The sequence below is a fragment of the Natrinema limicola JCM 13563 genome (genome assembly GCF_000337475.1).
Classification (GTDB): domain Archaea; phylum Halobacteriota; class Halobacteria; order Halobacteriales; family Natrialbaceae; genus Natrinema; species Natrinema limicola.
The window spans coordinates 1-42,546 of the sequence record NZ_AOIT01000069.1; the positions used below are offsets into that span (position 1 = coordinate 1).

Below are 42,546 nucleotides of genomic sequence, written 5' to 3' on the forward strand. Positions count from 1 at the left end.
GATTCCTTGATCGGCCCTGTATTCGGGATCGATTCCTACCGACAGACGCGAATCTCGTGCACGGATTTTGGGGTATTCGCAGCACCACACGAGTAAACCGTATAGTCTTTTAGTGGAATCTGCGAAGTCAAGTCCGCTATTCCGAACAATCCAACCGATTATTCTTGACGTGCCTGACTTCTGATGACTGAAATTCATATGGCGCTATACGATTTACAACATACCGATTCAACCACTTTTGCACTCGAGCAATCCTTCTCGCTGAGCGAGCGCTTCTGTGGGTAGGAGGTCTCGACCAGAGGCAACATCACCACCAGCGATGTGAAGGTTGCTCGTCGTCTACTGTTTAGCGCAGGTAGATGTCAAACAGGGATGTTATTGATTGCTAAGCTCGTCCCGAGATCGGAGAATGTTCCTCCGAAGTCGAGGTAAATAGTGAGCTAAATTAGTCGTTGTCAAAATCCCCACGAGTTCATCGTCATCAACGACTGGGAGGTGTTGAACCGAATGCTCTCTCATCAGTGCGGCCGCTTCACGGATCGATTTGTCACTCGTGACCGTGACGACCGGTGTCGACATAAACGAACCTACGGAGATGGACGAGATATCTGCATCAACGGCGACCTGGTGCATAATATCGGACTTGGTAACGATACCTAGAATATCCTTCGTTTCTGGAGAGGTCACGACCACGGATCCGATATCGTCTTCCGCAAACACTCTCGCAATGGTGCTGGCCGTCGTCTCTTTGGTGATTGTCCGCACGTCTTGTGTCATTACGCTTGATACGGTTTGTTCTATCATGACTATGGTACAGCACAGAGACGGTTAACTCCTCGCTCGAGCGGGCCGTCAAACAGTGAAATCCAACGCCATATCGCGATTTAGCACAGCCGACAGTTCTGTCGGTGTATTCGTCTTTCTAGCGCACTGATCGGGTTCAAATCGATGGTGTTGTGGCGGTGACGGGGGTTCGAGTTGATTCCGAAGTTGCGAATAACCCCGTTGAGGGAAATATATTAGTATCTGCTTGTATAAGCTAGTGCTGATATGGCAGAGGATGCGATCGCTGACGGAGCCACGGAAGAAGCTGAGACCTGCTGTGCACCGCCCGGCGATGTCGACTCAGACGCGATAGCGATAGACCTCCAAGTGCTAACCGCGATGGGGAACGATACGCGATACGAACTGCTTCGCCGAATCGCAAACGCCGATGACGGCGTTTGTGTCTGCGATCTCGAAGCCGCAGTCGGCGTCAGTCAGAGTGCCGTCAGCCAAGCGCTCTCCCGTTTGTACACTGCAGGACTGGTCACGCGCCGCAAGGAGGGGTCGTGGCGGTACTACGAACCGACTGAAACGACCGCAGCCCTCCTCGAAACACTCGACGATCTGCGAGGTACCCATGAGTAACGATACGGTAGCTGGTGACCGCGACCCCGAGGAGGCCCGTGAGATGGTGCGCGAACGCTACGGGACGATCGCTTCGGACGGTCAGGACTGCTGTGGCGATGTCGGCATCGATGTCACCGACGACGGTGGGTGCTGTGACGGCAACGCGGACGTGACCGGGAGCGAACGCCTCGGCTACGACGTGGACGATGTCGCGTCGGTCGCCGACGGTGCAGACCTTGGCCTCGGGTGTGGAAATCCGAAGGCGTTCGCCGAGATGACGCCCGGCGAGACAGTGCTCGACCTTGGCTCCGGTGCCGGCTTCGACTGCTTCCTCGCTGCGCAGGAAGTCGGCCCGAACGGCGACGTTATCGGTGTCGACATGACACCAGAGATGGTCTCGAAAGCGAGGGAAAACGTCACGAAGAACGACGCCGACAACGTTGAGTTCCGCCTCGGCGAGATCAGTCACCTTCCCGTTGCCGACGCAACCGTCGACGTCGTCATCTCGAACTGCGTCGTCAACCTCGCCCCCGAAAAACAACACGTGTTCGACGACGCCTACCGTGTTCTCAAGCCCGGCGGCCGCGTCGCCATCTCAGACGTCGTCCAAACCGCGCCGTTCCCTGACGACGTCAGGATGGACCCGGACTCGCTAACTGGCTGCGTCGCCGGTGCGTCGACCATTGACGCTCTTGAAGCAATGCTCGACAGTGCTGGCTTCGAAGCAATAGAGATAGCGCCCACGGACGAGAGCACTGAGTTCATCAGCGACTGGGACGCTGACCGCGACCTCGGTGACTACCTCGTTTCCGCCACTATCGAAGCCCGGAAACCAGCACACGACACCTGACTGACCAGCAGGTACGGACAGTCCTGACCACTTCACCGCTCCTACAGGGTAGTGTTCAGATAAGCTGGTTCCACGCAAAGGCGAATGAATTGAGCCACTGATCCGCAGTTTCTGCGCCTGCGTTGCTGAAACAGTTTGCGAATGAAGAGGTTCGTTGTTTTACTTTTCAAAAGGCACGTTTACACAAAAGAAAATCGGTAGCTCACTCGTTCTCGAAGACTTCAGACGCCTCTTTCGCTAATTCCTCGGTCTCGATATGGGCGTACATCTGTGAGGTGGTCTGCGGATTGGCGTGACGCAACACGCGTTGTGCTGCGGCTGCGCCATGCTCGCGATAGATGGCTTCGCCGACGCCACGCCGTGCGCCGTGTGGTTTCAGGTATTCGCCGTCGATCTCGAGGTCAGCATCATCACAGAGTCGCTTGAGGACCGATCGTCCGCCGTTGGTCGACAACGACGGTGGAACGACCCCGTGTTTCCGATGTAATTCGAGGGGCTCGCCTGCGGACGGGTCGACGTCGTCGGGGAGTGTGCTGTACAACGATGGGGCATGGCTCGTGACGAACACGGGCCACTCGGGTATGGGTGGCTCGAGCGCTTGTTTCAGCCGCTCGAGCGGGCGATGCACCTGTCGTGGAAGCTGGACCTCTTCGTCTTCGTGCTGGCTTTTGCCGAGCACCTGGAATTGGTTGTTCTCGAGGTCAACGTCGCCCCACTGTAAGCCGTTACGCCGCTCGTCACGTGGATCTGAAAGGATTTCCCCACCACGAGCCCCCGAATAGGCCAGCAGGTAGACAAGCGCACGATCACGCAGTTCCTCGAGTGCGGCTGATCCTTTTTCGTCGACGGCCTCGTGGGCACGACGATCGGCATACCGGAGCAACGCTTTGCGGTCCTCTACTGACCAGAACTGTTGATCGCCGCTCTTTTTCGTCGGTCGCGGTGGCAGCTCATCGAGTGCGATCCCTTTTCGGGCGGGATTATCCTCGAGCCAGTCCCATTTGACACAGTAGGCGAGAAACGCCGAGACGTAGTCGTAGTACGTCCACGCGGTCGCTGCAGTCTTTGCTTCGTCGTTCGAGAGCGCTTGCGCATACGTCGCCATGTCGCGCTTCGAGACACGTTCGACTGTCTTGGTGCCACGGGCTTCGAGACGCTGTCGCCAGTCGGTCAAGACGCGGTCGAGGGCATCGCGATAGTTGCCAGACTTGTTGCCCGACTCGAGGAAGTTGTCGATGGCGGCCTCGAGGGCGTGTTCTTCGGGTGTCGCCGCTGAATCGCTGGGATCCATCTATTCGGTTTCCCGTACAGTGTCGGGGTAGATAAATTCACTGTGCATTACTGTCCTAATGCACAGTAGATCCCGAATACGCTCATTCGGCTGATTTCAGGCTGCTCAAGTGCTCTCCGGCACAAACTAATACTTAGTAAATCATATAACGCTATAGAAATTCTGTCTGTCGGGTGATGTGACTATGACCCTACCGAACTGGTCGGGAGCAATCGCCAACTGATCAAATACCGCGAAAAGAACAAATATGCTGAGCTAGTGCTCGAACTCGAGCGGACCGGCCACGCGTTCTCAGCCGACGGGATTGCTGCACTTGAGGAGATTCGTTCGAACTATGCTGACCGAGTTGCTGACGACACCACCCACCAGACTGATGTCACGCTAGAGATCGGTCTGACGCCGCGTACGGTAACGATCAAATGGATATTCCTGAGGATAGTTCGTCGGTGATCAGAACGTGTTGGGATATCGTGAGCGACCCGACCAAGTGGTACCCGATCGGATGGCCGGGGCAAGGATGGATTCACTGTCGGCCAGCTGATCCCTCTATCCCAGGAGATGAGCCCGTTGGAGACGCATTTCCTCGTCTCCAAACACAGACACCATCTCAATCAGTCGATCTCGGGACGCTTCGGCAGGTAACCGAGCCAGGCCGTTATGAGCGAGGAAGCCGCTACTACGAATGTGGATCTGTGACTGAGCTCGAGTACGTAGACGATACTCTCCAAGCAACTGTTCCAGGGAGCCGTCCATACGATGTTCAGGTGATACTCTCGCAGGGAAGCTATGTCAGTGGCCAGTGTCGCTGTCCTGATGAGACAGTGCCGTGTAAGCATATCGTCGCAGCCGTGTTGGCTAGCGGTGATGTCGAAGCCGTCGGCAGTAATCAGTCGCTGGATGCTCTCCTTGCAGCGGCGTCTGCCGAAGAGCTTCGGAGTATACTTGCTGAGATCGCGGATGAAGACATAGGGATCCGCAAGCGCCTCTATGAGGAATTGAGCGAAGACTGAGCAGATATCATGCTGGCGCAACATCAGAAGCGTGCTTCCAACAGATCGTCGAGCGGGCAGACGTCCAGGTGCGCGGGGAGACACTGACCTCAAAGATGAGGCAACAGCTCTGGTATACGGCGTATGCAAACGCACAGAAACAGCTCCTCGCGAATCTCGACGCGATCGCGGTGGACCAAGGAAGCTCGGATGTCGGATGCGAGTGTCGTGTTGAAAAACTATCTCTTGGTGGCAGAACGGCGACAGTATCGGCGTGAATACATGCGAGATCCGCCTGCGGAAGCATTCGATTCAAAGTAGCTACCTGTTTCGATAGATTCAATATGTTTGTAACAGAACACTAACTAGTGGCGGATCTCAAACTCGATTTCGACGACGAACTAATCGCTGTCGACGACCACGACCGTCAACAGCGGCTTATGGCCGTCCACGACGGCGACAAGTGGACCGTCTTTGAAGGGCCGATCGACGGCCCGCACGCACTCTCAAAACGGGGCAGCGCCGAGACGGCAAATCAGGTCCTCGTTACTGCGTTGCAGTGGGTCGCTGAGAACGACGAGTAGCTATTTCTCTCGCACGCGCTCGAGCATGGTCACTCCGCAGTCCGATATCGATCGATTCGGGCTTTGTTCTGCGTATAGGACCGACTCGAGTCATAGTTCAGATCATCGGGCACGCAGCCTCGCCGTCAGGCACCGTCGCTACCGGCAGGTCAGTCGCGGCGAGTACGTCTCGAACCAATGATTCTCACTCGCCAATCGACGGGTCGTCGTCCTTGTTGATAAGAGACTTTATAGTGTTGAAAATATATATGAGGGCAGTGTAGACGGTGCTCAGGACATAATTGGTCAAGGAGCAGACTTAATTGGGTTTTAAGAGCTTAGAATGGTTTGATTCAATCCATATATGGTAAAACCAAAAAGGCGGCTAGAATCTTAGATATTGTCTTATTATTCAGTATAGCCGTATATTTACTCGGGAAAACTGAAATAGGACAAACCAATATAGATGATCCGCTCGTCTTGCAGGATCTTTGGCTTACAACGCTTTTTATCGTATCGGCTCACATTCTCGTTTGGTATAAGCGATGGTCGAAATCCAACAATAAATAGTGTTTTGTTTGATTTAAATATTCTAATTATAAGTCTTGTTTTAAGTTAGTGTAGTTGGAGTGTAGTGATAATATCGACTCTTTCTGATGTACCGTACGCGACCACGGCATGTGACATTTGCTGGTTGTTGTATCCGATCGCACGATACAGCGTTTGCAGTCCCAGATAGTCGGTCTCGTAGACCTCCGAGTCGAGATGCAGTTCGTGAATTCCGTGGTGGTTATCGAATCGGATGATTGGATCATCAGCGCCGGCGACGCCGTAGTGGAAGGCGTACTTGATGCTATCTGGAAATCGTCACGAACAACTGTGACGTCATCACTCAACCCTGTTTGTTATACTGCTGGACAGAACGACGTGAAGCCGGCCGCACGTATGTGGCCGTCACCTATGGGGACGGCCGCGAATTCGTGACCGGGTTCGTATTGACTTCTGTCCAGTAGTATAGTATGAGTCCTAACATGATGGGCATTTGGATTCTCTCTAACATAGCATGAGGCATATGCAACAATCATTTGGCCACGTCGCAAAGCCGTCTCGAGTTTGCCGCTGAGAGTCGTGGCGGCACCTTACTACAGACAGCGATACTGCGTTAGAATGGCGTGTACCGAGTACACGTCGTTTAGACAAACTAACCGTTTAGTATCCCTCATCATGACTCCTCATTGATCAGGAACGTTATTGGCCGGTAGATCGAGTCCGACAGCATCTCTCACGTCGCAAATATATTCGAGCGTCGACTTTAGGAATCGATAGATCAAATCAAATGGGACCTGCCTCGAGGGAGGACACGCGTGCGAGGTAAACGACCACGGGTCAGGTGATCCGTGAAACTCTCGCTGTAGTGCTTAAATGTATTATCTCGATAGTTCGCTGTGCAGTAGAGATAGATATCGATAGCCAGTTGAACATTATTACTAACAAGGTAATATAAATAAAAACCATTAAGACTTATTGATGGTGGGTAACATGATGTGATATGGCACCACAATCAACTGCGGCTAGGCAAAACAACTCACTGATCAATCTCCCATCAAACCCAATCGGGTATCTCGTGATACTTGCAGCAGTCATAACGGGTGTGATCCATCTCTTACTCGGACCACAAGTCATGGGATTCAGCCAACTACTAGGTGTACTGTTCATTTTAAATGGGGTTGGCTTTCTCGGAGGCACTGTGTTATACCTAACCAATTACTGGCGTAGTGAATTATATCTCGTCGCAGCGGGCTATGCAATTGCAACGATCTTCGGTTTGTTTATTTTTCAAGGCTTCAGCATTGAGGCGTTCTATATGAATGGCGATCTCAATCCAATGGCTGTTGTCTCAAAAGCAGCAGAGGCAGTCATTGCTCTTGGCGCATTATATCTATATTCTAATACAAACGCGTAAAATAACTACCGTCGATAAAGATAGTTTGGTCAACCAGCAGTATAACCATGGCTATTGGTTTATCCGTTCAAAGAAGGTAGTGTACGGCGAGCTCTATGTAATATAACTCAGCTTTGTACGTTAGCGTCAGCTGTTGAGTGAACGAAAAGGTGGTCGATCTCGTCTTTGACATCCTGTCCAGATGGCTGGTCAGCGCCCGCGATCACGTACAGCAGGTCTCGTTGGAATCCTGTGAGGTCGTCCATGGCCCAAACATTCAGGCGAGATAATATTTGTTATTCCACACGTACGTAGATGTAAGTGGATCCAACTAGCGATTCTCTATACTACTAGCCGACTCTCTTTCCGTTCACGACATCCTGAGACTGTGATCGTAATGAAACGACACTCGAGAAATTCAATTCAACGCGCACGCTTAGCGGTCGTGACTGTCTCACTCCGAACTCGAAAGTAATTCACCGACGTACTGATCTTCCCACTCCCGACGGGCCTCGAGTTCGCGTTGCCCACGCGCTGTGATCGTGTAGTAGTTCGTTCGCTTGTCGGCTTCGCCTTTGTAGACAAGTTCTTTGTCGACGACCGTATCGAGATTCGGATACAGCTGCCCATGGTGGATCTCGTTCTCGTAGTACCCTCGAGTTTGCCTGTGATCGAGAGGCCCTGAGGATTGTCCTGGCCGGCGATGACGTACAGCAGGTCACGTTGGAAACGAGTGAGGACATCTACTTTGGCGCAGAAAAACTGCCATCACTGATGGCTCACTCGTCCCACAAGCTGGTAATTCGTTCTTCGACGGTATCGAGGACGAGCCGCAGTACATCCCGATGATCGCTTGGCCACGAACTGTCCTCGCCGGGTGTCGGGGCAGCGGGCGGAGGATGAAAGTGATCTCGCGTATTGTGAGGGTTCGGATGCCGGTCCCACCGGCACTCCCAGACGTGATCAGGATGCACCTCTCGGTAATGGATTTTGAAGTCGTCGTTCGTGTACCAGCGAACAGTGAGACTCGCCTCCTCTACGGTTTCGGGATAATACGATAGTGCGAGTGTCACATAGAGTTCGAGATGTCCACTTGAATCCGTGATCGTCGCTCGAGCGGCCTGTGCTGTGGCTTGGAGGCGTGTCTGAAGAAACTCGAGCACTGGGCGGTCGATAGGCGCGGGGCTACGTCCATCTCCTGCAGGCGGCGTCATCGATGGGATTACCCGGATGCTTGGTCGGTCTCGGCGCCAGCACGTTGCTGACGGGCACGTTCGTAGCGCTTGCGCTCATCTCGAGCAGTCGCCCAGTCGGCAAGGTCGCTATACCCATCGTCGATCGTCCGTTCATCGCTCGTCTCTGCAGCATCGACGGCGTCGACGGCTGCCGGCGTTGTGGCATCGTACGTGTCTTCGTAATCGGTAATCCGTGTCGTGAGGTTGCGGACGTGCTCTTGGAGTTCGTCGATGGTGTGCTCGGCAGCGAGTTGGTTGATGCGCCGCCACTGGAAGTATGCATCATTGCGCTCGTAGGTCGTCGGATGGCCGTCGTGGCGCGTGACGATCCCGAGGTCGCTGAACCAGCCGAGATATTTTCGGGCTGTCTTCGGGTCGCATTCGGCCTGCTCTGCAATAGCGCTCGCCGTTGCAGGCTCGCGGGTCTGAAGGATTGTCCCGTAGATGCGCTGTTCAACATCATCGTCACGAAACGCATCCTCAAAGGATGGCGGACCGTCTGGAGACTCTGTGTTGGACATACTTGATCTTGCGTGGCTACCGATATAATTCTTACTTCGAGGAATAGTTTCCTGATTCGATCCAACACGCACGCTCAGCGGCCGCGACCGTCTCACTCCGAACTCGAGAGTAGCTCACCGACGTACTGATCTTCCCACTCACGCCGGGCCTCGAGTTCGCGTCGGCCACGCGCTGTGATCGTGTAGGAGTTCGTCCGACGATCGACTTTACCCTTCTCGACGAGTCCCTTGTCGACGACCTCGTCGAGATTCAGGTACAGCAGCCCGTGGTGGATCTCGTTTTCGTAGTATTCCTCGAGTTCGTCTTTGATCGCGAGGCCATGTGGCTCGTCTTGGCCGGCAATCACGTACAAGATATCACGTTGAAATTCGGTGAGGTCGTACAGGTCTGAATGTAATCATATTGACTGATGAAGGTTCCGGGACCAGGAGACACCACAGAATTTTCTTCTTGCCATTCTCAGCAATTTATAAGAAAACACAACGTATTACTCCTACAGGATGTTCCGAAGTGGTGGTGGCCGGTTCGTGTGTGAAGGGCTCAGAGTCGTCACCGAAGTTTGTTGCGACAGTGGGATCAGATCCTGACCTGCTTCTCATCTATTGCGGCGACGATTATCACTCCTGAAAGATAAGCAAAAGTGTTTGACAGCCGTTCCAACCAGTAGTTAGTCGACGAGCCAGCCACCGTCGACATCGACAGCAGTCCCATGCATGAACGAGGCGTTGTCGCTCGCGATGAAGGCGACGACCTGCGCGACTTCTTCTGGCTCAGCGTAGCGTTCAGCAGGCGTCTCCTGGACAATCTCATGGACTTCGTCGGGCGTCTGCTCGATCATGTCCTCGGTCATTCCCGTCTCGATGAAGCCTGGACAGACAGCGTTTGCCCGAATCTCAGGGCCGTAATCGTGTGATAGCTGCTTGGTGAATCCGATCACGCCATGCTTCGAGGATGTGTAGGCAGCACCGCCACCACCAGCGACCTTGCCGGCAATAGAGGCGGTATTGATCACGACGCCTTCCTCGTCACCGTCCATGAGTGCTGGCAATGCTGCTTTTGTGAGGAGAAACACGCCCTTGAGATTGATATCCATGACCCTGTCCCACAGTTCCTCAGACGTCTCCCCAACTGGGGCGTAATCGTCGAGGATGCCTGCGTTGTTACAGAGCACGTCGATCGTGCCGTATTCGTCGGTTGCTTGCTCGACGACTGCCTCGACACTATCGCGATCAGAGACATCGCCGACAACGCCGATTGCCTCACCACCGTTTGCCGCGATCTTGCTCGTGACCTCGTCGAGACCGTCTTCGTCAATGTCGACGGCGACGACAGACGCTCCTTCACTCGCGAACTCGAGTGCCATCGATCGACCCATGCCCGATGCGCCACCGGTAACAACGACAACACTGTCAGCTATTGAAACCATACAAGAAACTTCACCGCTGATACACAAAAATCACACCCCTATTTTTACGCGCTGACAGTCTCGTTGCTGGCCCGCTAACGTAACTGGCTCGGCCGAACCACCCGGAGCGTACGGATCGTCAGTTACCTTTGTATTCCTTCTTGAAGCCACGGAACTCCGTGCGGTGCGCTTCCTCGTCAGCAAGTAGCGTTACTGCGAGATCCTCACTGACAGGGTCGTTTGCGGCTTCAGCTGCATCGACTAATTCACGATACGTGTTGATCGCATCTTCTTCGGCATCGAGTACACCGTCGATAACCGAGACAATATCTGTGGTGTCCGCGGGCGGCTGAAGTGTATCCTGATGGGCAACGAATTCTTCAGATCCTGGTGGACTGGAATCCAGTTGCTTGAGCCGCTGGCCGAGTTGTTCGGCATGGCCGAGTTCCTCCTGTACGTCCTGTCGGAGGCTTTCTTTGATTTCCTCCGCATGGATTCCATCAAGAACAATCGAGAGTGCTTGATAGTTCATCACCGTCTCCATTTCATCGTTATACGCCTGCTTGAGAAGATCAATAACCTGATCACTTGACATAGCATCTGTATTTCAGGTCAGAGCAGCATAATCCCATCGGCTATTTCATTCATCTAACCATCATGGAAGCGCTACAGTATCTCTGACATCAGTTCTCACACCGAACCCAACAAACGATCGGCAGTTCTGAATCTCCATGCACTTTAGCCCGGAACGGACGCGGGCGGTGGAGAGAGCGCCCGCATGCCCGGAATGGTCGGTCGCGAGCGACGCAGAGGGCGGCAGCGGCGAGCAGTGCGGGCCAGTACGTACACACCTGTCCAGCCGGCCGCGTCGCTCAGCGAACTATCTACTACCCTGGCGGACTCAGAAAGGGCGAGGCCGCCTCGGTCGTCCCCCGACCCCACAAGCACCGCAGGCACAAGGAGCGCAGCGGCGGTCGCGGGATGCCGAGCGGCCGAGGGCTTTCAGGAGTCGTCGCCGGCACTGGGTGCTCGGCATAACCGCAAGTGGATGAAGGCCACTCGTAGAATGGTTACTCTTCGAGACGTTGGAGCAATTGCGTAACATAGGGACTATTCTCCCAGCTCCGGTGCGGGCTGATCGTCGTGATCAGTGTTCTCGCTTCCTCCTTGGTCATATGCCCGTTCCAGAAGTAGTCGCAGATGAGCCGCGGTGTCGGGACGATCCGCGGCCCCTGCAGCACGGCGTGAATCAGCGGGAAGTTCGTCTCGCCGAACTCGTCGGTGAGTAACCCATCGACATCGAGCGCGTTCGCGAGGACGATGCCGTCGGTTTCGCCGTCATCGAGACCGAACGTCGGTCGCGAGTCTGGTGTATCCTCGCGCTCGTACGGATCCTCGACCGTGTAGTGGCTGCGGGCCGCGAGGACGTTGTTCGCAGCCGCAGCGTGGATATCCTGATACTGCGCAATGTCACGGAGTTCCGCGGCCACTTCTGGCGGCACGAACACCTCACACGAGGTGAGGAGATACTGGAACGGGTCCGGGACATCGGTTTCGACGGCCGCATCCGCACGAGGCACGGCGAGACTGACGAGCACGCTGGTGTCGGCGACGACCGTTCGCAGTCGCCGGCCGCTCATCGCTCGTCGTCGGCTGCGGTCTCGACCGCCGTCGCGTCGCCATCGTAGACGTCGACGTCGTCGGGGGCAGCGAGATCGAGTGGTTCATCCTCGAGATCTGCTTTGAGAAGACGGAGGCGCTGGGCGGTTTCGGCGCCGACCAACTGCTTGACCGTCTCGAACTCGAGTTGGTCGTCGTAGTACTTCGTGGCGACGAGTTCCTGAAATGTCTCACTGTCGGCCGTCTCTTCGATATACTCGCGAATCGCTTCGACGAGCAGATCCGTCCGATCCTTATCGAAGAGCTCCGCGATCGCGTCCAGCCGGTCGACCAGATACTCCGGTGACTGGAAATGGACCCGCCGCGGATCGTCACTTGCGCTCATTCTATGTGCAAGTTCTGCACATAGACGCATAACGGTTTCGGCGACTGCACAGAGCTTGCACATCAGAGTGCTTGGAACCGGACTCGGTTCCGCCAGTCTCAGCCGTCATCCTGTGCGTTCAGCTCTTCAAGGAACCAGCCGGCGGCCGTCCCGATCCGAACGCCGTCGACGTTGCGCATTTCAAGGCCGTTCGTGGCGGTCCGGCACGGCTCGTTGTCGACGAGGACGCGGTAGATGACTGTGCGGACGGGCTCGATCCGGTAGGTATCGATGATGGTTGCCGTCGCCGTATCGAAATGTGCGTCCTCGTGATCGGCTTGCGGGTTCTACGCCCGTTCCACCACGAGGTCGACCACGTCGTCGACTGATACGTGCCGGGATTCCCGATTTGCTCACGAACGTCATAGAGGAACTCAGTATCAGGCATTGCGAGTCACTCAGTGGCGTCGACCTCCTGCAGGACGTGGTTCGCCTCCTGCTGTCTTCTGCTCCTCCTATCCAGTTTCAAGGACCTCGACAGTCTCGGCGGACTCAACATCACGCTCAAGGAGACGAGCAACGGCCAGCTGCTAAGCGTGTTCGGCGAGTTCGGAATCGGCCTGTTCGTAGTGAATTGAGAACCCGGTCACTGTAACTGCGACCAGAAAACTCTCTTGTCGATCTCGTTGCCGAAGGCCAGTTCCATTATCGCCGTTGGCCGTGGCTTCGGATATAAACTTCAGCATCTTGTGAAAACGCCGGCCAGAGGCCGACGTCGGCACACTCATGTCCCAGATGGAGTGTCACTGGTGCGTGGTCTGAGAGTGAGATGGCACCAGACAGTGGTGGAGTAATCCCAGTTGCGGCGAGGAGCCGTGTATCTCGAATCGACTGCATTCCCTGTCTGGAGATCGATTAGAGCCACACTGTCCCTCCCCACGTGTGCTCTTAGGATATGTCTCGTATGAATCTGTTGGATAAGTGATCAGAATGTAAATGGTTAATAATGATAACCAATAACAACCAATTGCCTCCAACTCCCCCCATGTTGATGGAGGCACTACCCCCCATCCCCATCGCCGGCACTATTTCCCAGTCTAAGTGGGAGAGGACCTGGATTCGCTTCAAGTCAAAAGCGAGCTCGATATTCGCCTTCCGGAATTCCATAGCGGCGAGTCTGAGAATGTCGTGTAGTGCCTCATCATGACCAGCACTACTCAAGTCTGGTGCACAACACCACTTTCGAATCACTATTTCTCCAGCTACAGCCAGTAATAAGTTCTCCACAAGATCATCGGAATTGGTATGTTTGGCGTTATATATTAGTGTTTGAAAGATCTATCCGCCACTATGGAAAGAAATCTTGGAGAGAAGAGTAATGTTTCTTTGCGAATAGTTGATCGTGTTGCTAAAAGAGATCACACGGATCCACTGGAACTTCCTCCATTGTATGATGCGGTCGATCCAGATGCGCTCGACGATCTCTTTGCGTCAGGACGCCAGAACGGGACGGCCCAATCTGGCCGAATCAAGTTCCAATACAATGGCTATACAGTTGTTGTCGAATTCGGCAACAGACCAGAAATCACGGTCAAAGAGGGGCCAGAGCGCGTTGAGTAACACAATCGAACGAGAAATCACTTCTCGAGGCAGGGTACCGACGGAGCCACCCAACGCCGCCGTTCTAGGTTGTACTGTTTATCCCAGATGACTCGTGTGGAGACGAGTATTCGACACGGTCCGTGTGTCTAAGATGTGCCTCTGACTGAGCGTGAGTGCTATCCCCCACCGCCTCTCCTCACGCCCAAGTCACTGTTTGGATCACAGCCATATCAGTCTTTCTAAGTCACCACAATACTGCACAATAATTCATCGGGTTCTGTTAAATAGGGTGTCATCTATCGACCTTTAGCTTGTAGCGTTTATTGCTAATGAAACCAGAGTAGTTCCAGTCCAGCAACTCTGACGAAATCCTGTAAGAACTCTGTTTGATCTTGCTTTGCAGCTATTAACCGTTCAACACGTGATTTCAGCGTCTCCAACTTATCGGTCGTGAAATTGTTTAACTCATCGTACTTTGTCTGATTCCAGATTCCTTCGATCGATTCAGATCCGGCGTATACGTCGCCAACCATTCGGCAGTTACTCGATCACTGTCGAGTCAGGTCCTGCCATCTTCTCTTAAATCCTGGGCTCAATTCTCAAAGTTTCTTTGGCACTGAACGCTACAAACTAAAGGAGACAACTCTAGAAAGATTGCTTTCACAGTGGAGTCACGGCCCAAATCACTCTCCCCCAGTCGTACCTAACGATCAAGTGCCGATCACAGACAAGCAATTTACTGATTGTTTTCGCTCTGATGACACTAATCGCGTATCTCATTCCTCAGACGGAATCTGCTCACCACGGCGACCAGATATCGTTTCGATATCGATTTCGTACCACTCCTTGTCGAACATGTCATTCCGCCAGCGGTCATCACCTGCGGCGTCATCAGCACGATGGAAAAACAGCGCTGCAGCCCGATTCGAGACTTTTTCCGGCGGAACGTTGTGAAGCGACCCAGTTACGACGACGCTCGCCCACGTCGTCTGATCTCGAAATTCATACGTCGTGAGCGTTACTTCGTCAGTCGACTCGACAAACCGTTTTCGCTTGCTCGTTTCACTCGAGACGAACTCCATTACGAGTCGGTCGTAGTCCTCGTCGTACCCATACGAAATCGGAATGCCATATGCACGATTATTTGTTGCGAGACTGAGCGTGCCATGTCCCTGCTGCTCGAGAAAGCGGACCGTTTCTGCAGTCGACATGGTATACCCGATCTGTCCAGACATACTAGATGAATATCAGCCGCGGAGAATAAGTTCATGGGATAGTACCCAGGAAGAGTGCGTAGTTCCGACTCAGCGGCCCTCAGAACAAAGTTTTAGGCCTTCGAGTTAGAAGCCAGCACTATTCAACTTGAAATTGTGTTTTGGCGTCTGTCTCGACTGTGCATACACATCTGAACCACTATGTCTGACAAGGGGTCCGAATTTAGCTATAATCGCGAGACAGCAGAGGGAAAGGCGGAGGACGATCTGTCGCCGGAGTCTACAGATCGTATGGTGGATGCGTCTGCCGACGTGGATAGCCAAGAGGTAGCTAGTCTCATCAACGACGTGCTGTCGGAGGCGTGCGCACACTCGAGTCCACTCTTTCCGGACGACCCCTTCGATCCCGTCCGCGAACCGGAGATCGACGAGACGTTTTTCGAGTTCGACTATCTCGAGACACACCACCAACGCGACTGGTCGTGGGTCAATCGACCGTATGCATATCTGGCGACTGTCTCGGATGACGTGACCGACGAGCCGCGTCTCTGGGTCGTCGAGCCAGCGCTCGATCAGTTCGAAGCATACGTTCGCGACGACCTCGAGCAGACGTTTCGAACCGAGTTAATGTATGCGGACGGGACCGGTGACCAACCGTCGCGTGCGGTTTTCGATAGCGAGGCAAAGCGGATCATAAAGGAGTATGCGGCGTCCGTCTCCAGTACGTCGTTACACAAGATCCTCTATTATTTGCGCCGGGATTTCATCGGGTATGGGCGGATCGATCCACTCATGCGTTCGCCGAGAGTCGAGGACATTTCCTGCAGCGGCGAGGAGGTCCCGATACACGTCTATCACAGTGAGTACGGAAACATCCCGACGAACTGTCGGCTCGGTGCGGGCCAACTCGATTCGTACGTAATGCGACTCGCCCAGCGAGCGGGCAAACATCTCTCCGTCTCGAATCCGCTCGTCGACGCTAGTCTTCCGGATGGGTCCCGGATGCAAGCGACGCTGGGTGGTGACGTGACGACGCGCGGATCAAATTTCACGATTCGAAACTTTACCGATACCCCGTTTACGCCCATCGATCTCATCGACTCTGGGACGTTCAGTATCGAACAGATGGCGTTTTTCTGGTTTTCAGTGCAGAACAATCGCTCGCTGTTGTTCGCTGGAGCGACAGGGTCTGGAAAGACGACGAGCATGAACTCGATGTCCTTTTTTATCCCGCCCCAGAGCAAGATCGTCTCCATCGAAGATACACCGGAGCTCTCGTTGCCACACGACAATTGGGTTCAAAGCGTCTCCCGTGAAGCGACAGGCGATCAAGGACGGGGCGAAGTCTCGATGTACAACTTGCTGGAAGCAAGTCTGCGACAGCGACCTGAATACTTGCTTGTCGGCGAAATCCGAGCTGATCCACGCGTCGCCTCGACGTTCTTTCAAGCGATTTCGACCGGTCACACGGCGTATACGACGTTTCACGCGAACTCCGTGCGAGGGCTGTTGAGCAGACTGCAAAACGAACCACTGGGCGTTCCGAGACAGATGATCGCCGAACTCGATCTGGTTTCGATACAGAAACAGGTGCGCGTCGATGGCAAGAACGTCCGTCGAAACAGCGAGGTCGTCGAGATCATTCCCCGAGACGAGGGCCAAGACATGCTTCAGGCGCGCACTATCTTCGATCGCGACCCTGCGACGGACAGTTTCAATCGGGCACAGACCTCACAGACGCTCGACGACGTCCGTGAGGAACGTGGCTGGACGACAGGCCAGGTCGAAACCGAACTCGAGCGGCGACGTGAGATCCTCACGTATCTTCACACGAACGGAATCAGCGGCTACGACGAGGTCGTCAAGACAACGACGATGTTCGCTCGTCAGCCCGACACGGTCGTCGATCTCGTCCACGACGATGAGCTTGCGTCTGTCCTTGCCGAGTCGGGTGACTAGTCGTGGATGAGACTCCTCTCAAGGAGGCGGACCAGCCAGCATCCCAAGCACAGCCAAGCGTAGGTGTTGACGCAGACGAGGTGACCCGACAGTCGGCTGATCAAAGCCCGGATGACCAGCTGCGAGACGGCCTCGCCGACGAGTATGGACGCATCCGGTCATATTTCAAGGGCCGGACGAAGCGCTACCGTGCGCTACAACATCGTCTTGAGCAAGCCCACGTACGGACGACCGTCGACAGGTATCTCGCCGAAAGTGCCGTTAGGAGTCTGAAAGCGGCCGGTGGTGGTGCCGTTTTCGCTGTCGTTGTCCTCACAGCAGTAGCTGTCATTGCTGGACGTTTCGACCGTGTCCCTGCTGGCACGGGATCGACGCCGATGGAGACGGTCATGTGGGCCGTGCTCGCGATCTCGAGCATTGCGATCGTCTGTGGCGGTGTGACGTGGGGATGGGTTGTCCACTACCGGCCACGCCGACTCGTCAGTACCCGTCGCAGCGAGATCGAATTAGGATTGCCATCCGCAATTACGTTTCTCTACGCCATGTCTGGTGGGGGCGTCGATATTATCACGTCAATCAATGCGCTGGCCGATGAGAAAGCTGTCTACGGTGAAATCGCTGACGAGTTCGATCTGATCGCTCGTGAGATGGAACTCTTCGGGAACGATCTGCATACGGCGATCGAAAACACGCGCGATCGAACACCGAGTGAGGCGCTTCAGCAGTTTCTGACGAATCTCCTCGGCGTCCTCGAGTCGGGTGGGGATGTGAGCAGATTTCTCGGCGAAGCGATCGACGAACAGACTGAAACCGCCATGCAGAAACAGGAGACGTTTGTCGAGCGACTCGGGCTGATCAGCGAGGTATTTATCGCCGGATTCGTCGCTGGCCCACTATTTTTGATCATTACGCTGCTCGTGCTTGGCCTGTTAGGCGGCGTCAGCGCTCTCGAGATCGCCGTCGTGATCTACATCGTGTTGCCGCTGAGTGCGGTCGGGTTTTTCCTGTTTGTCGATCTGTTTGCCCACGCACCTCGCCTCACTGCGTCGACGGCAGCTGACGAGCAGAGACAGGGGATAGGACAGATCGGTGGCGGCGCGTCGTCGGTCGACGAGACACTCGCAGACTCTGAGCGGTATCGAGCATACCAACAGAGTCAGCTCCGGACGAGACTCCGCGAACGCCTCACGAACGGTATCGAATACGTGAAACGGCGGCCGGCGTTCGGGTTTACGATCACCGCTCCGTTAGGCGTCGTGCTTGCGGCCGGTGCGATACTCAGTGGCCGCGTTCGACCAGCCGCCACCGCCATCGTCGCCGAGCCAGTCATGACAACGCTTTGGCTGGCCATCCTACCGGGGCTCGTCACCAGCGTTCCGGTCTCGGTGCTATACGAACGGAACCGACGGCAGGAACGAAAGATCGTCGATCAGTTTCCGGATATTCTGGAGACACTTGCAAACGCGAACCGAATGGGTGTGACGCTCACTGATGCGTTCAACTTGGTCTCGAAGGCAGGTACGGGCCCGTTGAGCGACGAGCTAACGACGGTGCGAAACGATATCGTCTGGAATCACGACCCATCGAAGGCGTTTCGTCGACTCGCAGGCCGCCTCCCGATTCCACAAGTCGCACCAACGTTGACGATCATCGCAAAAGGAAATCGAATCAGTAGCGATCTCCACGAAATCCTCGAGATCGCCGCCGAGGAGTTACAGATCCACGCTCGTATGGACGCTGCTCGACGAAACGAGGTCGGACCGTATTTGGCGATCGTCTTTATCGGCTCGCTCGTCTATCTGTTCATCATCGTCGTATTGAGTGTGAGCTTTCTCGATCCGATGGCAGCGGCCGCATCCTCGAGTCCGGATGCCATGGAGGCGGGCCCGGCGACGATTTCGATCGACGTCGACGTGTTCCGAACGATCTTTTTTCACTCCGCACTCATCCAAAGTATCGTGGCTGGGTTAATCGGTGGGAAGCTGGCTGAGAACAACCTTCTCAGTGGCCTCAAATATGCGATCGCGCTGTCGGTGCTTGTGACGGGGGTGTTTCTCGCCCTATGAACCGAGACAGTGTCGGTGACGAGCGTGCCGTTTCACCGCTTATCGGTGCGATCTTGCTTCTCGCGATTCTCATGACGATGCTGGCGCTGTTACAGTTGAACGCGGTTCCAGCGCTGGTCAGTGAGGCGGAGTTCAATCACAACCAGCGTGTCCAGGGGGAGATGCGAGATGTCGCCGCAGGGATCGACAGATCGGTGGCGACCGGAACGAGCCAGTCGATCGCACTGACACCTGGTGTTCGATATCAGTCGCGTCTGTTCCTGTTGAACCCACCGCCAGCAACCGGAACGGTTCGAACGGGTGGGCAGAAAACAGTGAAAATAAAAAATGCGGCCGCACAGGGTGAGACTGGCGACTACTGGAACACGAGTTCAAAGGAACCGATTGAGATCGAGACACGGCAACTCAGCTACATCCCCAACTACAACGAGTATCACGACGCACCACAGACAGTCTACGAGCTGGGAACCGTCTATAACCGTGTCGAAGAGACGACAGTCGTCACAGATGGCAACGAAATCGTCGACGGCCGCACAATAACGCTCACAACGGTCAGCGGAGAGGTTAGCCATACCAGCGTCGATCGGACACTCCTCGAGGTTCAGCCCTCGAGTACCGAAACGAGAACTGTCCTCGTCTCCGGTACCAAATCGAAGCCACTCACACTCGAGATTCCAACTGAACTCACCAAAACACAGTGGAACGATATCCTGAGGAATGACAGACACGTGACCAACTACGAATGCTCCGCGACCGAGCAAGCTGACGAACCATGTGGGAGACTCACGCTAACGTTAGAGCGGGATGTAACCTACGAGATGCAACTCGCTCAAGTAGGAATCGGGGGTGACTCCGTCACGCAGACGCCGGTATATCTCATCGATGTCGAAGGCTCCAATGCAAGTCTGCCGGCAGGCGGAAGACAGCGACTCGTCACGGAGGTCAGAAACAAGTTCGATAATCCAGTCAGTGGTATTTCCGTCGAGGCCAACGTCTCTTCGGGACCGGGCATTGTTAGCCCGGTTGAGCAGGCGTCGGGTACTGATGGTCGGATGACGTTCATCTACGAGGCACCAGATGATGTCTCCAAGGTTCGGAACGTAACTGTTGTAGCCGGGTTCGGTGGCGATGACAAAGAGAACGTAGAGTTTGAACTACAGGTCTGGGGAGAGTCGGGCAACGAGAAAGAACCGGACAATGATCAAGGCCCACCGGAACATGCGGGTCCGCCGACCGATAGCGATGGCGAGGAAGAATTGGACGACGAGGAAGAACCTGGCAACAGTGGAGAATCGAGTTGGGATCGAGGTCGACCATTTAGTTTCGAGCTAGACCTCTCGTAAGTCGGCACACACCGCCGTGTCGCGTTTCATTTTCTCGATAGAGACTGCGCGCGTATCGGCGAAGACGGAATTCAAGACCCTCGTCATTATTAGCGTTCGATTCATAGCGTTGATATGGCTGTTTCGACGGGGATCGATAAATTAGACGAGATCCTCGACGGAGGATTCCAAGAGAACAGAACAGTCCTCGTGACTGGGCCACCAGGGGCCGGAAAATCAACGCTGGCAATGAACTTCTTGCAGGCTGGTCTCGAGAACGACGAGCACTGTACGTACATCAGTACTGAACAGACGCCGGATGAATTGCGTGACACGTTCGAGCCGTTCTCGTTTGATCTAACAGACGAGTTATTCACTGTCCTCTCGTTACATGCACGTCCCGGCAGTGGAACCGACCAATACGATCAGGGAACAATCGTCGAAACGTATGGAGCGGACCGGACAGATGACGACGTCGATCGTCACCTCCTTCGGACCCTAGAGGGGGCCGACGAAATTGATGACCACTACATCGATTTTACACCCGCGAACCTTCGGGAGTTTTTCCGCTTTAATATCTCGGGCGACCGTGTCGTCGTCGACAGCATTTCCGGGCTCCGTTCTGTCAGCGAAAACGAGCAGACGTATCGACGGTTCCTGCTGGACCTAATCCAGTTAATAAACGATCATCATGACGCAACAGCGCTGTTTACTGCAGAATCATCACGGCCGAACACCAACGGGATGCAAACGGGCCAATTTTCGGTCGACGAGCTTACACAGTACAATCTGCATGGCGTGATACGGCTCCAGCGAAACCGACTCCGCGGAACGGACAGACGATTACTCGAGATTCTGAAAATGCGTGGTGTGGCGTACGATGATCGAACGTTCGAACTCATGTTCGACGATGAGGGGGTTCGTATTCTTCCGGAGAACCGGACATTTAGTTCGACGCTTCGTGTAACGAACCACGTACCGACGGGCATTGATGGACTTGATACGCTACTGGGTGGTGGAATCCTCTCTGGCGAGAGTACGGTCGTTCAACACGATGGAAAAGCAGAGGTCGGTGGTATCCTCTACGTCATTCTATCAAATATTATTACGGAAGATCGGTCCATCGCTCTCCTGCCACGTATCAACTCACAGCCGCTGTTTCTCCAATCGGTTTTCGAACGGCTTGGAACGCCGATGGGAGACCTTCTCGATGACGATCGCCTCTTCGTCTTCGACCACCATGGTGTGTGGGACGACCATCAGAACATTTTCAAATCCGCCGAAGACGAAAGTGGTATCAAGAGTGCGATGACGACGATACACGATCGGTCCCGTGGTCAGGGCGTCGTCCTATCACTCGATACGAACACGTTGCGCCACATGCTTGGTGAAGAGACGACACAACAGGTTCGGTCGTGGCTTCAATCATCCGTCGTAACCGCAACCGACGCCATCATCGACATTCACAATCCAGCACTGCTACAAGACGAACTCGCTGCGTTCCATGTCGATCTCGCCTCTCAACTCCTCGAGACGTGGATGAACGATACTGGCCTCCAGTACGTGCAACTTCACAAGAGCCCAACCGGCGACACTGGTGCAGTACGACTGATCGAGTATTTAGATAAATCCCCGTACGTTCGAGTTGTTACTTGATATCCTCTCCGCCCTTCACAGTGGTAGTGTTCAGATAAGCTGGTTCCACGCAAAGGCGAACGACTTGAGCCACTGATCCGCAGTTTCTGCGCCTGCGTTGCTGAAACAGTTTGAGAATGAAGAGGTTCGTCGTTTTACTTCTCGAAAAACACGTTCAACACTGTTCCGATTTCCGTGACGTTCGTATCTGAAATCGGACCATGTCGCTGACAGGCGTAGTTCAGTGACTTGTCGCCATCGACGAGAAACACCGCATCATCGACGTCATGTTTCTCGCGTAATTCCGCGACAAACGAACTCGCTATAACCTTGTTTCTGGTCGGTTCAAGCTTTGTATGGAGCGGCTCGTTCGATTCTGGATCGACTGCAGCGTACAGCCAATACTGTTCGTCGTCGAGTCGGATCACCGTCTCGTCGACGGCGACGTGATCCGGACTTCGACCAGAATCGGGCTGTAGATCTGCCTTGTGAACCCAGTTGTGCACCGTAGAGCGAGCACGTTTAACACCAAATATCTCGAGAATTCGAACAGTATTCGAAAGCGAGAGTCCAGCAAGATGGAGCTGAATACTGAGCTTCATCAACAGTCGCGGTGTTGCTTCTCGCTCCACAAAATCCAAGTCGAATTGACCAATACTAGAACTGAGGCGTGCGTTTTCGGGCATAGATCACTTTGAAAACGCCACGCCTCACTCCTTCAACCTTATCTGAACACCGCCTAAATATGACTGACAACATTTTCCGTCACACTAGCGCATTATCTGTCGATCTCGTTGCGCTCGTGGCGGTCCTGTTTCATTCGTTTTCGCTATACATCGTGCTGTTGCTCTACTGGGGAGACATGATCGGAGGGACAGTTCAGCGGTTCTGTCAAACAATGGTTGCAGCTCCACGCGAAGAGTTCTCGCCAACAGAACCACCAGCAATGCGCCGGAACGGAGACCCGAATCCGTTCAGATTTTTGACTCCAAAGCTCGGGACTATCCAGCCGGTCGACGGGTTGCCACCGATCGCAGTACACAATCTTAAGCCGGCCGTGGTTGGGCTATTTACGGCGGCACCACTAACCGCCTTTGCTATCGGGCTGACGACGACGTTCCTTGATCCGCCGTTCACTATCGGGCCAGAGCCGACGCTCGGGATACTAGCTGCCGGTGGTCTTGCTATCATCGTGAAACATGGCTGGACCTTTCGGCGGTTCGTCCACTCGGATCGTCCATCCGCTAAGAGGATTCTCCCGAGCGTACGATGGCTTGGGCCGATTCTGATGGCGCTTCCAATCGTCGCTGTCGACACCGTCCACGCGGGAGCCGACTTTGACCCCTCAAGCGGGTTCACCGCGATTGCGGTCGTTCTCGTCGCAGGGCGGATCGCGTACGAGATCCGCCAAGACTCGCCGCCAACGGGAGCAGATTCATTCGAACTTTCGGAGCCGACGGGACGTCCGAGCGAGCGGTTCCGAACCGATCGGCGCGCGGTTCAAATTGCAGGGGCTATCGACGTGCTCATTCCACACATTGAGTGGGAGCTGCTCAACATCTTTTCTCGAGTTGCAGCCCTTTTCTTGGTGGCTATTCTGGGGTTCGTCGGAGCGTTCATTGTTGGACCGACGGCGGCAGTCGTCGGGATTGGCGTTGCACTCGTCGTAGTCGTAATCAGCTTCGTACTTATGGGGATCATTCACTTTGAGTTGGCCTTCGGGGCGATGGAGTACTGGTTATACGACGACGAATTGGTCGCATACGACACGCGACTCAACGCCGTTCAGTGGCGTGTCCCACTGGACGCGATCCGGGACGTTTCCGTCAAACGCGGGTTCTGGGCAGAACCGCCTGGCACGAACGCGGCGACAGTCACGCTTGAACGGTCCGATCTGGCTGCCAAGCAGTCACCATACGAATTCTATCGGCAGACACTTCTGTACGTTAAGACACCCGAGCGCGTCGCCAATCGACTCCGCCACCAGATAACGACACGGCAATAGGTCTTGGAGCCAATCAACTTCCAATACAAAGTGTCATAGAACTTGTCACATCATCTCTCTTCGAATCAATGAATCGGTCAGTATAGAGAACGGATTTATCGGTCTGTTTCTTTCCAGTCGTCCGGGTCCCCCTCACGGAATTCACCCTTCGCATGGCGCTCGTGGGGCCAGAAGGTGACGCCCAGCAGTCCGACGTAGAACACACCCACAACAGCAACCACAGCAATCCCGGGGATACGAGCGATTGCAGCGGTTGTCAGCCAGTCTTGGCGCGGCGCGAACGCTGTAATCCTGAAGACCCATGCGACCAAGAGGACACTGAGCAGCGCAAGATATACACGCCGGAGCCGGTTTGCGAGTGCCTCATGGAACGAGACTTTCAGCGTCGGCCTGCGGTAGTCCCTGCTCAGTTCCGCTCGCCAGTCGTGACTTTCAGTGCCTTGGGACGGATCGAGAGCGTTTGCGAGCAGATTCTCTTGGATGACTCGAGTACGAGAGCGAAAGACGTCGTAGTCCCGGTACCGCCGTGCTTCGATACCCAGAAAGATGGTGACGACAACGATCCCGATCAGCAAAATATAGTGTGGGTTATCGGTACTCGAAAACGCCCACGTCAAGATCGCCGCCATCAGCGTCACCGCCCACTTCGTCGTCTCGTCGAGGCGCTGCCGCCACGTCCCCACTCGATCTATCTCTCCGCGGTAGGCGTGGGCCATCACCGAACCGAGTCCCGTACTGTCGTCAACCATTTCGCGGCCGATCTCCCGTTGGTCTGGTGCTGTTGGGTCGAACTCGTCGCTACTCGAATCGGTCATAGGGGAAAGACATCTCCTCGCTCCATAAGCAGGTATGGTGACGGCGTAATCTGAGTGTCACGTACTGGAGAACATCAAACAGTACGCATATCTACTGAGCAGTTGAGTCAGTCATAATCACACTGACTGTAACTCTGGATGCCCACATCGTCTGCAATGAGAGCGCCAGTCTCATCCACTTCTCGTCACTGAACGATGAGACATAGGTCAGTTAGCAGGACTGAACTGCACGCACCAAACCCATCCACAAGGAATGTAGAAATCATCATTAGAGCTAGCTGTATCTACAAGAATGTTTCTACATGTCCTCCACAAACGACACTGAACGTCCACAGGAGGCGGTCACGGTTGCAAACCGATACCTCGACCGTGAACGCCCTCTGAGTGCTCTTGTTGTCGTGATCGCAGTGTCGCTGTTCCTTGGACATACTCGATGACATCACTGCTGCCAGCGGTCATCGTCGCAGCTGGGTTACTCGTCGTTGCCCACGCTCCGATTCTGCAGTCTCGTGGGACAGTTCAACTCCGAACTGATGCTGATCTCGAGACCGGTGACAGCGCTGGTAACGTCGTCCTGCGCGGGAAGCAGAAGATATTCAAGATGAAAGAGGAATTCCCGTTCGTCACCGGTGACGGCGAGGACGCGTTCACGGTGAAGGCGGGCGGTATTATGGACGTGGCGGGGAACTACGCGATCACGGACGCGGGAACCGGCGAAGAGGTCGTCGTCCTCGACGAGGACTTCTCGCTGTTCGTCGAGAACTGGACAATCCGTGACCCCGACACCGGGGAGGCGTTGGCGACTATCCAATCGAAGAGCAAGCCTCTCTCGGCACTCCGACACCTCGTCTCCGTTGCGGACCTCATCCCGAACAAGTACGAGATATTCGACGCCAGCGGAAACCACGTCGGCGACATTGAGGGAAGGCTCTCACTGCGAGACGCCTACATGGTCAGCATCGATGACGCCAGCGACGTCCCAAAAGAGGCCGTCATCGCCTCCGCCTGTATCCTTGACGCCCTTGAAAACGAGTGACTGTCTACGACCAACAAAAATCCCTTCGTCCTTTAGATAATTGAGTAACAGCGTCCAGTTCAGAACACGAGCAGTTGCAGGATCACTACGGTGAAAAAGAGCGCTACTACGAAAGCGAATCCGGTTCTCTGGACGCGTTTCCCGTAGGTATCGAGGTCGTGGTTTCCCAAGAGAATCGTGACAAGCCGAGTCGGATGCTTGAACGGGCTTGGCGGCCGCGGCTCCGGGATCCGGTCACGGAGACGTCGATACTCGGTGAACGACCAGACACCGTAGAGAAGCACTGACACAAGCAACACGAGCACCGCGAAAAACGCCGTTCCTAACAGGAAGCCAACCGGATCCAAGAGTGTGACCTGCAGGTCTGAACCGGTCCCCGATCCCGACTCCGTGCCGAGGAGGACGAGCACTACCCCGCCCAGCGAGAGCGGTAAAACGGCCACCGCACCAGCCATCAACTGTTTGCTAACGCGGTTGACCGTCTCACGGTCGACACCGAACAGTGTGGAATACCGCTGTTGTTCGTGTCTGTCCACCGGCTGAAGATCTGTCCCCTGCCCTGGTTTCCGTGTGCCGACAGCGTCAAGCGTAGTGACGAGTAGCAGTAGGCCGCCGATAGCCATGAACTGTAATGGTCCCTGTGACGTTCGCTGCTCCAAGAACCCTTCCCCCGGGGCGTCAGGATCGACGTATGCCGTTACCGTATCCCCGTCTTCGTACGGCTCCAGCGCTGATTCCGCCTCCCTCCTCGTGTCATACGTCTCGTCGAAACTTCCGGGGACTATCTGGTCGCTTCTGTACTCGGTACCCTGATACCGGTATGTGAACTCGGTGTGGGTGTCGTACTTGATACCGCTCCGACCGCTTTCGACTTCCGTGACCGATGTCTCAACGATGGTGGCTTCAACTTCGACAGAATCATCCACCGTTTGTGTCTGCTGGACGTAGTCGTATCCGCCATACCCGACGAGTGCGAGCCCGATTACTGTGAAGATGACCGTTCCTGCCGTAACTGCGACTGGTGTTCCACGTACAGAGATGTTCATTGTCCTTCTGGGCCGAATATGTCTTCGATGCTACAGTTAAAGTGTGCTGCGAGTTTGAACGCGAGCTCTAGTGACGGATCGTACCGGTTGCGTTCGATTGCATTGATTGTCTGACGGGTCACGCCGACTGCTTCGGCGAGTTCACCCTGACTCAGTCCTTCATCTTCACGTCGCTTGGAGAGATCGTTCTGCATAGCTTAGATACGGCGTTTCGCGATTCCAAGACAGACACCATACAACAGGAAGAGTGCCGAAAGAGTGAATATCACGCCCGAGACTGTCCCCGTGATTTCGATGTAGCTACCGGCATCAAGGACGTATAGGGCCGGAAGCATACTCAGGCCGATCAGCATCGTGACACCGATCAGGATCCCGCTGGCACGGTTATGTAACTCCCAGTCTCGCTCGTCTTGAAGTGTCGCCTCACTCAACATCGGTGCGAGGACGGCGATCCCGCCGGCGGTCCATGCGCCAAGCAGGTAGATGATCGTACCGGCAAAGTGCTGGTCGAGTACAAATCCGGCAAGCAGGCCGAGTATCGCTAGTCCAGCGATCCCGTATACGAGGCCCCGATACTTCTGACGGGTAAGTCCGGCGGCGATGATTCTATGATCGGCCATATGGTGTAAAGTCTCCTTTACAGTCAAACGTACTTTACACCCAGTGTTAAAGCTGTTGACACTCCGATATACGGTTGCCGTTGCACCAGGGACCATTGCAGTCTGGGAATTCCTGTACGTAGGCGGTTTCAATCGTGATTTGTTGGATATAGCTGGTGATTCGAATCAAGTGCCGGTCACACTTGAGCGCGAAGCCGGTCGATACGCTTCTCGGTTGGCGGATGCGTACCGAAGACCCGACGCGAAATAAACCGTCGCGTCCGATCGAAGAATGGATGTTTCTCCCACGGTGGCGGGACAATAGCGAACGCAGTAGCCGTATCCCGCTCGCGAAGATCAGTCGATGGGCGACGCTCGAGGTCAGCATCAAGCGACTCAAGCGCGCTTGCGAGTGCGGCTGAGTCGCCAGTAATCGCGACCGCGCCGTCGTCGGCAGCGTACTCTCGGCCACGGGAGACGAGAGCAACGTACCACCGGCTGACGGTTCCAACCAACATCGCTAGTGGTTCGATGACAGGGTTGTAGCCGTATCGACTACGAGCAAGTCGTGCAACAGCACTGGGCGCCGATAGCGCAGTGAGCACCGCGGCGTCTCGGTTGGCAACGTGGGCGAGTTCGTGAGCGATAGCAGCCTCGAGTTCGTGGTGCTCAAGCGTCTCGATCAACCCTCTAGAGAGAACAAGCGTCGAGACAGCGGGACGATAGCCCACTGTCAGCGCGACGGGTGTTCCGTGCTCGAGTACTCGAATCTCGGGCGGCGGCAGATCGACCTGGCCAGCGAGTCGAGTGACAATCGACTCGAGGGATGCATTCACATCGACTTTCCGGGCAGAGTCAGAGGTAGATCCCGCTGTACCATCAATCTGATCGACCGACTCGATGTCCGTGACCGTGAGCGCCTCGAGATCGAATCGGTCCTCGAGATCTCGGAGAACAGCGTTGTTGCCTGTAAACTCCGTGCGTATTGTAGCGCCGACGTGGATGCCAACGAACGCGACAGCACTCACGGCGGCCACTGAGACGACAACAGTTTCGACTGATACGAGAGTTGCTGCCCAGTAACTGGCTCCGACTATGACGATTCCTGTGACGGTCACTAGAATGGTCGGTCGCAGATCTGTAGTTTGCTCAAGTCTGGTACGCACCCATATGACCTCGTCCGTGATGCCGTAGGCGGCTGCTGGGTCGACAGGTTCCTCCTCGGCGATTTCGGCGGCGCGGCGCTCGATGGCGTTTCGCACCCCATCGACATGATTGGGAACGATTATCGATCCGAAAACGAGCCAAACAAGTGCAGCGACAACGAGCAGTGCGAACCCAACCCAATAGGCCATACTGAGATAGCCGACGATAAAAATCCCGATGACGAGCCAATTACCGCCGGTCGTGCGCTCATCGTTCACCTCGTCTTTCGAACGGATCCATTCGTGGGCAGCCCAGAGGTATCCAGCCATCAGCAAATAAAAGAAGCCGAGCAGGACCAAGAGTCCGAACAGCGGAGTAGGCAGTACTGAACGAAGGAACGGCAGAGTACTTAGCACAATCAGTAACGACGAAAGCAACAGCACGTACGAGGCGAGTTCGACAACCCCCTGGGCAAGTGCACCAGCCGGTGCGGAGCGCTCGCGAGCGGTACGGACGGTCCGCAGCGACAATTCGACAGCCGCCAAACAAGGCATCCCGACCGCAACTACGAGTGCTACAGCGAGCGGCTCGGCGGCGAGACGGAAATCAGAACCAGAGAGGATCGCTAGTGAGGAAAGCACCTCAACACCGTAGTGAGCCCCAGCGTAGATCGGGACGCCAATCAACAAGAGGACAGCGACGACGACACCACTCGAGAGGAACAGACAGCTAACACCGGCAATGACTGTCCGGACAAAAAGGCCGGCACGAGTTGGGAGCAACGTCATGACGGATTTCACCTCGAATAATTGAGAACCGGACGGACTAGAGGGGAACCAAGATAATGCATGTCGTTTCAAGAATTAACTTCGAGTGACAAATAGATACCCGACCGATCACAAACTGAGACTCAGTCGAGATCTTCTTATTTATACGCTTATCATGGCGGAACTGCTGGTCACTACACGTGCGAACGTATCCTCATTCGATAATCAACGACTATCCGTTACGTCTCGTGGAAAAACAATATAGAACGTGAATGCGAGACCGATTGCATTCCCAATGGCGGGGGCAATTGCCTCTTGCCAAGACTCCCCCTGCCCGATGACTCCGATTAATAGTCCCACTCCTAAACCAATGGACAGTCCTAGAATGGTTCTCCGAAGTGGCGACTGAAAAACAGCACTCACATATAACATTAATTATCTCATCTCATAAACATTCAGGAATTTGAATATATNCCTAGAATGGTTCTCCGAAGTGGCGACTGAAAAACAGCACTCACATATAACATTAATTATCTCATCTCATAAACATTCAGGAATTTGAATATATGTTTGGTTTGCACACTGTCTTACCTGAACTGATCTCCAACCTCGATTAACAAGCAGTCGTAGTTATCGAATTAAGTGTTTCTGTTTCGTCACCAATTCTGAACAACGAAACTGTCTCACCATCGCCATCTACTGATATAATAAATACTTTGAATAAACACTCAAGTTTAACTACCATGCCCTCCAGACCAACCACTCTTCAATTACGGATGGTCGCTGCCCTCCTTGGACTTGCCTTCGTCTCAGTTGGATTCCTTCTGGGAGTGTGGGTTGTCTTCTACGGTGTACTCGTCTTTTTTGAGAATTCGCATGCCACTCAGATAGCGGGCACTATTACTGTTGCAACGCTTGTGACGATCGGCTATCTCGAGTACAGGCAGCTCGAAACGATCGAACGACGTGCAGATGCCTATCCAGTGGATCGAGAGACGGCACCGGAATTGTATCAAATAACGACGCGAGTTGCTGCCCAACTCAACGTCCCTGTCCCAACGATTGCTATCTCTGACCGAGATGTGCCTGAAGCATTAGCGATTGGGTTCCGACCAGAAAACATCCATCTGGTACTCTCTCTTGGGACAATCAAGGCACTGGACGGGCAGGAGGAACTCGAGGCAGTGATTGCGCACGAACTCGCTCACGTCAGAAACCGAGACGCGATGATCATGACGGTTGTGTCACTTCCTGTTGTTCTCGCTGATGGACTGCGATCACGGGTCACGCAGATAGAAAATCCAGGGGCAGTTGGTATTGTGACCGTGCCGCTTGGGTTTTTGTCAACCAGCGTTTGGGTTGTCGGGAGAACGATCACGGCTCGTCTGTCTCGAGCCAGAGAACGAGCAGCAGATCAGGCAGCCGCAGAGGTTACCGGGTCGCCTGCTGCCCTCGCCATTGCACTCCAACGACTCGATGAAGAAATCGCAGGCACACCAACTCGTGATCTTCGTGAAGCTTCGAGTGTCTCTTCGTTGTCCGTTCTGCCACTTGACCCAAAGGAACCTGAAAAAGTCATGCTTGGACCAGACGGAGACACTGAGCCGTCGTATTGGTGGCTCAGAAGGTGGACACACCGACTTAAACGCTATCTCTTTGGAACACACCCTCCAACCGACGAACGAATCAAGGCGCTCTCAGAACTCGAGCGCAAACAGTGAACCGCCTCGAGGTCACGCCCCGAGGCACTCGGCCTGCTCTGCCTGTAGAGAAGAAGGACTGACAGTCTTCCGTGTTCGGGACGGTGTTATCGTCCAAGCAGACTTCCGTCGGCGTACTTTTCCTCGTACTCGGTATCGTCGGCGATAAGCATCAGAATTCCCTCAACCAGGCCAAGCACTGCGGGGATACCCGTCCAGAAGAAACAGAGGTAGAGTACGCCGAGTTTCATGTTGCCCTGGTAAAATTTATGTGCCCCCAAGCCGCCGAGTAGTAGCGCCAGAACGCCGGCCGCGATCTTGTCTGAATCTGTCGATCCCTGCACGGAAGGCTGTCGAACACCACAGTCCGGACAGATTTCCGCCTGCTTGGCTATCAGGGTCCCGCACTCGACACAGTACTTCTCGTTTTCAGCCCGCTCGTCGTAACTTCCCTCGAGAGATATGGTTTGATTGACCCCGCAGTTGGTACACACCTCTGCATCGTCGGCGATCTGCTCGCCACAATTAATACAGTACTTCATGTAGTGAGGACTGACTTCTTCTCAGACTCGACATAAGTACCTGATCGTTCGGACTCGCATCACCACGAAGATAAGATCGAACTGAAAGCGATGATACCATATACGAGACCAATACCGAGAACGGTAAGCGAAGATTCGAACAGCAACAACGCGAGTCCAAGTCCGTATCCAGAGCCGAGTAACGCACCGGTTACAGTTCGAACGATATTATAGCCCCGCCGGTCGCGGAACGTCGTAACTGCCCAGTCGACAAACGAGGGAACAGGCAGCAACGCAACAGCAAAAAGCGCATCGGTGCCTCGAAACATGATGCCATACGAGAGAAATCCCATGGCGATCCCTGGATAGATGCCCAGACACCGCGCGCAGATGTGAACACGGTGACCGAAGACAGAAGGTGAATAACACCGATAGAATTCAGACGGAAGGTGGTGTGCGAGCACGAATCGGCGCGTCTTGCTCAGACCCTTTCGTAGCTCTGCAGTATCGATCCGCATAGGACGATTCTCGCAGAGTGACGGGATGTATCTACTGGACTCACGGCGGATCACCCATGCCACGTCTGCCATAGGCGATTGTTATGAGACTCTGATAGTCCACTCGAGGAGGACTCCGTGTTCTCAAGGTCTTGACGCTAGCTGGTGTGTACTGCATCTAGCAATACGGCGAGAGACTCGAGAGTGGCATCGCGGTCGAATCGACAGTCAACGAAAGGTGCTTTTTAACATCTCGCCTTGTGTTGAATATAGTATGGATGCACTCCTGCCTATAGCAGTACACACGGCGAGGTGGCCACCATGAGCAGTTCCACGGCCGAAGCCGAACTCAACGAGGATGAGCACGCCGGCCTCGAGCTCATCCGCGAGTCTGGCGGCATCCACCAGAGCGATTTCTGGAAGGAACTGGATTCTCCTCGCGCAAGGGCAGCCGGATCGTCGAATCGCTCGTTGAAAAGGAACGGGTCGATCGCGAGGAAACCGTTTACAAGGGCCACAACACCTACTTTATCTCGCCGGCCGCACGAGACCTCGATTTCAGACTGCTGATGGCCGGCGATATGCTCTCGCCGTTTGTCGGCGAGGAAGAGATTGATCCTAACAGCGACGCCTTCTCGCAGTGGATCATGAACCTCGCGTACGAGGAGTAGTAGTCACGATCGCCGCTCGAGATCGAGGCATGTCCGTTTCTCTTTGTCCACGGTATCTTGGTAGACGAACAGTTGATGCACGCCCCATCACGGCCTTCTTTGACAGAGACCCTAACAGTGTTTTGAGTGACACTGATCAGTTTAACTGGCCAGTATTACTTCCCGATGGCGTCGGGTCTTCTTCCTCTCGAGGAATAGTTGCAAGTCCAGTCGATACTGCTGGCGTCCTCACATTCTGCCTTGCTGTAATCGGGATTGCCACCTTCGATACGCCNGATACTGCTGGCGTCCTCACATTCTGCCTTGCTGTAATCGGGATTGCCACCTTCGATACGCCACTTCTGACAAGGGGGATCCTCATCGGTGTTGCGATACGATGACGGTGTGCTCAAGTCACATCACAGTCAGCTTTCGGATTAGCCGGTCTACGGAAAAGAAAAGATACGTGTTTACCCCGAGGACTCAACAACCGTTGAGGCGAACGTTTTCGGGCATAGAGCACTCGGAAAACGCTCTTCCTCACCTTTCAATCCTTATCTGAACACCGCCGATACCTAGCGGTCAACACATTTGTGTGAGCGTCTTCGGCTCTAGTCGTTCGTTCCCTGCATTACGAGTCGTGCCGTCGCACGGTCCCGTTCTGAGGCCCTGAGGAATCCCTTCGTGAAGCCCGCCCCGAACATCGCATCAACGAGAGTATCGCCTGTCTCGGGTGGTTCCTCACGGTTTACGACAGTGGCGAAGCGAAAGATGTGGGAGTTCCCCGTCGCGGTATCAAACGTTAGATCCCACCGGTACCGCCTCGTTGACCGGTCAGTACCCAAGTAAAGGTTTGAGTCGGCGTTGCCATCGTCAGCTGGAACAACGTCTCCAGAGTGAGAGACGAGCGAGCCCGACTTCCAGCCGTGTTCGACCGTTAGCGAGGCAGTCTTCCACTCGGTTCCCGTCTCATTCACTCTTGGGATAAGTCGATACTTGGTGACGAGAGCGTAGCGGTTGGTCAATTCAAGGTCGAGAACCGATGCAGACTGTCGAACGGAACCATACGTCTCGTGTCCCGCTGTCGTCGTATCGGTGGCCACGATGGGACTGTCCCGTTGACCCGTTGAAGGAACTGGCTCCTCGGCGTGCGTGGCTGGTGGAGCGGAGGGTTTGTCGGCGATCGCGGCTGTGGCCCCGAGGACGCCGACGACCCCGGTACTGGCGACCAGTCCAAGGAACGTGCGACGCTTCATTATTTCGAATGAATGTCTCTGAGATAGAATATCTGTTGATAGCACCTAGAGATAAACACCTGCGTATCAAAGAGCCCAGAAGGTACGACGCGCTCAATACGCATGTGTAGTGGTCGTGTGTTTCACACCAATATATGTATGAAGAATAGTGTTTCAGTAGAACCATCTTCTACTCGACTGTGCTTCCAGCAGCGAGTTTCTTGGCGCCATGAGGCATGAGGCGCGCTCAGCAGCGTGTCGTCATGTGACTTACAATGACAGGCCCAAACCCGATTGACGACACTGCAGACGATTACAGCCGGTTCGAGGCCAGACTCGTTGCCCGTGATCAGGATGCAACTCGCGTCGTGACAGCTGATATCAGTGAGCCAACCGCCCGACAGTTCGTTACGGAACTCATCGATAACGGTGTGGTGACGCCGGTCCCTGGCAAGTGGGTGTTCGTCCACGAGCCAAGTGGGACCACCTTTGACTCGAGCACTCAGTTTGCTGTCTTCCATCAAGGCTGGACGGCGGCCCGCAATGCCGACGAGGTGGGTGAGTGATGCAGCAGACGCTCGCTGGCTGTGCCTTCTGCGACGCCCTGCCCGGCACCGAGGCCGGTGAGGCACATACCTGGGGAAAAGACGAGCGAGTCTCCCACCTGATCTGTGTCGACTGCGCTATCCAGACGGAGCCGGACCCTGACGAGTTCGATCACTGCACCTGCGACGGCTGTGGGCTCGTCGTCGACACGATCGCGGCACTCACGCGGTTCCACGTCGAACTCGGCCATCTCGAGGGTTCGTTACAGCTGTGTGCGAGGTGTAGTCCCGGAGGCCCGGCGACATACTGGACACGCGACCTCGAGAAGCATATCGTATCTGACTGACGATCGGCCGACCGGTCGTCGACGTGAGGGGAGCGTGGCTCACATTGTACACACGACAAATGCTAAGTGGACTGGCTCACAATGTACACATAATGAGTAGCGACAAAAAGCGCGTTCAGTTCCGGGCGCCCCACCGACTTATCGACCGGACCGACGCCCTCGCAGACGTCCTCGGGGAAGACCGGACGGATGTCCTCGTGACTGCGCTGCGAGAGTACCTCCAAGAGGCGGCTCATGACGACGCGCTCACGCAGGAAATCGCAGCTGCCTACTACGACGACGAGATTTCCTTCGAGCAACTCAAAGCGCTCGTCGGTGCCGAAGAGGCAGCGAACCTCCGAGTGTTGAAACAGCAGTTGGACGAGGACTTCATCGACGAGGTCGCCGACACATAAATGTCGACGCTCGTTGCTGGCGCCTCTGCCCTCGTGAGTCTCGGGGTCGTTGCTGACGACGACCCCAATCCACTCGAACTCTGTCTGTCCTGCTACGAGGTCATCGTCCCAACAGTAGTCATCGAGGAACTCCGAGAAATCGCCTCGTATGATGACGTACACCTGTCTCTTATACACATCNNNGAGATGTGTATAAGAGACAGGTGATGAATTCAATCAACTCGGCCTGATCCACGCCTCGCTCGCCGATACCCGGCTCGTCACAACGCCGACGCTGTTCTCGGTCCTCGTTCGAACCGGGCAGCTGTCAGCTGCTGAGGCTCAGATGCTCCTCGACGAGATCAGTGACGCCCGCAGCTGGGACGCGAACAGCTACGTGCAACGTGCCCGGTCACTGCTCGAGGAGCCCTGACACCGACGCTGTCGCCCATCGGTTCTCAGTCACCGCCTAGAACCCGTCCGTACCTGGGCCCCTGTTCGGCGCAGACCGTGTGCAAGTCTACCTTGTCGTTCTCACATCTTCAACATACGAGAAATTTCTAAGGTGTCACTTGGTCCCGGAATCTTCATCAAATCAATATACTCACATTCAGATATGTACGATCTCACCAAATTCCAGCGTGATATCTTGTACGTGATTGCCGGCCAAGACGAGCCACATGGCCTCGCGATCAAAGACGAACTCGAGGAGTACTACGAGAACGAGATCCACCACGGGCGGCTGTACCCAAATCTCGACGAGGTCGTCGACAAAGGGCTCATCGAGAAAGGCCAAGTCGATCGTCGGACGAACTCCTACACGATCACAGCGCGTGGGCAACGCGAACTCGAGGCCCGGCGTGAGTGGGAAGATCAGTACGTTGGTGAGCTACTCTCGAGTTCGGAGTAAGACGGTTACGACCGCTGATTGTGCATACTGAGTCGGCTCCCTCGAGTGTTGTTCCATTACGATCACAGTCTCAGGAGATGCTGAACTAAACAGTGCCGCCGACAGTATCAAAACCGTTATCACGACACTGTGCCGACAGGGAGTGTGAGAAAACGAATGAGCTGCGATCGGGTACGTGTCACGTGGAGGCAGACGGAATGAGCGAACTCGCGACGCCGTACCCTGTGACACGGGAGGCCGTCCTCTTCGGTACCGGTTTCCGTGCGGCACTTGGTCTCGGTATCGGCTCCGGTACCATAGAGCGGCTCGTCACACGACCGACGCTCGAGACGATCGAACGCACCTGAGAAACGATGGTACTGGGACTCGGACCCGAGGTGCTGGCGTTGTTCGTTGCGTTCGGCTTCATGGTCGGGGTGTTTTTCAGCTTCTTCGGGATGGGTGGGTCCTTTCTCGTGACGCCCACGCTGTTGATCCTCGGTTATTCCGCGCCGGTCGCGGTCGGCTCGAGTATGGCCTTTGTCTTCGGGACAGCCGTCATCGCGACGCTGAAACACCACGACGTCGGTCAGGTCGACTGGAAGCTCGGTGGCCTGATGTTTTTCAGTATCGTCCTCGGCATCGAGGGGGGCAAGCTCTTCCTGTTCTTCCTCGAGGCGCTGGGCCGGGCCGAACTGATCGTCGGGTTCGTCTACGTGCTGTTGCTCGCCGGCGTCGGCCTGTTGTTCGTCCGGAGCGCGCTCGCGGGGCCGGACGACGCCGACGGCGAGTCCGACGATCCGGACGACATTCCCGAGATCGCACGGACGATCAAGTCCTACAATATCCCGCCGATGGTGACGCTCACCGATGGGAGCGAGGCCTCGCTGTGGACGATCTCCGGCGTCGGTGGCGGGGTCGGAATCGTCTCGGGCTTTCTCGGCGTCGGCGGGGGCTTCCTGCGGATGCCCGCGATCTACTACCTGATCGGAGTCCCGCTCGCCGCTGCCGTCGGCACGAGCCTGTTCGGCGCGCTCATGTCCGGTGCCGTCGGCGCGTTCACCTACGGGCTCGACGGCGTCGTCGACCTCGGCATCGTGACGGGGCTGCTGATCGGCTCCGCGCTGGGGGCTCGCATCGGCTCGGCCGCGACCGTCTACGTCGACGAGGACGACGTCACCATCTACTTCGGCGTCATGCTGTTGCTCGCCAGTGCCGCCGTCGCCCTCGGCGAACTCGAGAGCTGGCTCGAGATGCCCGCCCTCGACACCGCGAGTTTCGTCCTGTTGATCGGCTCGTCGATGTTCGTGACCGCGATCATCCTCTACTACGCCGCGAAGACGGTCCGGGCCGGGACTGCCAGCGGCCCGACCCCGACCAACAGCGGGTAATACTGTCGAAGCAAAATCCTGGTGGATTTTCCCCGCCAGTATCCGTCGGTGGCGTCGGACGTGTTCGGGCCGCTCGACATCGGACAGTTGTCCGGTCTCTCGCGCCCCTCTATTTTCGTTGGCTGTCTCTTCGATTTACGCACTTTTGTCCGAGAGTATAACTATGGCAGATAGAGACGAAGAGCATGAGGAGCGCATCGAGATGGAGATAATCGTCGATGCCTACACTCAAGACGAGCAGGCCGTGGGCTGGATAACCTATCTGGAGGAGATCATGGACTTTCCCTTTGAAGCGCAGTGTATCGAGGAGCGCAAGTCGCGTTTTCGTATGGCAGTGGGCCAAGTGGTTCCCGATTGCTCTTTCCGGGTGAATCAACTACTAGACTCTCGTCGGTTACTACTGGGGACAGTGGTTGCGAAATATGTCTTGAGAAACATATATTGAGTGATGGGTGATGCAGTCGTCCGTCCATTTCGATGGCAGTATCGTAACCCTCATACGCTAACTGACTAATCAAGCACTACCCAATGCGTCTCTTCTGTTCATCGGCTGACATCGGACACAGACAGTCCGCACAGCGTGCTTTCGCTTCGGAATCCGTCCGGTGGACATCGCAACGGGTTACAAAACCAAACCGATCAAGAGGCAGCTAACTGACAGATTATGACAGCTGGTGAATCTATTTCGAACGTCGTACTCATCACGGTTGACTCGCTTCGGGCAGATGCGATCAATCCGTACGACGATGACCGACACACGCCGGTGCTGGAATCGCTTGCGGATCGTGGGGCCGTCTTCGATCGTGCCTTTGCGACCGGGAACTGGACCCCGTTTTCGTTCCCGTCGATGTTGGCGTCACGGCCAGTATTCGCCGACGGCGGTGGAATCGGTATCGAGGACTCGCCGACGCTTGCCCAGTCGCTCTCGGAGGCCGGCATTTCTACTGGCGGGTTCAACGCCGCGAACGGATTTCTGACCTCACACTGGGGTTACGACGACGGGTTCGACGAGTTCGAATCGTTCGTCACGGATGTCGGCTCGAGCGTCTACAGCCGGTATCTGGCGACTCATCCGACGGTCGAGGCATGGCTACAGTTAGCGACGTCACCGCTCCGGCGTGTCAAGTCGTGGCTCCAGCGGGAGACCGACGACCGGCCGTTTTTGGACACATCGCGGATGTTCGACGTTGAGCACGCCGCACGATCATTTATGCAGGAGACGGAGTCACCGTTTTTCCTCTGGGTCCACTACATGGATGTCCACACACCATACGTTCCCGCACCTCGTTATATCCGTGAGGTGTCGTCAAACCTCGTCGGCACACACCGGATGTTGCTCGCCCACACGCGGACTGGCCTCGGCTGGGACGTCAGCGAGCGAACGCTCGAGGACCTTCGAACGCTCTATCAGGCGGCCGTTCGGCAGGTCGACGCGAGTATCGGGCGACTCCTCGAGACGCTCTCGGAGACCGGCCTCGACGACGACACAGCTGTCATCGTCGCGGGCGACCACGGCGAGGAGTTTCAGGAACATGGCCATCTCGCACATTACCCGAAGCTGTACGATGAACTGATTCGGGTACCGTTGCTCGTCGACATCCCTGGAACGGAGAGCCGACGGGTCGAACAACAGGTTGGCCTCGACGCGCTTCCGCCGACGGTCACAGACGTACTCGATGTCCAGCCACCGGATACGTGGACGGGAACGTCGTTGCTACCGAGCGTTTGCAGCGATGAGCCGCCGGCTGACGAGCCCGTCGTCTCGGTCACCGTTCGAGACGAGGACGTGACGTCACAACCGATCCCGCGGTCGCTCGAAGACGGTGACCTCCTCGTCAGTGCCCGAACCCGGGACTGGACCTATATCGAGAACGTAGCGACTAACGACTGCGAACTCTACCACCGGCCAAACGATCCACTCCAACAAACGAATCTCGCGACCGACCCGACGCCCGACCAACAGGATATAATCGAAGAACTCGTACCGATCGTCACTGAGCATGCCAATATGCTCCAGAACGCGGATACGGTGGCGGATGGGGACGACGATGGTGACGGGCCCGACGAGAATCTCGAGACCCGACTGCAGGCACTTGGCTACAGATGATCCAGCGGTTCCTCCGCAACCTTATCAGCAGTCCGATCGCACCGCAACTGCGACGGTTCGTTGCCGTCGGAATAATCGCCGCTGGGGTACAGATGATGTTGCTCTGGGTGTTCGTCGACAAAATCGGTCTGTATTACCTGATCGGTGGACTGATCGCTATCGAGATCACCATCGTTCTCTCGTACGTCCTCAACAACCTCTGGACCTTCCGAGCGAGCCGGAACACCGGCACCAGAGAATATTTCGTTGGCCTCCTCAAGACGAACGTCGTCCGCGGGACAGCGATCCCGATCCAGCTCGCGATTCTCTTGCTGCTCGTCGAGTTGGGTAGCATCCCATATCTTCTGGGCAATGCAGTGGCAATCGCACTCAGCGGGATCTATCGGTACGTACTCGACGCACGGTGGACGTGGGGGTGAGCCGGCTCGAACGGACGCCGGCCATCGGAGCAGCCATCCACGGGTTTCGTGGGCTATTGGCCTCAATTGGGTGCAGGGGGTACGCACAGCGTCGCAAATTGGGGTCCGAGCGACCAGCAGCGGACGATTCTGAGTGTGTTGGAATCGGAAGGGGGTTGATAAGGATGTCGACAAACNAGCGTCGCAAATTGGGGTCCGAGCGACCAGCAGCGGACGATTCTGAGTGTGTTGGAATCGGAAGGGGGTTGATAAGGATGTCGACAAACATACTCACTGTCGCGTTCATACCCGCGCGACATGGGCAGATCCAATCATTTATTCATCTCTGTCTCGCCCGCTTGGCGGCCATCACCCCGGCCCATCCAAGCGGCTTGAGATCCTTCCGGACCATCCTACTGAGAGGCGTCTCTCCGATCTCGAGGATGTCGATAGCCTCGAGTGGACTGCCGTCGGCATGCTCGAGGCGAGCAGCAGCTGCCGTGCTATACGTTAGTGAGAGAGTGTTATAGAAGTCTTCTCGCTGTATTGATTACAGCTTCCTCGACGGTGAATGGCCNGCAGCAGCTGCCGTGCTATACGTTAGTGAGAGAGTGTTATAGAAGTCTTCTCGCTGTATTGATTACAGCTTCCTCGACGGTGAATGGCCAGATAAGTAGGTATGCCAACCTTTTGCTCTGCGCTCCCTCGCTACCGCTCGGTCGCTCGGCAAAACGTTGATGAAAAGCACTCCTCTCTCCCCTACGGGTCGGTTGTCGGCCCGCTCGCTCACTCCGTTCGCTCGCGGTCACAGCGGTAACACCTCCGCCTCTACTTACCGACTGATTCACTCAAAGGGAGTTGAAACAACTCACTTGCGAGTCTTTCTATGACACTCTCTGCCAGTAGTTGATGAGGATGTACGCCTTCTTTATTAACAGCGGAACCAGAACGCTCGATTCGGTAACTACACTCGTTCATACACTGATTCCATCGCACTTATTCCACCGAGAATCATCGCACCGAATATTAATTCATTTTGATTCCAGATACCGTTAAAAAGAGCATTACCTTCTTCTAAACTAACTATTTTGGCTTGAGGAAAATTGTTTGACACTCTGGATGGAGTGGCAAACAGATGACCTAAAAAGACCAAACAGACACCACCGATCATTACCACACCAGATATGTCACCTCCCATATATAGTGCATACACAAATAGAATTCCGGATAAAATGCTAACTGTTGCGGATACAACCAATTGCCTTGACGGACTCACGTGTTGTGGTTACGTGTAGAGATTCTACAATGAAAACGCCACTTGCTGAACCCGTTGAACATGGAGCATCTCGAGCAACCGTTGGTCCTACTCGGACGTGGCATCGAGAATCCTGCCACCGGCATCCATAGTGATGAGAAGTATCTCTACGTCGTCGAACTGCCGCCGCGGAGCCCATTCGACGAACCGGCCGAGCGAACCGATCGGTCCGTTGCCGGAGTGGGCCATAGTGCATTCGCGCTGTCTATTCAACACGACGCTGTCACCATCACTGCTAGCTGCTGAGCGTGACAGCGTTAGAAACCGTACACACTATACCAGCCTATGACCACACCTCACCGTCGGCGATTGAGCACAGGTTCGTAAGGACACTCTCCAGTTCATCCAAGACACTGAAGCTGATGAACTAGTACCGTCCCTTGCCGATGAAAGGCACGATATTGAGCGTCCGATATGCGGTGAGTCAGCCACGGCCTCGAGCTGATCGCCCTTGTCGATCGAGCCGTCGTTGATCACGACCGAGACGCTCGGTCGCGACTACACGTATGCAAAGCGCTTGCGACGCTCGCGAACGGAGCGCCGCCACCGGTAGCTATCCGGATCGGACACCTCGTCTTCGTAGTGGTCGAACTCGACGCCGGCCCCGTCGTCGAGGATGAGCGATCGCTCGGGCGAGACGCTGTCCAGCAGACAGGATGATCCGAGACTGTCGGTGCCGTTCTGGACGGGTTCGCGAATCGCATCTGTGAGATCTGCTAGCTGATCTTCGATGAAGTACATTGCAACCCGCTCGTCAGCGGTCATTGTCACGGTCTCGTCAGTCGATGGCTGACTGGCCAGCCTCGAGTCAGTCGCTTGGTTCGTGGCAAACTCCGATAATGGAAGTGATTCTGTTATGATGTCCACCCGATCTGGCACCACACAAACCGCACTCGGCGGTCACGTGGGAGTTGAATAGACCTAAATTTGATCTCTAGTACGATCACTCGAGTGAAAAACCAGAAATTATGTATTATACCTGAGGATGGGGATTGCAGAATGAGGAAATATAGTTCGTAGAAGAGGACTTTAGTAGCATACTACCCAAAGAAAAGATGTAGATGACGAAGCACACAGCTCAAATGGACGAACCGACAACTGACGTACCTGGCATTGGCGATACATTCCCTGAACTGACCGTCGAGACGAGCATGGGTGAGCGCTCGCTGCCCGACGACTACGAGGACAAGTG

43 protein-coding genes and 8 pseudogenes are annotated in these 42,546 nt (G+C 55.1%); 25 read left to right on the forward strand and 26 right to left on the reverse strand.

The annotated features are described in order from the left end of the window. Positions 1–375: 375 nt before the first annotated feature. On the reverse strand, positions 376–777 hold the full coding sequence (locus tag C476_RS16265) for a CBS domain-containing protein (RefSeq protein ID WP_008014915.1): 402 nt from the start codon (positions 775–777) through the stop codon (positions 376–378). Positions 778–1,050: 273 nt separating this feature from the next. Between C476_RS16265 and C476_RS16270 the strand changes: the two genes are divergently transcribed. Together C476_RS16270 and C476_RS16275 are read left to right on the forward strand one after the other, a co-directional pair. Then, positions 1,051–1,410 (forward strand): ArsR/SmtB family transcription factor, encoded by a 360-nt coding sequence (locus C476_RS16270; RefSeq protein WP_008014916.1) that lies wholly within the window; start codon positions 1,051–1,053, stop codon positions 1,408–1,410. Beyond that, positions 1,403–2,242 (forward strand): arsenite methyltransferase, encoded by an 840-nt coding sequence (locus tag C476_RS16275; protein ID WP_008014917.1) that lies wholly within the window; start codon positions 1,403–1,405, stop codon positions 2,240–2,242. The genes C476_RS16270 and C476_RS16275 overlap by 8 nt, the downstream gene beginning before the upstream one ends. 55 nt (positions 2,243–2,297) lie before the next feature. On the opposite strand, the pseudogene C476_RS18000 reads toward C476_RS16275, so the two are convergent. Both C476_RS18000 and C476_RS16280 read right to left on the reverse strand, forming a co-directional pair. Then, positions 2,298–2,408: pseudogene (locus tag C476_RS18000) on the reverse strand (IS6 family transposase); the annotation flags it as partial. A 36-nt stretch (positions 2,409–2,444) separates the two neighbouring features. Beyond that, positions 2,445–3,533, reverse strand: a complete 1,089-nt coding sequence (locus C476_RS16280; protein ID WP_008014918.1) for a tyrosine-type recombinase/integrase — start codon at positions 3,531–3,533, stop codon at positions 2,445–2,447. Positions 3,534–3,791: 258 nt separating this feature from the next. On the opposite strand from C476_RS16280, the gene C476_RS19510 reads away from it, so the two are divergent. The 3 genes from C476_RS19510 to C476_RS16295 all read left to right on the forward strand — a co-directional run bounded on the left by C476_RS19510 (position 3,792) and on the right by C476_RS16295 (position 5,106). Then, a complete protein-coding gene (locus C476_RS19510) occupies positions 3,792–3,983 on the forward strand; it encodes a hypothetical protein (RefSeq protein ID WP_008014919.1) in 192 nt (63 codons plus the stop codon). Between the two features lie 242 nt (positions 3,984–4,225). Continuing rightward, positions 4,226–4,543 (forward strand): SWIM zinc finger family protein, encoded by a 318-nt coding sequence (locus tag C476_RS19515; RefSeq protein WP_193788171.1) that lies wholly within the window; start codon positions 4,226–4,228, stop codon positions 4,541–4,543. Between the two features lie 347 nt (positions 4,544–4,890). After that, positions 4,891–5,106: a hypothetical protein gene (locus C476_RS16295; RefSeq protein WP_008014921.1), complete on the forward strand. Its 216-nt coding sequence runs from the start codon at positions 4,891–4,893 to the stop codon at positions 5,104–5,106. 594 nt (positions 5,107–5,700) lie between these two features. Here C476_RS16295 and C476_RS19520 read toward each other — a convergent pair. After that, positions 5,701–5,952: pseudogene (locus C476_RS19520) on the reverse strand (toxin-antitoxin system TumE family protein); the annotation flags it as partial. Between the two features lie 682 nt (positions 5,953–6,634). On the opposite strand from C476_RS19520, the gene C476_RS18010 reads away from it, so the two are divergent. Then, positions 6,635–7,048 carry a DUF7475 family protein gene (locus tag C476_RS18010; RefSeq protein ID WP_083857089.1) on the forward strand — a complete coding sequence of 138 codons (414 nt, stop codon included), beginning with the start codon at positions 6,635–6,637 and terminating at the stop codon, positions 7,046–7,048. Positions 7,049–7,191: 143 nt separating this feature from the next. Here C476_RS18010 and C476_RS16305 read toward each other — a convergent pair. The 10 genes and pseudogenes from C476_RS16305 to C476_RS19855 form a co-directional block, all read right to left on the reverse strand. Then, a pseudogene (locus C476_RS16305) lies at positions 7,192–7,293 on the reverse strand (PadR family transcriptional regulator); the annotation flags it as partial. Between the two features lie 188 nt (positions 7,294–7,481). Next, positions 7,482–7,744, reverse strand: a pseudogene (locus tag C476_RS18015) (helix-turn-helix transcriptional regulator). 62 nt (positions 7,745–7,806) lie between these two features. After that, positions 7,807–8,241, reverse strand: a complete 435-nt coding sequence (locus C476_RS19850) for a hypothetical protein (protein WP_049912022.1) — start codon at positions 8,239–8,241, stop codon at positions 7,807–7,809. 8 nt (positions 8,242–8,249) lie between these two features. Further along, complete coding sequence (locus tag C476_RS16315) at positions 8,250–8,783, reverse strand: DUF7342 family protein (RefSeq protein WP_008014928.1); 534 nt, start codon at positions 8,781–8,783, stop codon at positions 8,250–8,252. Between the two features lie 92 nt (positions 8,784–8,875). Beyond that, positions 8,876–9,169: a PadR family transcriptional regulator gene (locus C476_RS16320; protein WP_049912025.1), complete on the reverse strand. Its 294-nt coding sequence runs from the start codon at positions 9,167–9,169 to the stop codon at positions 8,876–8,878. A 282-nt stretch (positions 9,170–9,451) separates the two neighbouring features. Next, on the reverse strand, positions 9,452–10,210 hold the full coding sequence (locus C476_RS16325) for an SDR family NAD(P)-dependent oxidoreductase (protein ID WP_083857090.1): 759 nt from the start codon (positions 10,208–10,210) through the stop codon (positions 9,452–9,454). A gap of 118 nt (positions 10,211–10,328) precedes the next feature. After that, positions 10,329–10,784, reverse strand: coding sequence for a ferritin-like domain-containing protein (locus tag C476_RS16330; RefSeq protein WP_008014933.1), 456 nt, complete (start codon positions 10,782–10,784; stop codon positions 10,329–10,331). Positions 10,785–11,259: 475 nt separating this feature from the next. After that, positions 11,260–11,829, reverse strand: a complete 570-nt coding sequence (locus tag C476_RS16335; protein ID WP_008014935.1) for a hypothetical protein — start codon at positions 11,827–11,829, stop codon at positions 11,260–11,262. Further along, positions 11,826–12,194, reverse strand: coding sequence for a ribbon-helix-helix domain-containing protein (locus tag C476_RS16340; RefSeq protein WP_008014937.1), 369 nt, complete (start codon positions 12,192–12,194; stop codon positions 11,826–11,828). The genes C476_RS16335 and C476_RS16340 overlap by 4 nt, the downstream gene beginning before the upstream one ends. 98 nt (positions 12,195–12,292) lie before the next feature. Beyond that, a pseudogene (locus tag C476_RS19855) lies at positions 12,293–12,621 on the reverse strand (hypothetical protein). A 902-nt stretch (positions 12,622–13,523) separates the two neighbouring features. Here C476_RS19855 and C476_RS18030 point away from each other — a divergent pair. Next, positions 13,524–13,793: a HalOD1 output domain-containing protein gene (locus C476_RS18030; RefSeq protein WP_083857091.1), complete on the forward strand. Its 270-nt coding sequence runs from the start codon at positions 13,524–13,526 to the stop codon at positions 13,791–13,793. Positions 13,794–14,551: 758 nt separating this feature from the next. Here the strand turns inward: C476_RS18030 and C476_RS16360 are convergent. Next, on the reverse strand, positions 14,552–15,010 hold the full coding sequence (locus C476_RS16360) for a pyridoxamine 5'-phosphate oxidase family protein (RefSeq protein WP_049912028.1): 459 nt from the start codon (positions 15,008–15,010) through the stop codon (positions 14,552–14,554). A 270-nt stretch (positions 15,011–15,280) separates the two neighbouring features. Between C476_RS16360 and C476_RS16365 the strand changes: the two genes are divergently transcribed. The 4 genes from C476_RS16365 (at position 15,281) to C476_RS16380 (ending at position 21,992) form a co-directional block, all read left to right on the forward strand. After that, positions 15,281–16,948 carry a type II/IV secretion system ATPase subunit gene (locus C476_RS16365; RefSeq protein ID WP_008014946.1) on the forward strand — a complete coding sequence of 556 codons (1,668 nt, stop codon included), beginning with the start codon at positions 15,281–15,283 and terminating at the stop codon, positions 16,946–16,948. 2 nt (positions 16,949–16,950) lie between these two features. After that, entirely contained in the window at positions 16,951–19,014 is a 2,064-nt protein-coding gene (locus C476_RS16370; RefSeq protein WP_083857092.1) for a type II secretion system F family protein, read from the forward strand. Further along, entirely contained in the window at positions 19,011–20,357 is a 1,347-nt protein-coding gene (locus tag C476_RS16375; RefSeq protein ID WP_008014950.1) for a hypothetical protein, read from the forward strand. The genes C476_RS16370 and C476_RS16375 overlap by 4 nt, the downstream gene beginning before the upstream one ends. Positions 20,358–20,471: 114 nt before the next feature. After that, positions 20,472–21,992, forward strand: a complete 1,521-nt coding sequence (locus tag C476_RS16380) for an RAD55 family ATPase (RefSeq protein ID WP_008014952.1) — start codon at positions 20,472–20,474, stop codon at positions 21,990–21,992. A 30-nt stretch (positions 21,993–22,022) separates the two neighbouring features. On the opposite strand, the pseudogene C476_RS16385 reads toward C476_RS16380, so the two are convergent. After that, positions 22,023–22,657: pseudogene (locus C476_RS16385) on the reverse strand (IS6 family transposase). A gap of 176 nt (positions 22,658–22,833) precedes the next feature. On the opposite strand from C476_RS16385, the gene C476_RS16390 reads away from it, so the two are divergent. Next, complete coding sequence (locus tag C476_RS16390; RefSeq protein ID WP_160162911.1) at positions 22,834–23,976, forward strand: hypothetical protein; 1,143 nt, start codon at positions 22,834–22,836, stop codon at positions 23,974–23,976. A gap of 95 nt (positions 23,977–24,071) precedes the next feature. Here the strand turns inward: C476_RS16390 and C476_RS16395 are convergent, their stop codons facing one another. Next, on the reverse strand, positions 24,072–24,791 hold the full coding sequence (locus C476_RS16395; protein WP_008014956.1) for a DUF2270 domain-containing protein: 720 nt from the start codon (positions 24,789–24,791) through the stop codon (positions 24,072–24,074). Positions 24,792–25,224: 433 nt separating this feature from the next. Between C476_RS16395 and C476_RS19525 the strand changes: the two genes are divergently transcribed. Next, complete coding sequence (locus C476_RS19525; RefSeq protein WP_008014958.1) at positions 25,225–25,827, forward strand: LURP-one-related/scramblase family protein; 603 nt, start codon at positions 25,225–25,227, stop codon at positions 25,825–25,827. Positions 25,828–25,886: 59 nt separating this feature from the next. Here C476_RS19525 and C476_RS16405 read toward each other — a convergent pair whose 3' ends face one another. The 4 genes from C476_RS16405 to C476_RS16420 form a co-directional block, all read right to left on the reverse strand. Then, positions 25,887–26,873: a DUF3592 domain-containing protein gene (locus C476_RS16405; protein WP_008014959.1), complete on the reverse strand. Its 987-nt coding sequence runs from the start codon at positions 26,871–26,873 to the stop codon at positions 25,887–25,889. After that, positions 26,870–27,067 (reverse strand): helix-turn-helix transcriptional regulator, encoded by a 198-nt coding sequence (locus C476_RS16410; RefSeq protein ID WP_008014961.1) that lies wholly within the window; start codon positions 27,065–27,067, stop codon positions 26,870–26,872. Before C476_RS16410 ends, C476_RS16405 begins: the two co-directional genes overlap by 4 nt. 3 nt (positions 27,068–27,070) lie before the next feature. After that, complete coding sequence (locus C476_RS16415) at positions 27,071–27,493, reverse strand: hypothetical protein (RefSeq protein ID WP_008014963.1); 423 nt, start codon at positions 27,491–27,493, stop codon at positions 27,071–27,073. Positions 27,494–27,669: 176 nt separating this feature from the next. Next, positions 27,670–29,406: a M48 family metallopeptidase gene (locus C476_RS16420; protein WP_008014965.1), complete on the reverse strand. Its 1,737-nt coding sequence runs from the start codon at positions 29,404–29,406 to the stop codon at positions 27,670–27,672. Positions 29,407–30,128: 722 nt separating this feature from the next. On the opposite strand from C476_RS16420, the gene C476_RS16425 reads away from it, so the two are divergent. Continuing rightward, positions 30,129–31,106, forward strand: a complete 978-nt coding sequence (locus C476_RS16425) for a M48 family metallopeptidase (RefSeq protein ID WP_049912029.1) — start codon at positions 30,129–30,131, stop codon at positions 31,104–31,106. A gap of 86 nt (positions 31,107–31,192) precedes the next feature. Here C476_RS16425 and C476_RS16430 read toward each other — a convergent pair whose 3' ends face one another. Next, positions 31,193–31,627 carry a TM2 domain-containing protein gene (locus C476_RS16430; RefSeq protein ID WP_008014969.1) on the reverse strand — a complete coding sequence of 145 codons (435 nt, stop codon included), beginning with the start codon at positions 31,625–31,627 and terminating at the stop codon, positions 31,193–31,195. 59 nt (positions 31,628–31,686) lie between these two features. Beyond that, positions 31,687–32,196, reverse strand: a complete 510-nt coding sequence (locus C476_RS18035) for a DUF2085 domain-containing protein (protein WP_309545802.1) — start codon at positions 32,194–32,196, stop codon at positions 31,687–31,689. A 228-nt stretch (positions 32,197–32,424) separates the two neighbouring features. On the opposite strand from C476_RS18035, the pseudogene C476_RS16435 reads away from it, so the two are divergent. Then, positions 32,425–32,774, forward strand: a pseudogene (locus C476_RS16435) (helix-turn-helix transcriptional regulator). Between the two features lie 590 nt (positions 32,775–33,364). Here the strand turns inward: C476_RS16435 and C476_RS16440 are convergent. Further along, positions 33,365–34,009, reverse strand: a complete 645-nt coding sequence (locus C476_RS16440) for a hypothetical protein (RefSeq protein WP_008014975.1) — start codon at positions 34,007–34,009, stop codon at positions 33,365–33,367. A 254-nt stretch (positions 34,010–34,263) separates the two neighbouring features. Here C476_RS16440 and C476_RS16445 point away from each other — a divergent pair, with 254 nt between their 5' ends. From C476_RS16445 to C476_RS16490, 10 genes and pseudogenes are all read left to right on the forward strand, one after another. Then, positions 34,264–34,554 (forward strand): hypothetical protein, encoded by a 291-nt coding sequence (locus C476_RS16445; RefSeq protein ID WP_008014977.1) that lies wholly within the window; start codon positions 34,264–34,266, stop codon positions 34,552–34,554. Further along, positions 34,554–34,880 (forward strand): DUF7558 family protein, encoded by a 327-nt coding sequence (locus tag C476_RS16450; protein ID WP_008014979.1) that lies wholly within the window; start codon positions 34,554–34,556, stop codon positions 34,878–34,880. Before C476_RS16445 ends, C476_RS16450 begins: the two co-directional genes overlap by 1 nt. A gap of 92 nt (positions 34,881–34,972) precedes the next feature. Beyond that, positions 34,973–35,275: a hypothetical protein gene (locus tag C476_RS16455; RefSeq protein ID WP_008014980.1), complete on the forward strand. Its 303-nt coding sequence runs from the start codon at positions 34,973–34,975 to the stop codon at positions 35,273–35,275. A 202-nt stretch (positions 35,276–35,477) separates the two neighbouring features. Further along, a pseudogene (locus tag C476_RS19860) lies at positions 35,478–35,687 on the forward strand (hypothetical protein); the annotation flags it as partial. Positions 35,688–35,870: 183 nt separating this feature from the next. Beyond that, on the forward strand, positions 35,871–36,164 hold the full coding sequence (locus C476_RS16470) for a PadR family transcriptional regulator (protein ID WP_008014982.1): 294 nt from the start codon (positions 35,871–35,873) through the stop codon (positions 36,162–36,164). Positions 36,165–36,361: 197 nt separating this feature from the next. After that, positions 36,362–36,511, forward strand: a complete 150-nt coding sequence (locus C476_RS18780; RefSeq protein WP_160162912.1) for a hypothetical protein — start codon at positions 36,362–36,364, stop codon at positions 36,509–36,511. Between the two features lie 6 nt (positions 36,512–36,517). Continuing rightward, positions 36,518–37,534, forward strand: a complete 1,017-nt coding sequence (locus C476_RS16475; RefSeq protein WP_008014984.1) for a sulfite exporter TauE/SafE family protein — start codon at positions 36,518–36,520, stop codon at positions 37,532–37,534. Positions 37,535–37,697: 163 nt separating this feature from the next. Then, complete coding sequence (locus C476_RS19535; protein ID WP_008014987.1) at positions 37,698–37,979, forward strand: calcium-binding protein; 282 nt, start codon at positions 37,698–37,700, stop codon at positions 37,977–37,979. 219 nt (positions 37,980–38,198) lie between these two features. Continuing rightward, positions 38,199–39,641 carry a sulfatase-like hydrolase/transferase gene (locus C476_RS16485; protein ID WP_008014989.1) on the forward strand — a complete coding sequence of 481 codons (1,443 nt, stop codon included), beginning with the start codon at positions 38,199–38,201 and terminating at the stop codon, positions 39,639–39,641. Then, complete coding sequence (locus C476_RS16490; protein WP_008014991.1) at positions 39,638–40,060, forward strand: GtrA family protein; 423 nt, start codon at positions 39,638–39,640, stop codon at positions 40,058–40,060. The genes C476_RS16485 and C476_RS16490 overlap by 4 nt, the downstream gene beginning before the upstream one ends. A gap of 943 nt (positions 40,061–41,003) precedes the next feature. Here the strand turns inward: C476_RS16490 and C476_RS18535 are convergent. Next, on the reverse strand, positions 41,004–41,237 hold the full coding sequence (locus C476_RS18535; RefSeq protein ID WP_152418245.1) for a hypothetical protein: 234 nt from the start codon (positions 41,235–41,237) through the stop codon (positions 41,004–41,006). A gap of 615 nt (positions 41,238–41,852) precedes the next feature. Further along, entirely contained in the window at positions 41,853–42,119 is a 267-nt protein-coding gene (locus tag C476_RS19545; RefSeq protein ID WP_008014992.1) for a hypothetical protein, read from the reverse strand. Positions 42,120–42,546: the final 427 nt, after the last annotated feature.

Excerpts from the sequence above, each read along its gene's own strand:
- C476_RS16265 (WP_008014915.1), bottom strand. The coding sequence starts at position 777 with ATGACACAAGACGTGCGGACAATCACCAAAGAGACGACGGCCAGCACC.
- C476_RS16270 (WP_008014916.1), top strand. The coding sequence starts at position 1,051 with ATGGCAGAGGATGCGATCGCTGACGGAGCCACGGAAGAAGCTGAGACC.
- C476_RS16275 (WP_008014917.1), top strand. The coding sequence starts at position 1,403 with ATGAGTAACGATACGGTAGCTGGTGACCGCGACCCCGAGGAGGCCCGT.
- C476_RS16280 (WP_008014918.1), bottom strand. The coding sequence starts at position 3,533 with ATGGATCCCAGCGATTCAGCGGCGACACCCGAAGAACACGCCCTCGAG.
- C476_RS18010 (WP_083857089.1), top strand. The coding sequence starts at position 6,635 with ATGGCACCACAATCAACTGCGGCTAGGCAAAACAACTCACTGATCAAT.
- C476_RS19850 (WP_049912022.1), bottom strand. The coding sequence starts at position 8,241 with ATGACGCCGCCTGCAGGAGATGGACGTAGCCCCGCGCCTATCGACCGC.
- C476_RS16315 (WP_008014928.1), bottom strand. The coding sequence starts at position 8,783 with ATGTCCAACACAGAGTCTCCAGACGGTCCGCCATCCTTTGAGGATGCG.
- C476_RS16325 (WP_083857090.1), bottom strand. The coding sequence starts at position 10,210 with ATGGTTTCAATAGCTGACAGTGTTGTCGTTGTTACCGGTGGCGCATCG.
- C476_RS16330 (WP_008014933.1), bottom strand. The coding sequence starts at position 10,784 with ATGTCAAGTGATCAGGTTATTGATCTTCTCAAGCAGGCGTATAACGAT.
- C476_RS16335 (WP_008014935.1), bottom strand. The coding sequence starts at position 11,829 with ATGAGCGGCCGGCGACTGCGAACGGTCGTCGCCGACACCAGCGTGCTC.
- C476_RS16340 (WP_008014937.1), bottom strand. The coding sequence starts at position 12,194 with ATGAGCGCAAGTGACGATCCGCGGCGGGTCCATTTCCAGTCACCGGAG.
- C476_RS18030 (WP_083857091.1), top strand. The coding sequence starts at position 13,524 with ATGGAAAGAAATCTTGGAGAGAAGAGTAATGTTTCTTTGCGAATAGTT.
- C476_RS16360 (WP_049912028.1), bottom strand. The coding sequence starts at position 15,010 with ATGTCTGGACAGATCGGGTATACCATGTCGACTGCAGAAACGGTCCGC.
- C476_RS16365 (WP_008014946.1), top strand. The coding sequence starts at position 15,281 with ATGGTGGATGCGTCTGCCGACGTGGATAGCCAAGAGGTAGCTAGTCTC.
- C476_RS16375 (WP_008014950.1), top strand. The coding sequence starts at position 19,011 with ATGAACCGAGACAGTGTCGGTGACGAGCGTGCCGTTTCACCGCTTATC.
- C476_RS16380 (WP_008014952.1), top strand. The coding sequence starts at position 20,472 with ATGGCTGTTTCGACGGGGATCGATAAATTAGACGAGATCCTCGACGGA.
- C476_RS16390 (WP_160162911.1), top strand. The coding sequence starts at position 22,834 with ATGATCGGAGGGACAGTTCAGCGGTTCTGTCAAACAATGGTTGCAGCT.
- C476_RS16395 (WP_008014956.1), bottom strand. The coding sequence starts at position 24,791 with ATGACCGATTCGAGTAGCGACGAGTTCGACCCAACAGCACCAGACCAA.
- C476_RS19525 (WP_008014958.1), top strand. The coding sequence starts at position 25,225 with ATGACATCACTGCTGCCAGCGGTCATCGTCGCAGCTGGGTTACTCGTC.
- C476_RS16405 (WP_008014959.1), bottom strand. The coding sequence starts at position 26,873 with ATGAACATCTCTGTACGTGGAACACCAGTCGCAGTTACGGCAGGAACG.
- C476_RS16410 (WP_008014961.1), bottom strand. The coding sequence starts at position 27,067 with ATGCAGAACGATCTCTCCAAGCGACGTGAAGATGAAGGACTGAGTCAG.
- C476_RS16415 (WP_008014963.1), bottom strand. The coding sequence starts at position 27,493 with ATGGCCGATCATAGAATCATCGCCGCCGGACTTACCCGTCAGAAGTAT.
- C476_RS16420 (WP_008014965.1), bottom strand. The coding sequence starts at position 29,406 with ATGACGTTGCTCCCAACTCGTGCCGGCCTTTTTGTCCGGACAGTCATT.
- C476_RS16425 (WP_049912029.1), top strand. The coding sequence starts at position 30,129 with ATGCCCTCCAGACCAACCACTCTTCAATTACGGATGGTCGCTGCCCTC.
- C476_RS16430 (WP_008014969.1), bottom strand. The coding sequence starts at position 31,627 with ATGAAGTACTGTATTAATTGTGGCGAGCAGATCGCCGACGATGCAGAG.
- C476_RS18035 (WP_309545802.1), bottom strand. The coding sequence starts at position 32,196 with ATGGCAGACGTGGCATGGGTGATCCGCCGTGAGTCCAGTAGATACATC.
- C476_RS16440 (WP_008014975.1), bottom strand. The coding sequence starts at position 34,009 with ATGAAGCGTCGCACGTTCCTTGGACTGGTCGCCAGTACCGGGGTCGTC.
- C476_RS16445 (WP_008014977.1), top strand. The coding sequence starts at position 34,264 with ATGACAGGCCCAAACCCGATTGACGACACTGCAGACGATTACAGCCGG.
- C476_RS16450 (WP_008014979.1), top strand. The coding sequence starts at position 34,554 with ATGCAGCAGACGCTCGCTGGCTGTGCCTTCTGCGACGCCCTGCCCGGC.
- C476_RS16455 (WP_008014980.1), top strand. The coding sequence starts at position 34,973 with ATGAGTAGCGACAAAAAGCGCGTTCAGTTCCGGGCGCCCCACCGACTT.
- C476_RS16470 (WP_008014982.1), top strand. The coding sequence starts at position 35,871 with ATGTACGATCTCACCAAATTCCAGCGTGATATCTTGTACGTGATTGCC.
- C476_RS18780 (WP_160162912.1), top strand. The coding sequence starts at position 36,362 with ATGAGCGAACTCGCGACGCCGTACCCTGTGACACGGGAGGCCGTCCTC.
- C476_RS16475 (WP_008014984.1), top strand. The coding sequence starts at position 36,518 with ATGGTACTGGGACTCGGACCCGAGGTGCTGGCGTTGTTCGTTGCGTTC.
- C476_RS19535 (WP_008014987.1), top strand. The coding sequence starts at position 37,698 with ATGGCAGATAGAGACGAAGAGCATGAGGAGCGCATCGAGATGGAGATA.
- C476_RS16485 (WP_008014989.1), top strand. The coding sequence starts at position 38,199 with ATGACAGCTGGTGAATCTATTTCGAACGTCGTACTCATCACGGTTGAC.
- C476_RS16490 (WP_008014991.1), top strand. The coding sequence starts at position 39,638 with ATGATCCAGCGGTTCCTCCGCAACCTTATCAGCAGTCCGATCGCACCG.
- C476_RS18535 (WP_152418245.1), bottom strand. The coding sequence starts at position 41,237 with ATGGGAGGTGACATATCTGGTGTGGTAATGATCGGTGGTGTCTGTTTG.
- C476_RS19545 (WP_008014992.1), bottom strand. The coding sequence starts at position 42,119 with ATGACCGCTGACGAGCGGGTTGCAATGTACTTCATCGAAGATCAGCTA.